Below are 57,671 nucleotides of genomic sequence, written 5' to 3'. Positions count from 1 at the left end.
GTCTTTGGCTTTTTATGCTGGCAGCATAGCGTTTCAGGATAATAAAGGTCTCGCCACTGTTCCTGCAGGTATGAGCATTCAAGACTTTGTCAGTAACAGCCCGAATACCTTATTAAACAAATATCCTACATTGGATAACCAAACCGTCGCAGAACTTCGCTCAAACCCTGAGCCACTTTTCGCTTCTAACGACCCTCTCGCTATGGCTAAACAGCAGCTTAATGCTTCTCATAAAAGCTATATGGCAGGCGAATATAAAACCGCTCAAGGCTTAGCTGTCAGTGCCTATCTTGATGGTTTTGAACTCGCTGAAAACGCGCTCGATGCATACGATCCAAAATTAAGAAAAGATATTGAAAAATCCATGATGTCATTCAGACAGTTAACAAGCCAGTCTGATAAACAGGATGAAATCACTGCATTACTCGAAAAAACCAACAGTCAGTTAAGCGAGGCGCAAGATATGTTATCTGCTGATACCTTATCTGACTCTACCCTTTTCACCGCCAGCTTAGTAATTTTGCTGCGTGAAGGCTTAGAGGCAATGCTGGTTGTTCTGGCACTGGTGACCGTACTGGTAAAAACTGAACGTCGCGATGCAGTGAAATATGTTCACGCCGGATGGGTTATTGCCTTAATCGCTGGTATAGCGACCTGGTGGGCAGCTCAAAACCTCATTAGTATTAGTGGTGCCAGCCGTGAAATCATGGAAGGTGTCGGTGCATTGATGGCTGCAGTCATTCTATTCTATGTCGGTTTCTGGATGCATAGTAAAACCAACGCCGCAGCGTGGCAGGCATACATCAATCAGCATATTCACCGCCACTTAAGCACAGGTACATTGTGGGGCTTAGCTGGGCTGTCCTTCATTGCAGTGTATCGTGAAGTGTTTGAAACAGTCCTGTTTTATCAGGCTCTTATGACCCAGTCAGCGTCGTCTCAGTCAATGTCTATCGCTACCGGCTTTGTAACGGCGACGGTGATATTAGCTGTATTATTCTGGGTCATAATTAAATACTCTTTACGTTTACCTATCAGAAAATTCTTCACCTTCAGCACTTACCTGATGCTGGCTCTATCCTTTGTACTGATTGGTAAAGCGGTGGCAGCATTACAAGAAGCCGATTTGATCAGCATATCGTCTTTCCCAATTGACTTTACCTTATCGTGGATTGGTGTTTATTCCACATGGGAAGGATTGGCAGCGCAATTGGCTATTCTGATTCTATCCGTATTGATATTGATAGGCATCAGGCCTTTCGGCAACAGACAAACAGCCTAAAATTCAACACAAAAAAGCCCGCTGATGCGGGCTTTTTTCCATGAGGGAGAGTTAAGCATTTAAAGCCACTTGAACCAGGTTATCTGTAAACGTTGGCGCATGCCCCATATCAACAAACTCTGCCGAACTCACACAGTTAACTGTACCTTTATTTAACTGTCGCCAATAGCCTAATGTGGCCACCACAATACCAGGGCTGACATCATCGGTAATTTGTGCCAATGCCTCAAATTTACCTCTATCGTTAAAGACAGACACCACATCACCACTCTGGATATTTCTCATATCTGCATCCACAGGACTTATCATCACAAACTGTTCGCCTTGGCCTTTTATCTTGTTCTCCATATTGGCGTAACAAGAGTTCAGAAAGCCATGACTTTTAGGTGAAATGATATTTAAAGGATACTTTTCAGCCAACGCAGGATTGCTTTCATGCGTCTCTCTTGATGGGACATAATCAGGTAAGCTGTCTAAAGGTTCGCCTGGCTGGAAACCGTCATACATTTGCCTGAAAGGTCCGGCAACAAAATTTGTGGCTCCTTTTATTTCCAGCTCACATTTACCACTTGGCGTGGGGAAATTTCCATTGCGGTGAGGAGCACGATCATCTTTGGTACCCACTTTTAATTTGGCAAAACCATGTTCGCGTAAATAAGCTAAATCGATACCATCACAAGCAGGTGATTCCCAGTCAACATAGTTCTCCAGACACTCGCTATCTGACCAGCTAAAGTTTTCTTCTTCATACCCCATTCTGGCAGCAAGACGTCTGAATATCTCGTTGTTGGGAATAGCTTCACCAGGCGAGTCCACGCACTTTTCGTTATAGGTCAGATATAAGTGGCCCCATGACAGCACCATATCTTCCATCTCAGCGCCCATAGAAGCAGGCAGCACAATATCAGCATAAGAAGCCGTATCAGAAAGAAAATGTTCAGCCGACACCAGAAACAGATCTTCCCGCATCAAACCTTGAACAATTTTGTCGGTTTCAGCTGCTTGCGTGACAGGATTCGCATTCCAGCACATCATAGATTTAATCGGTGTATCAAGTCCCAACTCACCCGTTAGTGCTCGACCAAGTTGTATTGCATTCACCACTGGCGTGCCTTGTGGGATCAGATCTGGACGCGAGATGACATCAAATTTATAAGGATGCTCCCATACTGGGAACTGTAAGGCACCACCACCAACATGACGCCATGCACCGGTTAAAGCTGGCAAACAAGTAATAGCGCGGATGGCCTGACCACCACCGTAGTTACGTTCAACTGCTACCCCAAGGCGAATTGCCGCAGGTTGGCTAGTGGCAAACTCACGGGCAAATTGACGAATATCATCCGCAGCTATGCCTGTGATTGTGGCAGCCCATTCGGGTGATCTGGTCTTGGCTCTATCTGCCAAGGCATCAAAGCCAACGGTGTAGTTGTCGATGTAGTCCTGATCCTGTAAACCTTCTTCAATGATGACATGCATCATCGCCATGGCTAGTGCACCATCGGTTCCGGGTTTTGGCGCGATGTGCCAATCGGCTTCTTTCGCCGTTTTCGATTTATACGGATCAATCACCACCACTTTGGCACCATTTTTCTGTGCATCTTTCACGATATGCCAATGGTGAACATTGGTGCTAACCGAGTTGCAGCCCCAGATAACGATGTATTTAGAATGAATAAAACTCTCAGGATCGACACCTGCCGTCGGCCCTACGGTCAATAACCAAGCGGTACAAGAACCTTCACCACAAAACGTACGTTCACAAACGGTTGCCCCCATTTTGTTAAAAAAGGCATCGCCCCCATTTAAGCCATGAACTAAGCCCTGATTCCCCAAATAGCTATAAGGCAAAATGGCATGCGGACCATGCTCTGCAATAATTGCTTTCCAGCGGCTAGTGATTTCATCCAAAGCCTCATCCCAGCTAATTCGCTCAAACTGTCCACTGCCCTTAGGTCCTGTTCGTCGCATAGGGTAAAGCAGACGATCTGGATGGTAATGTCGTTTTTCATAATCTTTAAGCTTGACGCACAAACCACCTCGGGTCATCGGATGTTCTTTATTGCCTCTAACAGAGGTTAATTGACCATTTTCAACCTCATAGACCATGGAACAGGTATCAGGACAATCATGTGGACAGCCACCATGATGCGTTGTTTTTAATACGCTTGCCATATTGCTCTCTCCTCTCTGATATATATTTTTTTATTATTATTTTCAGACTATACACCAGTTTAAAACGGGAAATATGCCCGTTAAGTTATTCAACTGACTTGATAAAAATTTTATTTAAATCAATTACTCACTCTGACATTTTCTTGTAATAGAGCCTCTATACACTTAGCGGCAGATGAATAATTCACCACTTTACCAGTTGGGTGGTTTATCACTTTCATCCATTTAATCAAAGCCAAACTCGTCGTGAGGCGGGGTCGGAAAGCTACAGGTCTTCCAAGTGAAGATGGCTGGGTTGCATTGCTTGTTTTTTCACTCTAAACATAAGGGAATTTTTATGAAAAAAGCGATGCTATTTGTCATAGCACTATTTTTCTCTGTTGCGGCTAATGCAGCAACACTTAACTTAACAAAAGGTGACTCAGCTTTCACCAACAATGCTAGTCAGGAAATTGATCTTGCTACTGGTAGTACAGTATTAGCAAGTGGGACTACAGGTAATGGCGCATGGGAATCTTCGTTCAGTTTATTTACTAATGACGCAACACCAGTAGTTATTGAATGGTCATTTAATCCAGAGTCTAATCTTGATAATGCAACTATTGCATTTGGTGTTTTAGGTGGTGCTATTCAAAATTTCAACATTACTGGTGATTTCAGTTTCACAGCGATATTAACTGCAGGTCTGACATATGTGTTGGATATCTATGACGCAACGGGTAAAGCTTTAAATTACAGCCTATCAGTTTCAGCAGTACCTGTTCCTGCAGCACTTTTCTTATTCGCACCAGTTTTATTAGGTTTCTTAGGCTTTCGTAAAAAAGCGATTGCAGCATAACCCATCTTTAGAAAATCGTCGTTCAATATTAGGGAGCTTCGGCTCCCTTTTTTTATGTATGATTCAATATTTCCTGAGAGAGTATCAGTTTGACTTCTCCACCATCACGCCATCGAGTAACTGCCTGAATGGATTATTTTGTTAGCTTGGGTTATCCCGGTCTTTTTATCTCAGCCTTTTTATCTGCAACACTACTGCCACTTAGCTCTGAATTCGTTCTCAGCACACTATTAATCAAAGGACTATCACCGAGTTTTCTCATCACCACAGCCACCGTGGCAAATGTGCTTGGCTCAATGCTGAATTATGCTTTAGGTTATTGGGCCAGTTCTGCAGTCATAAAAAAATGGTTACGGATATCAGAAAGCGATATTAGAAAAGCGGAAAACCGGTTTAAGAAATATGGTCTTATTTCCCTGTGTTTTACCTGGTTGCCCATCATTGGTGATCCATTAACTGTTATGGCAGGACTCGTAAAAATACATCTAGGCTGGTTTATCGTGCTAGTCACAGCAGGCAAGTTGATTCGCTATATTGTCATCAGCCAGGTAGCCATGTCGCTAAATTAAAAAACCCCGTTTCAGAGACTGAAACAGGGTTTTAACTGGGTTACACTTTTACTTAATGATGATGCGGATGACCGATATCCTCACCTTCACTGTTATAAAAACCAGAAGGTCCGTGTTCGATATAACCCTGATTAATCATCTTCGCAATGAAGGGATCTGATTCACTATCACCAATATCGGCATAATCCGTTGTCTGATAGTCATCACGCATTTTAAAGCTGGCATTAACAACACTTTCATCTTTAATCAGTTTCGTTAACTGCCATGTTTGAATGTGACCGTCAGCGGTATTTTTCCAGCTTTTCACTAATGATAAAGCAGGTAACCATTCAAGTTGGAGATGGCTATCACCTTCTGTTAACTGATAAGTTTCGACTTTGTCACAGGCTTCACCAGAAGTTGATACCAGTGTCATATTATTTTTCAACTTGTCTGTAATCAACTCATGCACTTGTTGCCATTGACTATCAGCATTAGCGTACTTCACCTCGCCCGGCTGATACTCGATAGCATGTTGCTCCTTATCAAAAAAACGTACCATTCTTAACTCACCATTATGGGTGTATTCCCACATATCGGTAACACCCGTCTGGGTAAACTGATTACTAACACGGCCATGTTGACGCCACAACATCATCGTTGCCGTTTTATTAGAGTCACTGTCAGTCATTTCGTACGTTGCCCCTAATAACTCAGGATCGATTGAACAACTCTCGCTCGCCTGAACTAGTAACGGAGAAGTGACTAACACCAGGCTCGCTAATAAATGATATTTCATCTGTATAACCTTCATCGTGTTGATTTTATCCAAACGAAAAAGGGGTGGACTCACGCCCACCCCTCTCTTTTTCGTGTGATGTTACTTAATCGCTTTTTCTGCTTTGATTTCCAAACGTGCCGCTTGATTCATGATGTGATAAATCAAGTTTTGTTCATTCACTCCTGTTACCGCACTTGCACCAGGGCCTGTCGCAAAAATGGCTACATCTTCACCTGCATGTGTTTCAGAATCTAATGGAATCAATGCTTCTTGATGGTATCCAGATAATTCAGTATTCACGGCAGTTAAGTCTTTACGACCAGTATCAGGGCCTGCGTTATAGCTGGCATCAGCATCCGTTTCATTGCCCAAGTCACGGAAACCAAGACCGTTGGTGTAACCCAGAGTGGTATAAGGTTTACCATCAGCAGCTAATGCAGGCTCATCTGAACCAACGCTGACCACTTTACCCAGAATAGGATTACCACGTTTTGGATAACCTGCCATAGTGAATACATGGCTGTGATCCGCTGTCACGATAATCAATGTTTCTTCAGGGTTAGTGTTTTCTAATGCTGTTTTAACCGCATGAGCAAACTCAATAGTTTCATTTAATGCACCATGAGCATTACCCGCATGATGAGCATGGTCAATACGACCAGACTCAACCATTAAGAAGAAACCACGATCGTTCTTGTTCAAGACTTTAATGGCTTTTTCTGTCATTTCAGATAATGAAGGTTCACCAGCAATATCATTGCCACGGTCAGCTTCATATTGCATATGTGATTCATTAAATAAAGCGAAGATTTTATCGGTATTGGCTGGATCGATAGCATCAAAGCCTGCTTTATCGTATACATATTTACCTGTTGGATAAGTAGTCTGCCATTCTGCTACTAAATTACGACCATCCGTTCTGTCACCTTCAGTAGAACTGACGGCATCAGGGCTGTTAAATGCAGGATCTTTTGGTAAGAAATGACGACGACCGCCACCCATAGCAACTTCGATACCGTTAATACGTTTTGCTGTTGGATAACGATTTTTCAGATTACTTTCAAATTCCACCAATTGTTTAGCGATATCTTTACAAGGTAAACCACGGCGTGTGACAGAGGCAGGCATATCTGAAACGTCTTCCCAGTCACGATCCACTGATTTTGCATAAGTCGCTGCAGGTGTAGCGTGAGTGATTCGTGCTGTTGTGACGATACCTGTTGATTTACCAGCAATTTCAGCCAGCTCAAGGGCAGTTACCAGTTCATGTCCGCTCATTGTCGAGCACACGCCACGTTGAACATCTTCACCAATACCGATGATGCCAGCATCTGTTTTAACACCACTCATCATGGCCGTCATCGTACCAGCAGAGTCAGGTGTTTGAGCATCAACATTGTATGTTTTTGCCAGTCCTGTGAATGGAAAGGTTTCAAAGGTCAGGCGATTTTCTTCACCTGGTTTGCCATTTAACTGGCCTTCTAAAATACGGGCAGCTGTAATAGTAGAAATGCCCATACCGTCACCGACAAATAAAATCACATTTTTTGCTTTGTGTGCATTTTTATAAGCTGGTTTGTTATCCATTTTTTCAACAGCGTCTGTATACCAGTCACTGTTAACTTGATAATCAGTTAAAACAGGTTGTTTAGCATAAGCTGTTACGCTTAATGCTAAAGTTGCTGCACCCAATAGTAAAGGTAGCTTGTTTGACATGTGTCTCTCCCATAAGACAATTAAAGTGTTTGGTTGGCTAACGGATACAGCGTAATTGTTATTGATGACATCCAAGTTAAGCATTGATGACAATTATGTGAACTGAGTCACATATTGGCCTGGAGCCCGATTAAGGTGGGTTTTATATTTTCCCTGACACGGACGCCGGGATTTCTTCTATCGTCAGCATTTTGTTTCTTAACTCTTCGGTTACCGCCTGCGCCGATGTGCGATCTCGAATTACTCTTGGTGTGATTAATACCAATAGTTCCGTTCTTCTCACCGCATCTGAGGTTTGCCCGAATAAATGCCCTAAAACCGGTAATTTATGTAGTCCCGGTATGCCGCTGTCATTATTGGTTTTGCTGTCCTGAATTAAGCCACCTAGCACGATGGTTTCACCAGAATTGATAGCAACAACACTTTCAATTTCACGTTGTTGGATGGTGGGGGCATCAATCGTCGAGGTGGTTGTTTGTACGGCATTACTGACTTCCTGCCGTATTTCCATGGTGACAAGACCACTATTATTGACTCGTGGTAATACGGTTAACGACACCCCCGTTTTACGAAAATCAATTTCATTGACTGTTGGTGCGGTGGCATCAGTATTACTCACTGATTGTCGGGTGGGGATAGGAATTTCATCGCCGACATTGATTTTAGCCGGTTGGTTATCCAACACCATCAAAGACGGCGACGATAAAACATTGAGTTTTGATTGCGCTGCGAGTGTATTCAACGCAAACCGCACATTACTTAAGCTATCAACTACCGTGAACGAAAACCCCGGTGTCTGGGCATTTATACCCGTATCTCCTAAATCCAGTTGACTGTTACCCTGTTTACTCCCTATACCATTTTTAAAAAACCATTCGACACCAAAATTCAGTTCATCGGATAAGGTCACTTCAATAATGCTGGCTTCAATTAATACCTGCATTGGCACCGTATCAAGCTGTTTGATCGTGCGTTCAATCATGTCGTAATCTTTGGCTGTGGCCATAATTACCAAAGCATTCCGAACATCATCAGCAATAATGTCGACCTCGTCATTTAAAAAACGGGCTTTATTCGTTTGAGATGCAGACACGATCTCATCATTGTTGTTTAAGCTTGTCTGAGTCGAGCCCAGATGGATTTGGGTTTCACCTGGAGCCAGTGTGTGTTTTTCTGTCGCAGAATCTGTTACCTGTTGAAGACTGGCACCAAACACCTGAGCCAATACATCCGCCAGTTGCTGGGCCTTGGCATTCTGGACTTTATACACATACAGCTGTTGCTTACCCAGATTCGAAGCCATATCCAAGCGCTCAACCCAACGTTCCACATTTAACAGCGACGACCGGTTTGCACTGATCGCTAAAATACTATTCAGACGACTAATCGCCATTAAGCGCACCGGACCATTTGCCGACTTTTCATTATTGTCAGCTGCTGATGTCAGCAGAATATTTTCCAGCTCACGCTGAATATCGTTCACTGAAGCATTCTTTATTGGATAAATACCGACAGACATCCCCGCCAGCCAATCCACATCAAACACAGAAATCGTTTGTGTTAATGTCTGCACATCCTGCTGACTGCCGCGTAATAAAATCAGATTACGTTTTTGGTCAATTTGGATGTCCGTATCCTTCCCAGCATAAGGCATTAAAATCTTCGCCATCTCAGGCGTGCTGATATAACGCAGCGGAATCACATGCACCCCGTAGCCTGACTGAGAACTACCCGATGTTCGGGATAATGCCTGATCAGATGCCACCACCTGATAAAAGTCATGGTTTATTATCAAACGTGCATTATTCATTGCCAATACGTTTTCCAGCATAGGTAATACTGCTTCTTTTGCGATGGGGTTTGGTGTCTGAATAGTCACTTGCCCGCTTAAGTTTTTATCCATCGAGTAGTTCACTGCCAAAATTTCGCCTAATACCACACGAACAAAATCAGCCAGTGATACCGCTTCAAAATTAAGCGTAATATCGTTGTGTTCCGCATTGGCGGTAAACTGTCGGCTAGTCAATGATTGTGTTGGGTTATTACCGTAAACCACTACTTTCTCAAATGGTTTTGTATCCTCCGACGCAGTAATATGCTGACTAATGGGCGCCGAAACCACTAGATTATTGCCACTTTGTCCGGCAAGTTTGGCTGGGGGGTGTGGTTTAGTTGCTGTAAGTGGCTGACACCCAGCCAGCACAATTAACGATACGACTATTGTTGCTAGCCTAATCATGTGTTTGTAGCACTCATTTATTGAATTCATAACCGTTAATCATAAGAAATGAATGTGACATTATTGATACGGGTCATCATCCAAATGACCGCCTGGCAGTATAAGCGTTGGATTGTCCTGTTCTGATGACATCTCTGTAGCCGACACGGTTGTCGCTAAGGACGGTGTTTTTGCATTAAATAACATCACCCGGCGCCTCTGACCAGCTTTATTAAACACGGCCGCAGTTGAGGTAATTTCTTCCAATGTCCAGTCATCCAGCTCATCATTGAGCTGTAACTGTTTCACCTTTTTAGTTTTATCATCGATCATTAATACCATGGATGTGTTATCGGTTATCGCCACCGCTGAGAGACGATAATGATTTAAAAACAGGGTGTGTTCAGTTGGCTCTGCGACCGTTTGGGGAGATAGTCCCGCAAAACGATCAGCAGTGAAAATGGACTGTTTTAACAATGCCGCTGTTGTAGAAGGTTGAGGTAAGGCAATGCCTGCTCCCTGCTGTTCTGATGGTGTCTGAAGACCATCAGACAGCTCATCACCGGCTACAGGAACAGTATGGGAAAACCTGTATTCGCTTATCATGCTCACTAGCGATAAAACGATTACAGCCCATGAACTGATAGCCCCCCAACTCATGATGAATGCTCCGTATTCATCACTTGATAAAAGCCGGTCATCAGCGTGTGTACTTCAAGTTGAGTGGATGAGGACTTAGCCTTGTCATCATTAACAACAATCGATAGTTCATCTATAAGTAATAACGGTTGCTGTAATTCAATACGGGATAAAAATGCTACCAAGCCCTTCATATCCGTCTGAAACTGCAGGCGTAGCTGAATATGTGAAAATCCTTTTTCCTGCTCAACCACTGTGGTCTCGGCACTTATTTTGGTCAGGTCTAATTCATCGAGATGTTTAGCTACCAATGATTGCATTTGTGCCGCCATCAATGCCGTCGAATCACCATGAAATAAAAAGCGCTCACCTAATTGTTCAGACTCATCTTCACTCAGCGACATAGCAGGCTGTTGTAACTGACTTGATAATTTTTGCTGCATAAAGGTCAGCTGTTCTCGCTCACTGGCATAGTGCTGACGTAAGGATAAAGCCGGATAAATAATCAGCAGCCATAGCATGGTAATCAACACAATTAAACCAGCCCAGGCCAGTAATGGATAAAAACGTGAGAATTCAGTTTGCATCACTGACTCGCTTCATGGTGATGGAAAAACGCTCTTTACCTAATTGTGGATCAAAAGTCACAGGTGCCTTGAATGCCACATCGGTAAATTGTTTTGTCTGTGCTAATAATGAAAGAAGTGTTGCTGCTGATGGCGATACGCCCTGGATTTCGATGATGTTATCTCTGACCTGAAAGCGTCTGACCCATGTGTCTTTTGGTAATGTGTCACTTAAGGTATTAAGCACAACTAACCATTGCTGTTGCCGTTGTTTTTGTTCTAAATCACGAAATTGTGTCAGCGTGAACTCGCCATGCTGTTGCTTCCGCACATCTTTCATCGCATCAGTACGTAAGGCCTTCAGGTTTATTTGTTGCTGCTGTAACTCTGTTTCATAAAATGACAATGGCAAATAAAGCGCACACAAAACGCTGACTACAGCACAGGCTGGCAACAGATACGCTGACCAGGTATTTTTTGCAGACTGTGAACGTAATAAATTGAGCTTATCCCGATAAAGACTATCTTCAACGGACACCCTGTCGATATCAATACCCAATATGTTTAAACGTTGCTGATGCTGCTCAAAATCTTCACGCAGCATCACAAACAAACGAAGATAAATCAGCTCAGGATCATCTTGTTGTTCCAGTTCAACCCAATCAAAAATCACCTGCTCTGCCTGAAACGGTGTGTACTTATCCATTTCAAACCACAACAACTCAGCAATATTGTGTTTTGCAGAACGTGGCACTGACAGTTGGCGTGACAATATCTGCTGCTCATCAAGCAATAACAGACTTTTGTTTGGCTTCGGCTTTTTAGGTAAAGTGATCTTATCGACACCATCGACATTACTTTGCCACTCAATATCTTCACCCGACTTAGACCAGACCGTTAACTGATAGCCATGGCTTTTGTTAGTAATACATAGCCGTTGACGGCGAATATCGGTCTGATACTGCCAACGCTTTGGCAGACCAGCATTAAGCTGAGACAACCACCAATACCAAGCACGTGATAGACCTTGTTGAATCTGCTGCCAGGACATCAGGACGCCACTCCCGTTATTTCCTGCCATGACAAAATCGCATAATCCTTGCTTTGGTCCGGGTTCAGTAATACAGCGACTTTCAGACTGGCCATTTTTTTCCTGACTTCAGCACGGCTGGTAATCACAAAACAGCGTCCCGCAGGCAGACGGGGTAATTGTTCATTAGTGAGATCACTCAGGCGCTTACGCTCATTTTCACTGTAGAGACTTACTGGCAGTACAGATAAGTTAAGCCCCGGTTGTTGGGAATACACCGTCATTAACGGTGCGATTTTTTGATAACCCTGCTCATCCATCGACAACAATAAACGTAGCTCTTCCAGACTATTAAAAGCCGCATTTTTAGGTAAACCCTCTCGGCCCGCCGCTTTGTAATGTAAACGTTCAGCCCCAGCAGCAAGGCGTTCATTGTCACTATCACGCCAATCAACAATCTGGTCGGCATATTGTTCAGCCGTGTGTGTCGACCAGCCTTTAGTTTTTAATAACGTGGTGATTAATTCGGCTGAGGCGTAATTCACATCAAGCAGACCATTTTGATCCTGGATCTGAATAAATAATCTGCCTTTATCCGTATTGAGCTGATAAACAGTGCCATTGGTTAACCAACTATGCTGTTCATCCACTAAGGCCTGGATCACTCGCCAAATACCTTCGCTCGCCAGGTACTTGCTAATCAAAGCCCCTTGTTGCTGCTTTATTTGTTGTGTTTCGATACGCATGGTTTGACTAAAACTCACGGCTAAAATCATCAACAGCGAGATCATCCACAGCACGATCAGTAAGGCAGCCCCCTGCTGTTTTACAGAAGTCATAAACCCGTTCGCTGAACACTGAGATGATCCCGCATCCGGGTCACCTGGGCTGGTAAAGACACGACTATCGGATATTTGTCACCACCACGCTGCTGCGCCACAGTCATTGAAATAAGCGGCGGTAATTGATTGTTTTTCTGCCAGTCTGTCTGCCATCTTGGTGCGTTTTTTTTGTCGATATCAGCATAGGAAAAATCGAGCGAATCCACGCTGTTTAACAACGTCAGTTGCTGACTATCATCACGATTTTTCAGCACACTTAATAATGGCTGATACTTCATCAGCAGTTGATTTTCTTTAAGCATCAACTCAACCCAATACAAGCTGTTGCCGCCGGCATGAGCAGGTAAAGTAGAAACAAATCCAAGCTGATGTTTTGCACCTGAAAATAACACCGGATGTGAGCTGCCCTGATTCATCACAATCGGTGAGGCCTGACTGATAAGTCGTCTGACAAATTGAGTCACCAGTCGTATATCATCATTCATCTGCACCTGCTCAATGCCGGACTGAGTCTGTCCGCTGAGCGTACGTGAGGCACTGAATAACAAACCCAGCATAATCGTCATTAAACTGATGGCAATCAGCATCTCCAATAAGGTAAAACCTGATTGCTTATTCATGGTGTGGCCTTACTAACAGGTACTAATGTAGAAAGATGTATCTGATAGGGTTTACCCGATCGCTGCCATGACACATCGGCACTGACTTCTTGTAAAGGTAGCTTTGACGATGCACTGCCATTTATCGGCTGAATCGTTAGCTGCCACTGAAATTGCTTGTCAGTGGTGCCGGATTGTTGAGTGCCACTGGCTTGATATGTCGCCTGAGCAATCAAGGATTCTGCAATGCTGGTCGCCACGTTGAAATCCTTGCCCAGTCGAATGACTTGCTGGCCTTTTGCATACAACTGAAACAGTATGACTAAAGACACACTCATCAAACTGAAAGCCACCAGTAACTCAAGTAAACTAAAGCCTTGCTGTTTCATCACATTGGCAACTGTTTACTTAACTGAATTTGCCCGGTCACCCAGTTCACATCAATGGCAAAGGCATAATGATTATCTGCCAATAGCAACTGGCCGCCGCTACTACTGCCATCGGCATAAAACACGATACTTCCCTGCTGACTATTGTCAGATTGACGGCTGACCTTCGCATCAAGCTTTGTGCTGGCAGCAAGCTGAAAACGTTGATTGTTATAGGCTATTCGTTGTTTTGAAGCATCGAGATCAATACGCTGCGTTTTTTGACTCAGCATGGCCTCATTTCGCGCTTGTCGCATTAACAGCACTAAACGCTGAGATTCAGAGTAAAGACTATGATGTTCCATCACGGGGCGAAATAATGGTGGCAATAAACTCATGACCATCACCAACAAGCTCATCACGACTAATAGTTCAATCAGCGTGAAGCCTTTTGCTATTGCCGGAGATGACAATACCGTTACTCCCAGCTGGTGATGTCTTGATCATCACCACTACCACCCTGCTGATTATCTGCACCTAATGAATATAGGTCATAGTCACCATGTTTACCGGGTGAAACATAATGATAAGCACGTCCCCAGGGATCTAAGGGTACTTTTTTCTTTTTCAGATAAGGGCCATTCCAGCCAGAGAGATCAACCGGCTTTTCAATCAGTGCATTTAAACCTTGAGCAGAAGTCGGATACACACCCATATCCAAATAATAGATATCAAGTGAGGCTTGCAGGTCAGCGATCTGTAACACAGCCGTATCAGCTTTTGCTCCACCTAACTGTTTCATTACTCTGGGACCGACCAGACCAACCAATAATGCCAAAATTGCCAGCACCACCAGCAATTCGATAAGACTAAAACCACGATTATTTCTTTTCATCATCAGCGGAATATAACCACTAAAAATGAAACTTTAATGACAGTGGCTAACGGACCAGATCGTTTAAGCCCAACATCGCTAACATGATGGAAATAATAATGACGCCAATAATACCGCCCAAGCCAATAATTAATATCGGTTCAACCAAATTTAATAATTGTTTAGTTTTGTCTTCCACTTGCTGCTGATAGGCTTTTGCTACTTTACTGAACATAGGTTCCAACTGCCCTGTTTGTTCACCAATTTCGACCAGCTCGGTTAACAGGCCCGGAAAACAGGAAAAAGACGTTAATGCTTTGGCAAGTGAACTGCCGTTAGAGACCTGCTTTGCCACCTCAGTTAGCGCCTGTTTGATTTTGCCATTATTGATTGAACCTGATGCCATATTAACTGATTCGATTAAACCCACACCATGGGTGAGCATTGACGCCATGCTTTGAGAAAAACGGCCAATATTAACAGCGGTCACCAGTGAACCAATGACAGGCAACTTGAGTACTTTGCCATCCAGCCAGACTTTGCCTGCTTTTTGTTTTTGTAGTGTATCAATCGCCAGTGCCAGCACAATAAATATGACCAAAGGCAACCACCAGCTCTGCTCAAAAAAATCGGCAACGGCAAACACCTGCTGTGTCAGCCAGGGAATGGTTTGCTCCGCCCCCTCAAACAAGGGCACAAACTTAGGAATAACGTAGGTCATCATCATCACAATCGATAATATCGACATGATCAGCAAGATCAGCGGATAGGTTAAGGCAGATATTAATTGTCGGCGTAATAAAGCCATGGTTTCCTGATAATGTGCTAATTCATTCATCACCTGAGGTAAATGCCCGCCAGTCTCACCCGCCAGCACCATATTGATATGTAAATCAGTGAAACGTTGTCCCTGAGCAGCCATCGCTTTTGCCAGACTCTCACCACCAGCTACACCTTGATGCAGTGCAGCTAGCGTGTCTTTTAATACCCTTGAACTGGCAAGTCGTTCCATACGTTTTAATGATTGGTCGACTGTTAGTCCGGCATCCAGTAATGTCGCTAACTCACTAAAAAAAGTCAGTAAATGTGTGGGCGATAACGGTGCTTGCTGCTTTTCACGGCGTAGATTAAATATCCCTTTCAGCCATGATTGTTTGGTCACCGACACTGGCACATAACCAGAATGACGAAGAAACTGCACCACGGCCGTTTGATCTGCTTCCTCTTTACTACCGAAGATCATCTCGCCTTTAGCGGTTAACGCCTTATAAACAAACTTAGTCATGAGCATGGTGCGACTGTGTTAAGCGAAGCACCTCATCAATGCTGGTCATACCAGCCAGCACCAAACGCAGGCCATCTTGTTTGAGTGTCTGCATGCCCTGCTCCATGGCTATTTGCTCAATGGTCTTGGCATCAGCTTTTTGTAATATCAGCTGACGGATAGCATCACTCACCATCAATAATTCACTGATCATTGTCCGTCCCTGATAGCCACTTTGCTGGCAATGATCACAGCCAACAGCGCGGTAAATCGTCGCCTGCTCATCAAATGCAATCGTATCAGGCATCAATGTATTCCAGCTCTCTGCTGTCATGGCCATTGGTTGACGACATGACACACACAAACGACGAACCAAACGCTGCGCCATCACCGCATTCAGGGATGCCGCCAGTAAATAATGCTCCAACCCCATATCCAGACAGCGTGTCACCGCACTACTGGCATCGTTAGTATGCAATGTTGAAAATACCAAATGGCCGGTTAATGCTGATTGAATGGCTATTGAAGCAGTTTCTTTATCACGCATTTCACCAATCATTAGCACATCCGGATCTTGCCTGACCAGAGCGCGGAGCGCTTCAGCAAAACCGAGACCAATACGCGGTTTGACCTGGATCTGGTTAATGCCAGTCAGTTGATATTCAATCGGATCTTCGACGGTTAATATTTTTTTCTCTTCGGTATTTAATTGCTGCAAAGCAGAATATAAGGTCGTGGTTTTACCACTGCCAGTGGGACCCGTCACCAAAATAATGCCATGAGGCTGTTTGATTTGTTTCATCAGCCCGTTTAATGATTGTGGTGACAAACCCAGTTGCTGAATATCCAGTGTCACTTTTTGTTTATCAAGCAAACGAATGACAATGCTCTCACCGTGCAGGGTCGGCGTGGTGGAGACACGGCAATCTATCAAACGACCATCAGCATGAATTTGCAGACGACCATCCTGTGGTAGTCGTCGTTCAGCGATATTCAGCTCTGCCATTATTTTGATACGGGATATCACGGCAGCACTGGATTTAACAGGTGGAGAATCGAGCTGTTTTAATACACCATCCATGCGATAGCGAACCGCCAAATGATGCTCAAAAGGTTCAATGTGAATATCAGACGCATTCAGCTCAACCGCCTTATTGAGCAATGAGTTAACCAGCTTCACCACCGGCTCTTGCGATGCCATATCTTTCAGGCGATTCACCAGCGATGAATCATCATCGGTATCTGCAAAGATCCCATCAGCATGCACCCTATCCTTGTCCTGCCGAGCAGCATGCCATTTTTCATATAACTGTTTAAATTCACTCTGGGTAATCACCAGCCTTTTTACCCGTTTCTTAGTTAGCTGGGCTATCGACCGACAAGCAAAGCTATCTTCCGGATTCACCATGGCAAGCGTGAGTTCTGCCTCGTCGATAAACACGGGCAAACATTCTGCCTCTTGTAAAAATCGACTGGCTATCTGATGTTCAGGAGCTTCAGCGGGTAAGGATTTGATGTCACATTTTTCAATATCATGAGCTTTCACATAAGCGGAAGCCATCTGTTGTTCGGAAATCAGCCCCAAACTCACCAGCAAAGAAGGATTCTGTGATAACTGCTGCTTATGAAACGACTCGGCTGTAGTCAACGAAAAGCTATCAACCAAATGATGATCGAGTAAATAAGGAATCACCTTGGATGAACGTGTCACACTTGCTGCTGTCATGAGTTATACATGGATGAATGATAATCTTGAAAGTCAATCACACAGTCATGTCAAAACGATGACAAAGAATCAAAAAGCATTTGATTCTAAAGTGTTAGAGCAATAGGCCGATATAAGAATTATGTGAACTATTTATCGTAGAAGATAACTAAGGTCATGTAAGATGGCACAAAAAGTAGGAGGTAGGACATGAGTATTTCAGCAACACAAGGCAGCCCGAAAATCAGTATCGATGATTATCTGATGGTCAAAAGTGCTCAAATGAGTAATAACAAAGCCAAGCTAGATGGCGCCAATGCGTTAAAACTGATTGAATCAGCTGTCCCTGCACCTACTGCCACACAAGGCAATAATCTAAACGTAAAAGTCTGAGTTTCTCAGACTTTTTTTGCCTGCTGTTCAGCCAGGCAACTTAATCTCACTGTAAAAATCCTGATAAACAATCTCCACCCGAAGTCTGTCCCCCTCTGATAGTAGAGCCTGTGGTTGGCTTACTGCTGTTATCCACTGCTGCGCCTGTTCTTGTTTGACCAGATTACAAATATCACCGATAGGCCAGTGGAAATACACTTCATGTTGTTTTTTAATGGCCAACACATCTTTGTCTGTGGATTCAGGAATCGGTAAATAAGAACTGAATATTTCCAGACCACCTTGCTGTTCCGGATCATGAGCAAAATACTCGACACTAATATCCCAGCCCCGGATCAGCCCCTTCTCGTCATCACCGCGTTCCACACTAAAGCCATACATGGCTAAGGTGCCATCGTTTATTTTGGGCAGCTTATTTAATACCTGCTGAATGGATTGCACGGCTTTTTTATCATCTTCTGATAGGGAAGTCTGAGTTGATAACCAATTACCAAATTCAATCGCTGATTGAATGAGTTTTTTATGTGATTTATCAAGCAGAATATTGGCCATAAACTTAGTTCTTCCTGTGCGCATTTTCATAGTGTTTTACCCACTCAAGCACTTCGTCTGCTGGCATGGGCTTAGCAATAGCGTAACCTTGCGCAATATCACAGCCCATATCCATCAGCGGTTTAAAATGCGCTTCAGTTTCAACACCTTCGGCGATGATATTGCGTTTAAAGACTTGAGCTAGCTCAATCACCCCTTTCACAATCGCCATGTCTTCTTCATTACCCAGCATATCCCGGATAAAGCTCTGGTCAATTTTTAAGGTTCTGACTGGTAGTTTTCTCAGATACGACAACGAAGAATAACCGGTGCCAAAGTCATCCAGAGCAAACGGTACTCCCAAATAACTACTTGCGGCCGCCACAACCTGCGCTGTCTGAACCGTTTCCAGTGCCGAGGTTTCCAGAATCTCCAGCTCGATATCATCTGCCGCTATAGTCTTGTATTGCTTCAATAATGATTCGAGTTTGTTTAAGAAGGCATCATGCTGAATTTGTCTGGCCGATACATTGATACTGACTTGAATGTGCAAATTGTTTTCATGCCATGTTTGTAATTGGTTGGACGCCGTTTTTAATACCCAGTCGCCTAACTCAATACTGAACTCATGATCTTCAATAATAGGCAAAAATTCCATGGCACCCAATAAACCTCTTTCAGGGTGTTGCCAACGGATAAGGGCTTCTACACCTACAACACGGTTATGGCGAAGGTCCACTTTTGGCTGATAATAAAGCCTGAACTCTTCACCAATCAATGCCAGATGTAATCGCTCCAGTTGGGAATGGTATTCATGCATCTGCTGATCCAGCTTAGCATCAAAGATATGATAGCCATCCCTCCCCGCCTGTTTAGCTTCATACATGGCCAAATCCGCATGACGAATCAAGGTATCACCGTCCACATTATCTAAGGGATATATAGCCACGCCGATACTGGCTGTGACGTGATGTTTACGATGGTTAATCTTGATCGGCTCAGCAATCTTCTGGCTGAGTCTTGTAAGAATGGGGTCCAGCTCATCGATATTGTTTATGTTACTGATAAGTACAACAAACTCATCGCCCCCCATTCTGGCAGCTGTATCCCCGGAGCGAGTAACTTGGGCTAGTCTTTCAGCCACGGCAATCAACAGTTTATCGCCAATTTCGTGACCGAATTCATCGTTGACAGGTTTGAACCCATCCAGATCCAGAAAACATACCGCCAGCAATTTTTCACTTCGTTTAGCAATGGCGATAGCTTGCTCGAGCCTATCTGAAAGTAGTGTTCGATTAGCGAGCTGTGTCAGGGCATCATAATGGGCCATATTGACTAACAGATGCTCTGTTTTTTTAATCTCCGTAATATCAACAAACAGCCCAAGATAATTGGTAATCTCGCCCTCATCATTTTCTATTGCGCTTACGGTCAAGATTTCAGCAAAAAATTCCCCATTTTTCTTCCGGTTCCATATTTCACCACGCCAACGCCCTTCGGTATGGATGCATTCCCACATTTCTTCATAAAACTCTGCGCCCTGTCGACCAGAAGCAAGAATTTTAGGATCTTCACCGATTAATTCTTCCTGTGTGTATCCAGTGATCTCACTGAATGCGCGGTTCACGCTAATAATACGGTTATCTTTGTCAGTAATCAGAATACCTTCCCAGGCATCATCAAATACGCTGGCATGTAAACGCAGTGCTTCCTCGTTTTTTAGACGATCAGTAATATCGTAGAACCAACCGATATTGCATTCCTCACCACCATATTTAATTGGCAAGTAGGAAGCGAGTGTCCATTTTGTTCCTTCTCCGTAGATATTAAGCTCTGTCAGTTGGTTATAGATGGTTTTACCTTCAGCGATATGATTTAAATAGGTTTTCACCACTGTAGGATCAACGTAAAAGGCAAAGGGATTGAGATCGTTTAATTTGTCTTTATCCTGATTAACCAGCTCCGCATAACGTTTATTCGCAAAGACAATTTTTTTGGTGGTATTGGTAACAATTCGAACAGCAATCGGGCTATATTCTAGTAATTCTCTGAGTTTGGCTGTATTTGTGCGTAACTCATCCTGAATTTTCTTGAAGTAGGAAATATCAGTGCTGGTGCCAATCATACGTAAAGGTTGTAAATTTCTATCACGCTTGATGATCATGCCGCGAGCCATAATCCACTTCCATGAGCCATCGCCACACAGCATTCGGAATTCATCTTGGTAATTGGCATACTCACCTGAAATATACCCTCTGAAACGCAGTCTGGCCTGCTCCCTATCCTGCGGATGAATGTATTCCGACCCTTCAACCAATAAGTCAGGAAAACTATCGTTTGTATATCCCAGCATCTTTTTCCAACGCTCAGAATAGCTGGCTGTACCCGTTTCAAGATTAATATCCCAGACACCATCACCTGTAGATTCTAGTGCTAACTTCCAGCGACTTTCACTCTCGGCTAATGACTTTTTGCTTTCAGCGATACGGTTTAGGTAGGAATCGATTCGTTCGGCCATAGAGTCGAACGCTCTGGCTGCAGTGGTAATTTCATCATTCCCTTTTAGCTCAGCTGTCAACGCCACTTTTTGACCAGACTCAAAACGTGTCATTTCTCTGGTCAAGCGTGTGATACGTGAAATCACATTCTTATTGACGGCAACGGTAATCAACCAACCAGAGAAAATAGTGACCGCAAATAATACGGCTATCAGAATCGCTAATAAACGATTAACGGGTTCGATCAAATCATCTATCGGAATGAGTTTAAAGTAGCGCCAATCAACCGGAACCACCGACATAGAGATGACAATATACTTTTCTCCATTTACGATAATATCTCTTGCCGCAATCTGTGGACTATCTTTAACAGGCTGTTTTAACATGACTTTAAGCGCATTCTCTTTATCGAGAAAATCTGTCACTTGTTTTTCATCACCTGACTCAAGCTCTGCCTGCCAATGGCCTGCAAGAATGAAATTCCCTTGCTTATCCAACAGGAAATGCTGTGTATCTGGGTAAAGTTGTTGCTCATTGAAGGTAAAGCCCAGCACATTGCTTAATTGCATATCCTCACCAAGCGACCCGACCCACTTTCCATTGACATAAAGCGGGTATAAGGCACTTACCATCCAAACCTGATTAACAGGATCAAATAAAGGCGGTGTAAAGGTATATTGCTTGTCGGGATTTTCAGAAGGAGAAGTTAAGCTCACCCAAGGCGTTTGCGTGTAATCATTGTCAGCCTGCTGAGTAAATATAAATTGAGGATAATGAGAATCAAAAATAACTTCACTGCGTAAATCAGGTGACAGATACCACACATTTTCAAATACACGATTAGCAGATGAGCCAAAAACATCCATCACCTGCTTGATGCGTAAATGCATCACTTTCTGTTTATCTGTTAAATCAGCTGAGTCAGGAATGAAAATCCCGGCATTGACCTGACCATCAAACTGGTCTTTCTTATTACGCCAAACCCCGTCACTATTCAGCTCTATTGTTTGATAGAACTTGTCTATTTCTTCCTTTGTAACCGGTTTATCTAATTCACTTTGTAGTAAACGGGCTAAGCCTTTTAATTTAGGTTCTGCATAACTGAGCTTCTGAGAAGTGATATCGACCTGATTCTGAGTCACAGCCAGTAGATTATTCACCTCTCGGTTAAGAAGCTTTTCTTTTGAATAAGCACTTACCCAAATAGCGGCGGGTATAGAAGTCAATAGAATACTGACGATGACGATTAAACTGAGTTTTTCTCTAATCTGCATTGAGCATTGTCTTTTTGAGTCCCCTTGTATGCACGCGTTGGGGTGTGAATCTTTTGTAAAGCCAGTCTACACAACCTTATTAAAGATGTTTAGTTTTGCCCGATAAAAGATGACATTGATAATCAAATAAAAAAGTACAGAACAAAGACCATAACTTCTGCACAACTATTTAGACTTACAAATAATACGTCTTCTCTAGTAAAAACTATTTATAAGCAAATGAAAATAAAAAAGTATTTATTTGCCTATTTATCGCCTGCGTGCATGGCTGAAAACAAATGTCAGCAAGCAAAATAGAACATTAAGCTCGATAAACATTAACTGGTGTAACTCAATAGTAAGAACTTAAAACTATTTGCTGGGCGGTGAATCCAGCCTGATGCGACCTTTTTACTGAGCGTTTTTCAAACACTCATCTTCAATTAGTTCAGCAAAATGATCGATAACAGCTTGCTTTTCACCCTCATTTTCAGCAACCGGTTCATTATAAGCACGCAACATCAATCCACGAGAAAAATTGCCCACCGTCATCTTCATCGCTTCATGGATAGGCACATTGTTTTGCCGAACCTCCATAAACTGCTCGGCTTTATTTGCCCAGCCCTCACAGGTTTCTTCTTTTGTTAGCTCGTCGGCATGAGCAAAAACACTAACGAACATTAGACAAGCTAGCGCTAATTTTTTCATGGTTATCACCTCAAACGATATTGATATAACCAGACTATAAACACTTCAACTAAATCCCTCAGCAAAAAGTTGAGCTAAACAGATATTCCTGGAGAGATACAAGGTTGGGTTGAAGCATCAAACCTAACAAAACAATATCACTCATAATTTCAAATGTTGGGGTTCGCTATAGCTCTACCCAACCTACTTTCCAGATCGTTAGGCACAAAAAAACCACCCGAGGGTGGTCATTTATGTTTGGTGGAGGCGGCGGGAATCGAACCCGCGTCCGCAGATCCTCCGCCTTCGGATCTACATGCTTATTTCATCTATTAATTTAACTACCTGCTACCCGATGAACAGGGAAAACAAGTAGCGATCTTGTAAAGTTTTAATCTCTTAGTACCAAGCATACCTCGAGACGATCTTGTGAGAGTCGACGCCCGATACCAGACGCACAAGCACGGATCTGGTCGAACGGCATTCACTGGTTATTAAGCAGCTAGTGCGTAGTTGTTATCGTTAGCAACTAATTTATTTCCAGTCTTTTTTACGAGAGAACTGAAGTACTCGGCATGCACCTTAGGTTTTGTAATCCCCGTCGAAGCCAGGTCGCCCCCAAAGTGTTGAACTTTTATATTGTATCGGATTAGGCGTTTTTCAACCAGTGAAAACTTATCTTGCTTTCAGAATTCTGGCTTTGTCACGATTCCAGTCGCGATCTTTTTCAGTTGCGCGTTTATCGTGAAGTTGTTTACCTTTGGCCAGCGCAATTTCAATCTTGGCCATGCCTTTTTTCCAGTACATATTTAATGGAATCAGCGTGTAACCTTTACGCTCAACTGCACCGATCAGTTTGTGTAATTCTGCTCTATGCAGCAGTAACTTACGGTCACGTTGTGGCTCTGGTTTGATATGTGTGGATGCGGTTTTTAACGCAGTAATAAGTGCGTTGGCTAACCAGGCTTCACCATTGCGAACGTGGACATAGCTTTCGTTGAGCTGCACTTTTCCATCACGCAGGCTTTTCACTTCCCACCCTTCGAGAACCAGTCCTGCTTCAAATTTATCTTCGATGAAAAATTCATGCCGTGCCTTACGGTTCACTGCGATGGTGTTTTCGCCTACTTTCTTTTTATTCTTTTTCGCTGCCATGTGCATATTATAGAGTGTTTAAACAGCGGCTTCATTATTTATCATTCACGAAACTAAAATGAGTGCGGTTTGTTGAAAGATAAAAGTTTTGGGTACAATCGAGTGAATTTACTTTTTTGAGGCGACCGAATGGCTAGACCTACAAAGTCGATTCACGGCGAGTGGACATCTCGCTGGGCATTTATTCTTGCAGCAACAGGATCGGCTGTTGGTCTGGGAAATATCTGGAAATTCCCCTACATCACGGGTGAAAATGGTGGTGGTGCCTTTGTTCTAGTGTATCTGCTGTGTATTGCCATTATCGGGGTTCCGCTGATGATGGCTGAAATTCTCATCGGTCGTCGAGGCCGACAAAATCCCATCAATAGTTTGAAGTCGATTGCCGAAGAAGAAGGCCGAAGTACAAATTGGCAATGGCTTGGTGGCATGGGTGTGCTGACGGGGTTTTTGATTCTTTCCTACTATAGTGTAATTGCCGGCCAGGCTATGGCGTATATTCCGCGCGCTTTTTCTGGTGTATTTGAAGGGGTCACCGCTGATGGCGCAATTAGTATCCATAAAGCCCTGGTCAATGATCCGGAACGTTTATTAGCCTGGCATACGATATTTATGCTGATGACGGTCGGCATTGTGGTGCGAGGTGTGCAGCATGGTTTAGAAAAGTCTGTGCGCATTATTATGCCCGCCCTGTTTATCATCATATTGATGTTGGTTGGCTATGGTTACAATACTGGGCAATATTTTGATCAGAGTGTGCAGTTTTTATTTGCCATCGATTTTTCTAAATTAACGCATACTGGCGTATTGACTGCGATGGGTCATGCCTTTTTCACCTTAAGTTTAGGTATGGGCGCGATTATGGTGTATGGCTCTTACTTACCTAAAAAGGCGTCCATTTTCAAAGTATCGCTGACCATTTCCATTATGGATACCACGGTCGCCTTGCTGGCTGGCTTGGCAATTTTCCCTCTGGTATTTGCTAATGGGCTTGAACCGACGGCGGGACCAGGTTTGATTTTCGACACACTGCCGATTGCCTTTGGTCATATGCCTTGGGGCCAGTTCTTTGGTGGTATCTTTTTCATCTTATTATTATTCGCTGCCTGGAGTTCAGGTATTTCTCTGGTAGAGCCCATTGTCGTCTGGCTGGTCGAGAATAAAAACATGACTCGGTTAAGAGCGAGTGTGTATTCAGGTGTCATCATCTGGTTATTAGGCCTGTTGACGATTTTCTCATTTAACCTTGGTCGGGAATGGCGATTATTCGGATTAACGATGTTTGAGTTGCTTGACTACCTCACAGCGAATATTATGTTGCCTTTGGGCGGATTACTGATAGCCTTGTTTGCAGGCTGGGTAATGAAGCGAAATAGCTCTATGGATGAGCTGGGATTAGGCAATGGATTGTTGTATTCGACTTGGCGAGTACTTGTACGTTTTATTACACCGATTGCAATTTTGATTGTTTTTGCCAATCTTATCGGTCTTCTGAATTAATTAATGACGTAACCGGATTTCAATGACTACCATCACACGAAGCTCTCTGGTCATGTACACACCTGATCAAATGTTTGATTTGGTTAATGATGTTGAAGCCTATCCACGGTTTTTGCCTTGGTGTCGCGACAGCAGAATTATCAGTAAAAATGAAGATGTTATCTGCGCCTCTCTGGATATAGCCAAAGGCGGTATTCATCATGAATTTTCTACTCGAAATGTCCTCGATCATGGCAATGCCATACGCATCGAATTAATTGATGGCCCTTTTCGCCATCTTGAAGGCCACTGGCAATTCAAACCGATTGGTGACAATCAGGGTTGCCGTGTTCAACTGGATATGGACTTCGAGTTTTCAACTCGTTTATTAGACTTGGCACTGGGCCCTGTCTTTACTCAAATATCAGGTTCATTAGTGGAAGCATTTTGTAAACGCGCACAGGAAATCTATGGAAAACGCTGATTTAATCCATATTGAGGTAGCTTATGCCCTACCTAATGAACAAGTTATTATTCCTCTTGAAGTACCCAAAGATTGTCTTGTTGAAGATGCGATTAAACGATCCGGTATTCTCGAACGTTTTCCTCAAATTGACTTAAAAACCGATAAGGTCGGTATCTTTGGCAAAATGTGCAAACTCAATGCTGAGCTTAATAATAAAGACCGTATTGAAATCTACCGTCCGCTGATTGCTGATCCTAAAGAATCACGTCGCCAAAAAGCTGAGATGGAGAAAAAGAAAAAAGCAGAGGCTGATTAATCAGCCTCTTTTTTTATATACCGCCTGAGATTCCAGTAAATCCATTTCCTGCTCGGTAAACCCGGCATCCAACCTGGCTTCAGTATGGAATGGCCCGCGAATTTCCCCGTTAAAATAGGTATTCAGTAAGGTTTTAAATGTCTCAAAAGGATCAACGCCACGTTGTTGACAAAGATAGTTAAACCAACGGGTGCCGATCGTCACATGGCCTATTTCTTCTTGCAGAATCAACGTCAGAATATCAAAGGCTTTGATATCACCTGAGTTTTTCAACTTATTCATCATCGACGGTGTGACATCCAGTCCCCTCGCCTCCAACACTCTGGGCACCAACGCCATTCTTGTTAAGGGATCATGATGTGTCTTTTGCGCCATTTCCCACATCCCATCATGAGCAGGAAAGTCACCGTAGTGAAACCCCATGGTTTGTAAATGCTCATCCAATAACAGGAAATGATGCGCCTCTTCATAAGCGACCTGCATCCAGTCCTGGTAAAAAGCCTTAGGCATCTCAGCAAACCGGGCTGTCGCATCCAGTGCCAGATTAATCGCATTAAACTCAATATGACAGATAGCGTGAATCAGTGTGGCATGGCCAGTTTGCTGATTATTACGTCGTCTGGGTAAGGCTTTTGGTGGCACCAAGTCTGGCTTGTCTGGTCTGCCTGGCACAGTGGGTACATCTAGCTCTTCACGATTGAGATGAAACCCTTCTTTCATAATCTGCTCGTAGAGTGCTCGGGTTTCGTGTGCTTTTTGCCACGGGTCATTCATCAACAAGCAGCTTAAAGCCTGTTGACGGACATCAATCTTATCAACCATCTAATCTGACTCGTGGATCCACTAAGGTGTATGAAATATCGGTCATGACAAGACCAACAATGTATAAAACTGAGCCCAGAAATACCATAGCCCGGACAATCGCAAAGTCTTGAGCTTGAATAGCATCAATAGTGTAGCTACCTAAGCCGGGAATACCAAAAAAGGATTCAAGGATCAGGCTGCCCATAAATAAGGTAGGTAAGACAACCACTGCCCCGGTCAGTATAGGAATCATCGCATTCTTTAACACATGCTTAAACAAGACTCTGACTTCTGATAAACCTTTCGCCCGGGCTGTGCGCACATAGTCTTTTGAGACTTCTTCCAAAAATAAGGTGCGATACCAACGTGAGCCAGAACCGATACCAGAAACGATGCCGATAAAAACAGGCAGAATAATAAACTTAAAGGCATCCAGTCCTTGTGCGTAGCCGGACAGCGGGACCAGTTGCATGATTTTACCCACTAGAAACTGACCGCCGATAATATAAAACAGACCCGAAATAGACATCAGGATAACGCACAGAATAACGCCACTAAGATCGAGATAACTCGCTCTAAAAAATACCATCAACATGGCAAAGGTAATATTGGCTAGTATGCCAATAATAAAAATCGGAACCGCTATCGCTAGGCTCGGCCACATGCGTGTTTGTATATCTTCACCAATATCGCGACCATCGTCTGCCTGACCAAATTCAAAGGCAAACAAAGTTAAGGATTTATCAAAGAAAATAGTGTGTGTGAGCTTGTTTAAGCCCGGCTCTTCACTATTCCAGAGTAAGGCTTTGTCATAACCTCTTTCTTCTTTCCAGACGTCGACGGCTTCTTGTGTGACATGTTTATTCCCTAAGTGCATACGCGCCATATCATCAGGCGTATTAACCATAAAAAATAAAGCAAAGGTCAGCGCATTAACCCCAATCAAGATGGGGAATGCATAAAGAATCCTTCTGACAATGTAAGCAAACATAGATTAACCAGGTTGTTTCATAAGTTTTGCAGGACTTTATTTATCAAGTCAGCGTTTATCTGTCTTACATTATGACGCTAAGATACTCATTGAGAAAGAGCTATTACATCTTTGCAGGTTCACTTTAAAGCATTTTGTTACTCAGCGTTTCAAATGCTTATCTGAATGCGGTTTTAAACGCTTTTCAAAATTAGCATTTACTAATACACAAATTTTGTTATCGTGTAGCGACGATCATCATAAACAGCTAACGAGGTCACGATGAGCTTAACAGCAATGGATTTAGTCAAAAAGGCTAAGAGTGAAATTAATGAAATCAGTTGTGATCAGGCTGCATCAATGCTTGATGATGCTACCGTGATAGATGTCAGAGAACCCGCGGAATTTGATGCTGGCCATATCTCTGGGGCCATTCATATTCCCAGAGGGATGTTAGAGTTTTCACTCGCATCTCACCCGTCACTCGCTAATGTCGAAGATCCTGTTATTGTCTATTGTAAAACTGGTGGTCGTGCTGCTTTAGCAGCTCAGACATTACAGCTAATGGGCTATCAACAGGTTTACTCGATTGCCGGTGGTTATGACGCCTGGCAGCAGATTTAAATTACAGGAATATACCGATGAACCTCTGTAAATACACGCTACTACTGCTCGCATCTACTCTCATACCTTCACTTTCGTATGCAGAGACAACGCAAATTATGATTAGAGCAATGGCTAATGATGCCAAGTATATCGGCACCAGTGTGGGCGGTGTTCGGGTGATGGTAAAAGATGCGGAAACAGATCAGTTACTTGATGAAGGTTGGATTAATGGTGGCACAGGCGATACTGATCGTTTGATCAAAAATCCCATTCATCGCGGTGATGTATTAAGCGATAGAAACACGGCGGGTTATCTGGCGACAGTAGATATTGATACACCACGTTTGATTAAAATCACTGTGCTTGGGCCCTATGCCTATCGTCAGTCCCTGCAAGAGGCAAGCATCACGACCTGGATAATTCCTGGCAAAGATCTGCTCGGTGACGGCATTAGTATAAAAATGCCAGGGTTTATTGCCGATGGCTGGACCCAGGTTTTACAAGGTGGTGTAGTAGAGTTTTATCTGGACGCATCACTGTTATGCGGCTGTCCAATTAAGAAAAACGGTTTGTGGGATCCTAAAAACTACGAGGCAAAAGCTATCTTGATGCAAGATGAGAAAAAAATTGAGGAAATCCCACTTAGTTTTACCGGACCGATTGGTATCTTCTCTGCAAAAACCCAATTGAAAGAGAGTGGTCATTACAAAGCGATTCTCTATGTCATTGATACCAAGACAGGTAATGTCGGCGTAGACAGAACGATGTTTGAGATTAATTTAGACTAAAGGCTGTAACAATCGCAGCATGAGCTCGTCTTTGTTAAGACAACATTCTGCAGGAGAATAATATGGCGCTTCCATCATGTCCGGTCACAGGAACAGGCCTTGGACTTCGCCGACAATTTATCGATGAGCTGTTAAAGTCGGCCAATCATGATATCGATTTCATGGAGGTGGCTCCAGAGAACTGGATGGGAATGGGTGGTAAGTACGCCAAGCAATTCACGGCCGCATGCGAACGCTTTCCTATGTTATGTCATGGCTTATCATTGTCTATCGGTAGTCCTGCACCATTAGATATCGACTTTCTAAAACGGTTAAAGCAGTTTTTTGATAAGCATCAAATCGTCAGCTATAGCGAACATTTAAGCTTTTGTAGTGATAATGGACATCTCTATGATTTAATGCCGATTCCGTTCACTGACGAATCTGTTCGTTATGTCGCAGATCGCATTAAACAGGTACAGGATATTCTTGAACGCAAACTGATTCTCGAGAATGTGTCTTACTATGCGGCTCCGGGACAGGAAATTTCGGAAATCGATTTCACTCGTCAGATTTTAGAAGAAGCGGACTGTGACTTATTGCTGGATGTGAATAATGTCTACGTGAACAGCATTAATCATGGTTATGATGCAGAAGCATTTATCAGTGCAATGCCAACTGACCGTATTGCTTATTTACATATCGCCGGTCACTACAATGAAGCTGAAGATTTGATTGTCGACACTCACGGTGCCGATATTATTGATCCTGTCTGGCTACTACTTAGTCACACCTATCAAACACATGGTGTTATCCCAACGCTGCTTGAGCGTGATTTTAATATCCCTTCTCTATCTCATTTATTAGATGAAATGGCTGTTATTAAACAATATCAACAGCAGCCGCAAAACATGCATGCAGCTCATGGCTAATCATTTTCAGCAAACACAATATCAGTTCGCCGCCTATATCCGTGATCCGGAACATCAGGCTATTCCCGATCAACTGGAAAGCCGCCGGATGGCGATTTACCGCGACTTATTTTTTAATAATATCAACAATACCTTATCGAGTGCTTTTCCTGTTATACGGCAACTGATGACTCAAAATGACTGGTTAAATCTGGTCAGATCGTTCATGAAAGATCATTTTTGCCAATCCCCCCGCTTTGTTGATGTGTCAAAAGAATTTATTGATTATTTACACCAGCAACATGATGTTGATAAGGCTATGCCTTTTTTACATGAACTTGCTCATTATGAGTGGGTTGAATTGGCTCTGAGTATTGCTGAGGATGAATGGCAAAGCAGTGAGATTAACGAAGCCTGTGATCTACTGACATTGTCTTATCACGATTCTCCGCTCGCCTGGTTATTGAGTTTTGATTTCCCAGTACATCAGATCAGTCATGACTTTCAACCAACATCGGCGTCTGAAACGCCCCACTTTCTTTTGGTATACCGTAATCAAGCTGATGAAGTGAAATTTATTGAGCTCAATGGCCTAAGTGCACATCTGTTCGAACGCATCACGGCAGGTGAGAATGTCGATTCCGTTATAAATTCTGTAGCAGAAGCGATGCCGCAACTTGACCGTCAGTTGATAACAAATGGGGCCAGAGATTTAATAACGGATTGGTTAGCTAAAGGCATTTTGCTGTTAAGACAGGCATAAAAAAGGCCGGGAATATTCCCGGCCTTTTTATTCTAGATGCGAATGGCGTTTAAGCAGTCGCTAATTCAATCGCCTCAGCAGAAAGACGGGTAATCTCATCCCAGTTTTCAGCATCGACTAAATCTGCAGCACACATCCATGAACCACCGACACATCCCACATTAGACAGACTGTAATAGTCCTTCACATTTTTCTGGTTAACACCGCCTGTTGGGCAGAAGGTGATTTGTGGAATCGGCGCACCAATTGATTTCAGCATTGGCACCCCACCCGCTGCTTCAGCAGGGAAGAATTTCATAGCTGTGATGCCTTTTTCAAGCAAAGCCATTGCTTGGCTTGGATCTGCAACACCCGGTAATAAAGGAACACCGGTTTTTAATGCCGCATCAATCAATTTTTCAGTGGTGCCAGGGCTGACTATAAACTCGGCGCCAGCATCAATCGCCGCATTTAATGTTTCAATATTGATGATAGTGCCAGCACCAACGATAGCATCAGGTACTTCAGCTTTAATGCGACGGATAGATTCAAGTGCTGCATCTGTTCTCAGCGTAATTTCAAGAACTTTTAAACCACCTTTAACCAAGGCTTTAGCTAAGGGGACAGCATGCTCAACATTATTGATAACCATCACCGGTACAATCGGTGATACTTTCATGATCTCTTGAATTGTTTTAGACATTGATTAATTTATTCCAAATAATTATTCGACATTAAACATGTTGATGGCACCCGTTTCTGCTGATGAAACGCCTTGGCGGAAACTGTCAAACAGTTCACGGCCCATACCATAATGATGTTCAGTATTTGCCAATACACAAGCCATACGTGAGTTCAGTTCTTCTTCATCAACTAACACATTTAATTCGCCACGCTGTGTATCAAGACGAATCATATCGCCATCGCGAACTTTGGTCAGGATGCTGCCATCCGCACATTCAGGACAGAGGTGGATAGCTGAAGGCACTTTACCAGAGGCACCAGACATACGGCCGTCAGTAACAAGCGCTACTTTAAAGCCTTTATCCTGTAATACGCCTAATGGTGGTGTCAGTTTGTGCAACTCAGGCATACCGTTTGATTTTGGTCCCTGAAAACGCAAAACAACAATCACGTCTTTGTTCATTTCGCCACGTTTGAAAGCCTCAACAACATCATCCTGATGATCAAAGACCATTGCAGGTGCTTCAACAACCTGATGTTTCGGATCAACGGCTGAAATCTTAGACATACCACGGCCAAGATTACCTTTGATTAAGTGTAAACCGCCGCTTGTTGCAAAAGGTGCTGAAATACTACCGATAACATCGGTATCCAGAGAAGCTTCTGGTCCTTCTTCCCAAGTCAGTGTGCCTTCTTTTAGTGTCGGCTCTTTAGTGTACTGTTCCATACCTTTTTCATCACCGATGGTAATGATATCTGTATGCATTAAGCCATTTTTAGACAGTTCACCAATTAATACGCCCATACCGCCGGCAGCCTGGAAGTGATTCACATCAGCCGTACCATTAGGATAAATACGTGTCACTAATGGAATAATTTTTGACAGACGGTCAAAGTCATCCCAGTTAATGATAATACCCGCCGCACGTGCAATCGCAATCAGATGGATAGTGTGGTTAGTTGAACCACCTGTGGCTAATAAACCGACCAGGGCGTTCAAAATCGCTTTCTCATCGATCAGATGACCGATTGGACGATAGTCATCGCCTAACGCGGTAAATTTTAGTGCTTGTTCAGTCGCACGTTTTGTTAAGGCATCACGCAGTGGTGTGTTTGGATTAATGAAGGAGCTACCAGGCAGGTGTAAGCCCATCATTTCAACCATCATTTGGTTACTGTTTGCTGTACCGTAGAAAGTACATGTACCTGGGCTATGATAAGACTCAGACTCTGCTTTTAATAACTCTTCACGACCAACTTTACCTTCAGCGTAGAGCTGACGAATACGGACTTTCTCTTTGTTAGGCAAACCGCTCGGCATAGGTCCTGCCGGTACGAAAACAGCCGGTAAGTGACCAAAACTCAATGCACCAATTAATAAACCCGGAACAATTTTGTCACAAACGCCCAGATACATAGCGGCATCGAACATATTGTGGCTGAGGCCAATCGCGGTTGCCATCGCAATGACGTCACGGCTGAAAAGCGATAGTTCCATACCTGGCTGGCCCTGTGTAATACCATCACACATGGCAGGAACACCACCAGCAAACTGAGCGACACCACCGGCTTCGGTTGCAGCTTTCTTGATGATTGCAGGGAAATCTTTAAACGGCTCATGCGCCGATAACATGTCGTTGTATGAAGAAATAATCGCGATATTGGCTTTTTTATCTCCTGCCAAGTCCGCTTTTTCTGACATGGAACAGGCAGCAAATCCATGAGCTAAATTGCCGCAGCCCAATACAGCACGATGTGGGCCTTTTTGCATCGCCTCATCAATACGGCCGAGATAGATTTCCCGTGTTTTTTTGCTTCTCTCGATTACGTCATTGGTGACGGCTTCTAAAACTGGATGAACCATACTTTCCTTCTCTCTTAAATGCTTTGCCTGATTATATGCAAAGATAATTGCGGGGCTCGGAGTACCCTTAAGATTCTTCGTAAAGACCAAATATTATAACGCTAATAGTCATTTTTAGCACGCTGTTATCAAAAACTTACACTGTCAATGCTTGAGAAAAAAGAGGTCTATTTATCGTTTTTCAACATCCATACAACGTAATCAGGCGTAAACATTGGTTGTGATATGCATCACATTGTCATTTCAATCAGATTGTCTGGGTATAAAAAATTTTGCTTGCCGTGTTATCCCTTAGCGCTTCAGGTATCATATCCGCCTTTAAATTTTTACCGATACGATCTATGACAACTGAAACAAAAACCCTGCGCCAAATCCGCAGTTTTGTTCGCCGTGAAGGCAGACTGACGCCTGGTCAACAACGTGCTCTGGACAATCACTGGCCCGTCTTTGGTATCGATGATGATACAGATTTGTCTGATCTCAACGCATTATTTGGTCGCGAAGCACCAAAAATTATAGAAATCGGCTTTGGTAATGGTGCCTCGCTGATTGAAATGGCAAAAAATCAGCCTGACCAAGACTATATTGGCATCGAAGTACATCGTCCAGGTGTAGGCCAGCTTCTTAAAGCCATTGATGACGAACAACTAACGAATGTCAGAGTGGCATGCACAGATGCCGTACAGCTTATTAAACATCGCATTAAAAACCAGGTTCTGGCACGTGTTCAAATCTACTTCCCTGATCCATGGCATAAAAAACGTCATAATAAACGACGCATTATCCAACCTGAATTCGTCAATGTGCTGGCTGATAAACTAACGCATGGCGGACATCTTCATTTAGCTACAGATTGGCAGGATTATGCTGAACAAATGCTCGCCGACGTTTCTTCCAATGCTCGCTTTCACAATACCAGTCCTGATAATACCTATATCGAACGCCCAAGTTATCGCCCGCTGACGAAATTTGAACAGCGTGGACATAGGCTCGGTCATGGTGTTTGGGATTTAGTATTTAAACGAGTCTAATCTGTGATTGAGAAAAGCTTGCACGCCTTAAGCGCTTAGGATACTTTATCTTCTTGTTCAAAAAACCGCTGCAAGTGATTGACTATGAAATTAAATATCCTCAAGGCTCCGACTTTTTTATTACTCGGCACAATGAGCAGTACCAGCTTTGGTGCAGGCTTTGCGATTATTGAGCAAAGTGTGACGGGACTCGGTAGAGCCTTTGCTGGGAGTGCAGCATCTGCAGAAGATGCCAGTACCATTTATTTCAACCCAGCGGGTTTGATGTATCTAAAACAGGCAGAAATGGATTTGGCACTTAACTACATTGCGCCAAACTCAGAGTTTAATAATGACGGTACATCATCACCATCGAATGGCGGCGAAGGCGGCGATGCTGCAAAAAATGCTGTTGTACCCAACTTTTATTACGCTAAACCTCTTAATGACAAAGTGGCTATAGGTTTTGGGATTACCGCCCCTTTTGGTCTGGTGACTGAATATAATGAAAAATGGGTAGGTCGATATTTTGCAGTCAAATCTGATCTTAAAACCATTAACTTCAATCCCAGCATTGCTTACAAGCCAACAGATAAATTATCTATTGGCTTTGGTGTTAGTGCTGAATATATCGATCTGACATTAGTTCAAATGACAAATCTAGGTACATCTGACGGCAAAGTGAAACTGGAAGCCGATGACTGGGGCTATGGCTACAACCTGGGAATGATGTATCAAGCTACGCCAGATACTCGATTGGCCCTGGCTTATCGTTCCAAAATTTCACACACACTCAAAGGTGATGGCACTCTAACAGCCGTCAATGGTAGTGTTCTGGCCGATGAGAATATACATGGTGATGTGGATTTACCTGAGACCATTTCATTGGCTATTCATCATCAGATTAATTCGAAATGGTCGGTTCTGGCTGATGCCACTATGACAAGATGGAGCCGTTTCCAGGAGCTCGCCATTGAATCTGATGGGGGTACTTTCACCAGTACAAAACCAGAAGACTGGGAAAACAGTATGCGTTATGGCTTGGGGGTGAATTACCGTTATAACGATAAATGGCAATTCCGATCTGGGATTGCTTATGACGAAACAGCTGTGCCAGGTATAAAGCGAAGAACAGCCAGAATACCTGATATCGACAGAAAATGGATTGCTATCGGTGCCACATATAACTATTCCGACAATCTGATTATTGATGCTGGTTATGCACATTTATTTGCCAATAATCCTTCAATAAAAGAATCTGACGGAACCAATAGTCTTAATGGTGATTACGATGTCAGTGTTGACTTGTTGGGAGTTCAACTTCGTTGGTTAATGTAAATGTCCAAAGATATGACAGATTACATTTCAGCCAGTGCCGCTCAGACCTTATATGGCTTATTCAGGGAAAGACTCAATAAAACGCCTGACTCACCGGCCTATATTAATTACTGTGAACAAACTCAACAGTGGCAAACGATAAGTTGGTCAGATGCTGCTCAGCAGATAGCATACTGGCAACAGGCTTTAAAAGCTGAAGGTTTATCTCCTGGTGATCGTGTCGCCTTAAACCTGAAAAATTGTCCTGAATGGGTATTTTTTGATCAAGCGGCGTTAAGTCTGGGACTGATCACCGTACCGCTCTACCCCGATGATCGGCCTGACAGTCTTGCTTTTATATTGCAGGATGCTGATGTCAGATTTTTGCTGTTACAAAACCACCATCAGTGGAATCGTCTAAAGCCTTCTCTTTCAGAGGATCATCAGCTTAAACGTGTCATTATTAAAAGTGCTGACAAGTTAACGCTTGATGCACCTGCAATGTATTTGGATGAGTGGTTAAAAAAAGACATCATCTATCCGCTGCTTGACTGGCAAACAGAGACAGATCAGCTTGCAACTATCATTTATACGTCTGGCACGACGGGGAAACCCAAGGGAGTCATGCTAAGTCACCATAATATTCTATCGGTGGCCAGTGCCTCACTTAAACATTTTAAAATTCAATCTAATGACTTATTTCTCTCCTTCCTACCTTTGTCTCATACCCTAGAACGAACCGCAGGCTATTATTTGCCAATGATGACAGGATCGAAAGTCGCTTTCTCCAGAGGCATTCCTCAATTAGCAAATGATATTCAACAATTACAACCGTCAGCCTTAATTGCTGTGCCTCGAATATTCGAACGTATTTATCAACGATTACATACAAATGTGTCATCACAGCCTTGGTATAAACGTTTTTTATTCCTGCTGACACATAAAATCGGTTGGTCATATTTCCTCTACAATCAACAACGCCGTCATTGGTCACCTATTTTCCTTCTTATGCCTGTATTGGATAAATTAGTGGCAAAGAACGTACAGGCATTATTTGGTGGGCAACTGAGAGTCGCCGTTACGGGAGGAGCAGCTATTCCACACCATGTTGCCGAGCTATTTATTGGCATGGGCATCAATCTGTTACAAGGATATGGTTTAACTGAAACAAGCCCGGTTATTAGTGTGAATACACTTGGCGATAATCAACCATACAGTGTTGGTCACCCTATCCCCACTGTTAAAGTAAAGATCGCCGAAAATTCAGAATTATTAGTGCAGAGCCCTGGCAATATGCTGGGCTATTGGAATAATCATAAAGCCACGGCAAAAACCATCGACTCTGATGGTTGGCTTCACACTGGTGATCAAGCTGAGATATCTGACAGTGGACATATTTTCATTACCGGACGCATTAAAGATATTCTGGTTTTGAGTAACGGTGAAAAGGTTTCGCCTGCCGATATGGAGATGGCGATCACCAGCGATGAACTGTTTGAGCAAGCCTTGATTGTAGGAGAAGGTAAACCCTTCCTGTCTGCCCTGATTGTGTTGAATGCTGAACAATGGCTTGTGCTAGCGCAAAAGCTAAAGCTGGATGCGATGAATAAACATAGTCTGCAGGATAAATCCTTACAGCAGCATGTTATCCAACAGTTCAGACGTTTATTGCACGACTTTCCTGCCTACGCCAAAATTCGTCGGGTTAACCTGAGTTTATCGCCTTGGACGATCGAGAATGGCATGCTTACTCCAACAATGAAAATAAAACGCGCCAAGATTATTGAATCAAATCAGCACATCATTGCCGGGTTTTATCAAGACTGATTAGTCAGCTGTCATTGTGAGTCTGTTTTGGAACTCAGGTAAAACTCTCATCACCGCTTCGACAGTATGAAATGAACCGAACACAAGAACCCTGTCACCCGCTTGCACATGTAATAAGGCTTGTTCATAAGCCTCAATTACGGTGGTGTGACAGCTGAAGTTTTCCTGCTCGGCATCTTGCATCGTTTTAGCAGCTATAGACTGAGCATCCATACCACGGCTACCATCCAGTCCTGCAAAGAACCAATGAGCGATGTCCTTTTGCAGAATCTGCGTCACCGCCTGACAATCTTTGTCTTTTAACATGGCTAAAACAGCATAGGTGTTACCTGTACTATTTCGCTCTGATAACAAGCGCTGAAGGTTTTCTGCACCCTGCTGATTATGGGTAACATCTAAAATTATGGTGATGTCTTCGTGTCTGATTTCTTGAAAACGTCCTGCCAGAACAACGTTCTTCAGTCCATCGCTAATGGCAGAATCATCAATCAACATACCTTGCTCGCGTAACAGATAACAAACCTGAATGACGGCTGCGGCATTCTGAAGCTGATAATCACCAACTAAGGCTGGATACGGAAGCACCATTGCCTCTTTGTCAGTTGACTGCCATGACCATGTATCTGCTGTTAGCGGTGAATAGCGATAAGCCATACCAGCCTTGTATAAAGGTGCTTTTAGTGAGTTTGCATAATCAATCAAGGTATGAGGTGGTTCAGACTCAGAACAAACAACTGGCGTTCGAGCTCGAATAATGCCCGCTTTTTCATAGGCAATTTTTTCTCGTGTATCACCTAACCAAGCTGTATGGTCTAAGCCAATGGGGGTAATAAGTGCAACATCAGCGTCGAATAGATTGACCGCATCTAAACGCCCGCCCATTCCAACTTCCAAGACAGCTATATCAATTTCTTGCTGACGGAAAATATCAGCGGCGGCTAAAGTAGCAAACTCAAAATAGGTCAGTGAAATATCACCGCGTGCATCATCTATTCTGGCAAATGAGGCGCAAATTTGCTGGTCCGAACATGGGATGCCATTGATGGCAATGCGTTCGTTATAAGCGAGTAAATGTGGGGATGTATACGTACCCGTCCGATAACCAGCAGCCCTAAGGATGCTGCTGGTCATGGCCACCGATGACCCTTTACCATTGGTGCCGGCAATCGTCACTACCTTGAATGGTAGTTGTTTCTGCCCTTGCATTTTTTCCCATACCTGACCAATACGTGTCAGACCGGGATCAATTTCAGTAAAGTGTAACTTTTCTTGCCACTCCAACCATTGTGGCAATGTGCTAAACCGCATACAGTGCTAGGCTATAGCACGATGCTGAAGCATGCTGAGAATATTAGATAATCTATCTCGCATTTGACGACGGTCAATAATCATATCGATCGCGCCATGTTCAAGCAGGAACTCAGCACGTTGAAAACCTTCCGGTAATGTTTCACGGACCGTTTGTTCAATAACACGGGGACCAGCAAAACCAATCAAGGCATTAGGTTCAGCCACATTGATATCACCCAGCATCGCTAAACTTGCAGAAACACCACCCATGGTCGGATCAGTCATCACCGATACAAACGGGATACCCGCATTACTTAGCTGAGTCAGGATGGCACTGGTTTTTGCCATTTGCATTAAAGATAACAAGCCTTCCTGCATACGCGCACCACCACTGGCAGAAAAACAGACCAATGGAATATTATTTTTCAGAGCGACTTTGGCAGCGCGAACAAATTTTTCACCCACGACAGATCCCATTGAACCAGCCATAAAGTTAAAATCAAAACTCACAGCAACTAATGGCAGACCATTCACTCTACCCTGCATTGCTAGTAAAGCATCATTTTCACCTGTTGAACGCTGTGCTTGGGTGAGACGATCTTTATAGCGCTTACTATCTTTGAATTTAAGGGTATCGACCGGCTTTACTTCAGTAGCAATTTCTTTACGATCACCCTCATCCAAAAAACTCTCCAGGCGTGTTCTGGCATTGATGCGTTGGTGATGATCGCACTTAGGACAAACCATCAGGTTACGTTCAAGCTCAGCACGATAAAGCACATTGTCACAACTTGGACACTTGCACCAGACACCTTCGGGCACTGAACGGCTGCGTACTGTCGTGCGAATTTTTGAGGGAAGTAATCTTTCAAACCAGCTCATCTTGTCACCTTCGTTATATTTATGCTTTTGCTAAATCACGCGCATTAATAGCGTGTCGCATTTCGGCTACTAAGCCAGCTACCGCAGCAGGTAACTCTTCAAGTCGTTGGGCATGTTCTTCAATACACTTCACGAGTGTACTTCCGACAACAACGGCATCAGCAATTTCAGCCACTGCTGCAGCCGACTTACCATCTCGAATACCAAAGCCTACACCTAACGGTAAATCTGTTCTTTCTCTCAATAATGCCAGTTTGTTGTTTACTTCCGTAACATCAAGTGAAGCAGATCCTGTTACCCCTTTTATGGAAACATAATAAATGAATCCTCGAGCATAACTGGCAATCATCGACATACGTTCGTTGGATGTGGTTGGTGCAACGAGGTAAATCGTATCGATTTCATGCTCATCCATGATCTGACGGAAATCATCTGATTCTTCAGGCGGTACATCAACGGTTAAAACACCATCAACACCCGCTTCTTTGGCTAATTTGGCAAAGGTGGGATAGCCAATGGCTTCTATTGGGTTGGCGTAGCCCATTAACACGATGGGTGTTTCAGAATTTTTCTCACGAAACTTCTTCACCATCTCTAAGACAGACTTCACACTCACGTCATTCTTTAATGCCCGTTCACAGGCTTTTTGAATAACCGGGCCATCACTCATTGGATCCGAAAAAGGAATACCCAATTCAATAATATCAGCACCAGCATCGACGAGTGCGTGTAATAATGGCACAGTTACCCAAGGCTCAGGATCACCCGCTGTGACATAGGGAATCAGAGCTGTCTGTCCATCTGCTTTCAGTTTTTTAAAACACTGACTTATACGACTCATTGTTACTTCCTTAGAATTTTAATCCAGCCATTGCTGCAACGGTATGCATGTCTTTGTCACCACGGCCCGATAAATTGACTAACAATGTTTGTTCAGGTGACATTGTCGGTGCCAATTTTTTCACATAGGCCAGCGCATGACTCGACTCAAGTGCTGGAATAATTCCTTCCGTACGGGTTAAATCATGAAATGCGGTTAACGCTTCTTCATCTGTTACTGATACGTAATTTGCCCGACCAATATCTTTCAACCAGGCATGTTCAGGACCCACACCAGGATAATCTAATCCTGCTGAAATAGAGTGCGTTTCAATAATTTCACCATAATCATCTTGCATAAGATAAGTACGGTTACCATGTAATACACCAGGTCTTCCCGCACTTAGTGGGGCTGAATGCTGGCCTGTTTCAATGCCATGTCCGGCACCTTCAACACCATACATAGCCACAGATTCATCTTCAATAAATGGATGAAACAAACCGATAGCATTTGAACCACCACCAATACACGCCAACAGTGCATCCGGCAGCTTGCCGTTAATATCAAACATTTGCTGTTTTGCTTCACGACCGATGATAGATTGAAAATCTCTCACCATCGCCGGATAAGGATGAGGTCCAGCTACAGTCCCGATAATATAGAACGTATCATCAACATTCGTTACCCAGTCGCGCAAAGCTTCATTCAAGGCATCTTTGAGTGTACGTGAACCTGACTCAACAGGCACAACTTGTGCACCTAATAACTTCATTCTATAGACGTTCTGCGCCTGACGTTCAACATCTTCAGCGCCCATGTAAACAATACATTCCAAGCCCATCCTAGCTGCCACTGTGGCGGTAGCAACACCATGCTGTCCAGCACCTGTTTCAGCAATAATACGGGTTTTACCCATTCGCTTGGCTAATAAAGCCTGGCCAATGGTATTGTTCACTTTGTGAGCGCCGGTGTGATTCAGATCTTCACGTTTCAAATAAATCTGGGCGCCGCCTAATTTCTTTGTCCAGTTTTCAGCGAGGTAGAGAGGTGATGGACGACCAACAAAGGTACTCAGGTCTCTGTCCATTTCTGCCAAAAAATCAGGATCGTTACGATACTGTTCATAAGCATCTTGTAACTCATAAATAGCTCCCATCAGCGTTTCGCCAACGAAACGACCACCATAGGGCCCGAAATGTCCGCGCGCATCAGGAAATGATTTGTAATAATCGTGAATATGCTCTTTAAGCATTTGCCACCTCTCTCATAAAAGTGCTGATTTTCTCATGACTTTTTATCCCCTTATCGCTCTCAACGCCACCACTGACGTCAACAGCATAAGGTTGCACTTGATGGATAGCCTCTCTGACATTCGTCACATCAAGACCACCCGCTAAAATAATCGGTTTGTTTATACGACCGATCAAAGACCAGTCGAAGGTTTTTCCAGTACCGCCTGGTATCCCAGGCTGATAGGTGTCTAACAGTAAAGCTGAAGCTGACGAGTAGCGAGCTGCAATTTCAGACAAATCTGTACCCTCTCTCATTCTGATTGCTTTCAGATACGGTAAATCGAATTGCTGACAAAATTCAGGTGTCTCATTACCATGAAACTGAATTATATCAACCGATACATCGTCAAGGCAGCGTGAAACCAGATCTTTTTCTGGGTCAACGAATAGCGCAACTTTTGAAACAAAAGGAGATAAATCAGAGGTAATCACCTTAGCCTGCGCAAAAGATATCGCTCGCGGACTCGGGGGATAAAACACCAGACCAATGGCATCCGCCCCTGATTCTGCAGCAAAATCAGCATCTTGCTGACGTGTTATGCCACATATTTTTACTCGGGTTCTCATCTGTTTCGGTTTTACTCTCAAATAGAGCTGTTACTTTACCAGAGCACCGGAAAAGCTGACACTGTCGGTATTGAATATTGTTGCGGATATCTCACATCGACCAGATATAAGCCTTCTGCGGGAGCAGTAATGCCTCCCTGACTTCTATCAACACTACGCAGAACTTGACCCGCCCACTCGACTGGCTTGCTGCCATCACCAATGGCCGCCATGACTCCAACCAGATTTCTTACCATGTGATGCAAAAAAGACAGGGCTTCGACATCAATAGCAATACAATCTTGCTGCTGGCTAACCTGAATTTTATCCAATGTCTTTATTGGACTTTTTGCCTGGCATTCACTCGCCCTGAATGCTGAAAAATCATGGCGACCGATTAGTTGGTCAGCTGCCGCCTGCATTTTTTCGATATCTAGTGGCGGATAATGCCACCACATCCGGTTTTGGTGAATAGAAGAACGGCTAAGACGGTTTAAAATTAAATAACGATAACTACGTTTAATTGCAGAAAAGCGGGCATTAAAATCATCATCAACAAACTGAACCCAGGTAACATTAACATCTTTGGGTAGATTGGCGTTAACCCCCAAAAGCCAGCCACGCTTTTCCCGAACTGAATCGGTGTCAAAATGTACAACTTGATTTAAACCATGTACACCAGTGTCCGTTCGCCCCGCGGCATAGACTTCGACAGGATGGTTGGCCACAATGGAAATGGCTTTCTGTAACTCACCCTGAACGGTTCTGGAATGCGACTGAATTTGCCAGCCACAAAAATCAGTTCCGGCATACTCTATGCCGAGTGCTATTCTCACAACATCCTCTCTCTAATTATTCTGATAATGAGTCGAGGATCGTTTGGGCACGTACTTTTTGCTCTTCGTTACCTTCGGCTAACACTTCATTAAGAATACTTCTCGCGCCGTCAGCATCATCCATCTCGATATAAGCCGAAGCCAGATCCAGTTTCGTTTCAGCCTCATCAATTTCGTCAATATCACCGATATCAAACTCGATATCAGGTTCATCATCATTACCATTGATATCGAATGGTGCAATATCGATACGCTCAGGATCTAGTGAGCTCGATGCCCCTGGTTCAAAAGGAAGTAACGAGTCATGCTCAATTTCATTTTCATCCTCGTCATCATCTTGTTCAACTGTGCCGAAAGTCGTCCCCGTATCAAATGATAAAAGATCATCATCAATATGATTTTCCTCAGACTTATCATCTTCTTCGAGTAGAACGTCTGATGTGGTCGCTGGATCGGAAAGCAATAGTTCGTCATCAGCATTATCAGACGAGTACGGCACTACAGTATCAAATTCCAATGGCGCTTCATCATTATCTTCGGTGGTCTCGGTATCAATCGAATTATCATTGTCTTCGGAGAGCTCAACAACAATCGAATCTTCATCAGTGTGATTGTGGCGACTAAATTCTAATCGTTCATCATCAACATCCGCGTCAACCGTATCTTCAATGACTGAAACAGGCTGACTATCCTCTGTTGCTTGTGACTCTTCAGCTGTAAATAATGCATGACCAGGAGCCAATTGCGCTCCCCATTGTTTTATTTCATCCCACTCAATACTTTCTTCATCGAAATCTGTCGTTTCAGCAAGTGAAATAAAATCATCAACCTGTTTTTGTTTATATAAAACAAACAACAATTTATATGCTACCAATGTATTAGCTGGCTCTCTGGCTTTAGCTTGCTCCAGAGCAATTTTCGCTTGTGCATAATCGGCATAGCCAACAAACATATCCGCTTGCTCAACCAGTTCCATCACACTTTTCTGTGGTAGTTTTTCCTGACTGAGAGGTTCATCATCACTATGGTCATCTACGTCGTTATTTTCAGGCACTTCCTCAACCTGAATTTCTGATCTGTATTGCTCATCATCTGTTGGGCTCGGTGGTTCAAAATCTGTCACTTCAGCATATGAGCTGTCATCACTATTTTTTCTTCTGGCAAGTAATAACAGTACAACCAGCAGTAGTAACGCGCCACCGAGCTGTAATTTATATTCGACTAGGAAAGCCTTGATAGTATCAACAAGGTTGTCAGGTACAACGCCATCTGATGCAGGCAGTTCACTAATAGTCTCTTCAGTTTCTGTTGGTACAGCGTCTCCTTCTTCTGATTCGATTGAAGAAGAATCCGGCTTATCAACACTGCTGGCATCTGATTCTGTCTCTGCTGAGACTTCGGTATCAGATAAATCATCCATTGCTTCAACTGAGGTATTAGCCTGATCTTTGTCCTCTAGTAAATCTTGCAATCGGGCGAGATCAGCATCCTTCAGCGAGATTAAGCGACGCATGGTTTCCAACTGCTCTTCCATGGCATCCATTCGTGCTTTGAAGTCGATATTTTCTTGAGCTTGTGCTTCTATCGTTTCCTGTGCCAGCGTCAGTTGCTCTGTCAACGCATTAATTTTTTCATTGCCAGCCAGGTTAGGTGAAGCGTCATCTTGTGTGGTTTCACTTTGCTCAGGCGCAACCAGTTTCAAGTGTGCTTCTTTATCTGCGTCACTTTCAATTGCAGGAGACGACGCTTGCAAATTATCTTTTACTGGATTTTCAGCATCCGCTTGAACGACCTCATCTTCAGTCGATGCTGCTTGAGGCTGCTCCACAACGGCAGGCGCTGCCTTAACTGGCGCTTTATTACGTTGACGCCATTGTGCATTCTGGCTTTTAAATAATTGATAAGCTTCAGCCTGAGATTTTGACAATATGGCCGCTTGTTCAGGAATAGTGAGGGTATACCCCGCTTTCAGTCCGTTAATATTGTTATCGACAAAGGCTTCGGGATTAGCCTCAACCAGTGCCAACATCATTTGCTGAACTGAAACAGAGGCATTGGGACGTGTTGTCAGTGCAATGTTCCAAAGAGTATCTGCCTTGGCAACGGGCCCGTATTTCTGACTACTGAATCGTAATGCATTTGATTGACTACTTTCAGTTTTTGTTGATGTTACGGTGTTAGCTTTCGGGGTGGAGCGGGGTTTCGCTGTCGATGACATCAACACTTCAGGTGGATCAAGCAGAACCGTGTATTCTCTGATAAGTCGGCCACCACCCGCTGAAGCTGTTAACAAAAAATCCAGAAAAGGTTCTTTAATCGGTTGCTCAGAACTAATTAAAACGCGCGATTTTCCTTGCTGTTCAACAACATCAAATTTCAGTTGTGTCAAAATATAGCTTCGATCCAGACCCGCTTTATCAAATTCATCATTTGACGCTATTCTGATTTCAAAACTTTCTTTTTCTTCGGCAGCTAAAGCATTGATGTCTATGCTTGCTTTGAATGGCTCATTCAAAGCTGACATCACTTTGATTTCGCCCAAACCAAAAGCATAACTAGTTAAGGGGGTGAAAAAACCTATCGTTGATGCGACAGCGATACTGGCAAAAAGCTGTTTCTTCATTTTCATCCCCTTAACTTCCTTATCTAGCTTAATTTAAAGGTACTTTTCAACTAAGACTTCAGCAATCTGAACACTGTTAAGCGCAGCACCTTTACGAACGTTATCTGCAACTACCCATAAATTTAATCCTTTTTCATGGGAAATGTCTTCGCGGATACGTCCGACAAATACGGGATCTTGTCCTGAGGACTCGGTCACAGCAGTTGGATATCCACCATCTTTACGCTCATCAAGCAATACGATGCCTTCAGCCTTTTCATATAAGGCTTTGCACTGTTCTGCCGTTATTTTGTCACGAGTTTCGATATGAATTGCTTCTGAGTGCCCGAAAAACACAGGTACACGAACTGCGGTTGGATTAACTTGAATGGATTCATCACCCATAATTTTGCGGGTTTCCCACACCATTTTCATTTCTTCTTTGGTGTAGCCGTTATCCATAAACACATCAATTTGTGGTAACACATTAAACGCGATTTGTTTTGGATAGACTTCTGCTTTCACAGGACGTCCGTTTAATAAATCCGCTGTCTGCTTGGCAAGCTCATCCATTGCAGGCTTACCGGAACCAGAAACCGCCTGATAGGTACAAACATTAATACGTGTGATACCGACAGCATCGTAAATAGGCTTCAGTGCCACCATCATTTGGATGGTTGAGCAATTAGGATTAGCAATGATGCCACGGTTTTTATAATCAGCTACTGCTTCTGGATTGACTTCAGGCACGACCAGAGGGATATCATCGTCATAGCGGAACTGTGATGTGTTATCGATAACTACACAACCAGCTGCCGCGGCTTTTGGCGCATAAATTGCGGATACGCTTGCACCAGGAGAAAACAGACCAACCTGCACTTTTGAGAAATCAAATTCAGCCAAATCTTCGACAAGTATCGATTTATTGCCAAAGCTAACTGTAGAGCCTGCACTTCGTTCACTCGCCAGCGCATATACTTTACCCACTGGGAACTGACGTTGGTGCAAAATTTCCAACATGGCCTCACCTACGGCCCCTGTAGCACCTACAACTGCAACATCTACTTTTTTATTCACAATACACCTTTCGTTTTTAATTTATAACGCTGCAAGCACCGCATCACCCATCTCTGCAGTAGAGACCTTGGTCATACCCGCAGAGTAGATATCAGCAGTACGAAGACCGTCATCCAACACCTTGCTCACAGCTTTTTCAATTCGATCTGCCATTGAGGCTTCATCGAGCGTGTAACGTAACATCATAGCAGCTGATAAAATTGTCGCTAGTGGATTCGCAATATTCTGTCCGGCAATATCAGGTGCAGAACCATGGATTGGCTCATACATGCCTTTGCTGTTTTCATCCAGTGATGCTGAAGGTAACATCCCAATCGAGCCAGTAAGCATAGAAGCACAGTCCGATAAAATATCCCCAAACATATTGGTGGTAACCATGACATCAAATTGCTTCGGTGCCCTCACCAATTGCATTGCCGCGTTATCCACATACATATGACTCAATTCAATATCCGGATAGGCTTTTGACAATGTTGTCATAGTTTCACGCCACAATTCTGTGCTTTCCAGCACATTTGCTTTATCTACAGAGCAAACTCTGCCTTGTCGTTTGGCGGCGATATCAAAAGCGACTTTACCAATTCGGTTGATTTCACTTTCGCGATACACAAGTGTATTGAATCCTTGTTTTTCGCCATTATCCAATGTTCTGATACCACGAGGCTGACCGAAATAAATCCCCCCCGTCAACTCGCGCACAATCATCAAATCCAAGCCAGCAACGACTTCAGGTTTCAAAGTAGACGCATCAGCTAACTGCGGATACAAAATAGCCGGACGTAAATTAGCGAATAAATTCAACTCAGAACGTATGCCTAAGAGGCCTTTTTCCGGTCTTACACTAATGTCCAGAGATTCCCATTTATAACCACCAACAGCACCTAGCAAAATAGCATCAGCCTGTTTTGACATTTCTAAGGTTTCTGCTGGAAGGGGGGTGCCTGTTTCATCATAGGCCGCACCACCAATTAAGCCGTACTCAAGGTTGATATCCAGACCTTCTTCACGAAACTTTTCAAGAATTTTGACTGCTTCAGCAACGATTTCAGGACCAATGCCATCACCAGGCAAAACTACAATTTTTTTTGTCATTTTTTATATCTTTAAATAATTTACTAAATTCAGAGGTTGTCTTAAGAGAATAACCAGGGTGCTTCTTGCTTACGCTTTTCTTCATAAGCTTTGATGTCAGCGGTGTGTTGTAATGTCAGGCCGATATCATCAAGCCCTTCAATTAGACAGTGTTTTTTGAAAGCATCGACATCAAAAGCGATTGACTGCCGATCTGGCAGAGTAATTTTTTGCTCAGGTAAATCAACCGTCAGTTGATATCCAGGTATAGATTCAACTTGTTCAAAGAGTTTATCTATCAACGACTCTTCTAAAGTTATCGCCAAAATACCATTTTTGCTGGTGTTGCTGAAAAAGATATCAGCAAAACTTGGGGCAATAATAACGCGAATACCGAAATCATCGAGTGCCCACACAGCATGCTCACGACTTGAGCCACAGCCAAAATTCTCACGTGCAAGAAGAATCGTACCACCTTTGTAACGTGGTTGATTAAGCTCAAAGTCAGGATTCAATGGACGATTTTTTGTATCTTGTCCAGGCTCCCCATGATCAAGATAACGCCACTCGTCGAATAAATTGGGGCCAAAACCAGTGCGTTTGATGGATTTTAAAAACTGCTTAGGAATAATCGCATCGGTATCCACATTGGGACGGTCTAATGGGATAACGATGCCAGTTTCAACTGAAAATTTTTGCATTGCGAGGAATACCTCTTAGTTCGTCGCGTTCAACGTTAAATAAAAATTCACGGGCACAGCATGGCTGATGTTGGGCAAACCAGCCAACTCACGTAATTTTTCTACACCTGCTGCTAATTCATAATCATCGGCATTTAAAATCACCGGATGAGCAGACACTACCAATAACTCATTTGTGGCGACTTTGGTAACCAGCACCTCAAAAGTCAGTGCTTTTTTCTGGCCGTGCAGTTCAAGCATGCCATCCACAGATAACGGTTTTGTCTGTCCTACTTCAAGCTGTTTAATTTCATCAGGCGGTAACTTGGCAGTTATCAGCGCTTTGGGAAAGTCAGCAATATTGAACAAAAATTCTTTCATCCGACTATCGCGAATTTCAACACCCGTGTCTACCGAGGCTAGATCGATCGATACAGAAAATTCACCACTTTCAGACAGACTCCCCGCTATTTTGTCGAATTGATGTACTTCAGCAATATTCACTTTCTTTGTCGAAATAAAATTGATTTGTGATTCGCTATTGTTGATTTGCCATTGTGTCGCAGAAGCTGCTGAACTCACCAATAAAAAACCCAGGGTCGATAACCATACATTCATTTTTTTCATTTTTCTTCCCTTATTATTCGTAAACAGTAGTAACAGAACCATCAACTGATTCATGCTCTTTCATTAGCTCATCAATTGAACGGGTTAAACTTTCTTCAACCGGTGATTTAAGAACAATGATTTCTACACGTCTGTTAATCGCTCGGTTTTCTGGTGAATTGTTGGGCACAAGCGGTTTTGTATCTGCATAACCCTCCAGCACAAACCGTTCTGGCTTCATATCGCCGGGAGCCAACAATTCATGTACTACAGACGTTGCTCTTGAGGTAGATAGTTCCCAATTAGAACGATATCTTGGTGTATTAATCGGCACATCATCAGTGTGACCTGCCACAGCTATTTGTCCACCTGTGTCAACCAATACATCATGGATTTTTTTGAGAATGGGTTTAAAACTGGGGTTTAGCCGAGCATCCCCTGATGGAAATGAGCCGTTTTCCCTTATACGAATAACAATGCGACTAAATTGACTTTCAACTTCAATCAAGCCTTCTTTAATTTCTTCATCAAGTGCTTCACGAAATTTTTGGGTTTCTTCTGCAATTTCCTGTGCCTGTTGCTGAGCTACTTCTTCAGCATCCATCGTCACCTTAATTTTTTCACGAGTATCGTCAACCGTTTCTTGTCTGACAACTTTCAATGGTGTTGGCTTAGGATCACCTGGACTATATTCCTGGGCAATAATACTGGTACCCACAGGCACTGCATCCGCAATGACTTCTCGCTGAACCCCAAAGGCATTATCCAGGGATTTAACGACCATCTTATATTTCAGAGCATCCATTTCTGCAAAGGATAACAACAATACAAAAAAGCACATCAGCAGTGACATTAAGTCTGCAAATGTACCCATATAGGCCGGCAGGCCTTCGTCTTGCTTTTTAGGTCTAGGGCTATCTTCACTCATTATTGTGTGACCAACATTAGTTAATCTGCTGGTTCATCTGAGTCGCGTTTTGAAGCAGGTAGGAAGTTTTGTAATAACTCACCCAACACTTTTGGATTTTGGCCTTCCTGTATCCCCATCACACTCTCGATGATGATGCTTTTATTCATCAGTTCTTCACTACTGCGTAAAGCGAGTTTATCGGATACTGGCAGAGCAAACATATTCGCTAACATCGCACCATAAAGTGTTGTCAGCAAGGCGACGGCCATCGCGGGACCAATCGACTTTGGATCCGACATATTGGATAGCATTTGTACAAGACCTACTAATGTGCCAATCATCCCCATTGCAGGGCCCGCATCCCCCATCGTTTTAAAAATTTGCTGACCAATGGAGTGTCGATTAACCGTTTCATTCATTTCGGTAACCAGTGCTTTTTTGACGACGGCTGGCTCATGGCCATCTACCAGCATCCGGATACCTTTCGCTAAAACGGGGTTGGTGATTTCTTGTTTTTCCAGAGCAAGTAAACCTTCTTTTCTGGCAATGGTCGCCAGCTCAACAACCGACTGGATAATTTCTTGTGGAGATTCCGATTTATACAAAAACGCTTTCATGGCTGTTTTAATAGAGCCTAAAAACTGTCCTAAGGTAAATCGCATCAGTACAACGGCGAATGAGCCGCCAAGCACAATGGCTAGTGAGGGCATATTGATGAAAACACCGGCTGCAGCCCCCATAGCAATCGTTGCTATAATTAGGCCCCAAGCCGCAATAAAACCTAGCAGTGTAGCTAAATCCACTCAATTACTCCCTAAACACTAGAAACTCATCAATGAAATGCCGAAGCACTGGCAGTGCATTCTACCTAATCGCATAGTAAAAATCTCCTCTATGTCGATGGAAAATGATGCTTTTTATACTTCTTCGAACGGTAAATAAAAACCGCAGGCATGACCATCAGCATAATCACAATTATTACAATCCCCAATGGCCAGAGTATCGGCTGATTCCATTGAGACTGAAGTTTTTCACGCACACTCGTATCGATACGTCGGTATTTGAGCGTGTTATTAGCCATTAAATTAGGCTTAACATTATGATTCCATTCGTGATAAAGCGAGAATTGTTTAGGATGAAAGCCCCATATCCAGGGAGCATCTCTCCTGACAATATCAACCATCTGTTTAATTATGGCCAATCGCTCTGGTGTGTTTGACATTGTGCGCATCTTTTCAAAAAGTTTGTCAAAGTCTTTATTTTGATAATTTGCTGTGTTTTCACCACCAAACTCAGCTCGACCATTTGGACCATAAAGTAAAAACAGGAAATTTTCTGGATCAGGATAATCGGCATTCCAGCCCCATTGAAACATCTGTACCTGTCCGCGGCGGATTTTATCCTGAAACCGATTATAGTCACTGCTGCGGAGAACCAGCTGTATTTTCAGCTTTCTAAACTGCTTACGCATCCAGTCCAAATCTGATTTGCTGTCAGGACCACTCGCGGTGATATCCATGTAAATGACAAGTGGCTCACCTGTTTTTTTATCCCTGCCATTTGGATATCCAGCTTCCGCCAGGAGTTGTTTTGCTGCTTCTATGGATTTACGTTCAGCTTGACCATTCTCCCATGTGTACATGTATGGATTGATACCCGCTTTACCTTCACTGTAGCCAAAAATACCTGGAGGAATAGGTCCCTGTGCAGGGATGCCGCGGCCATTAGCAAATATGGAAATATATTCTTCCTGATCTATGGCGATAGAAATAGCTTGTCGGAGTTTTCTGGCTCGCTCACTATATCCGCCAACAACTGGGTCTAACATGTTAAATCCGGTATAAAAACTAGTCGCAGCAATGGCTGTTTCCAGTTTTATTCCTTTGGCTTTCATTTCATCACTTAAACCAAATTCGCCCGATGTTGAAATATTCACCGCTTGCTCGAAACTATCTGAACTTATGCCACTAACATCATAGTAGCCCTGCATGAATTTCCCCCAGTAAGACGTATTTTCTTTTTCGAGGGTAAAAACAATTTTGTCTATCATGGGCAATGGTTTACCAGCATCATCTAATAAGCCATTTTGCTTATCCGTCTCTTCCCCTTCAGCTGGATAGCGTTCACCATGAAAGTTAGGGTTTTTAGTCAACACCATGCGTCGGTTCGGATCATTCTCAGTCATGTAAAATGGGCCTGTTCCAACAGGGTACCAATCTAAAGTGATATTTTTATTAATCAGTCCTGGCTGAGAATAAAATTCTTCTGCCTCCCAAGGGATAGGTGCAAAAAAAGGCATCGCTAACCAGTAATCCAGTTGTGGATATTTTCCGTATACTTTTATCTGATAGTGATAATCATCAATGGTCTTTACACCACTGATTTCATGCTGACGAAGATCGACTTCACCCTTCTCTTTTCGAATGGTTCTTAATTGCTCAGCGTATTCTTTAAGCCCAACGATATGCTCCGCCATCACGCCAAGGATAGGAGAATGAATTTCAGGGTGCGCCAGACGTTTTATCTGGTAGACAAAATCAGCGGCAACCAGCTCTCGTGTACCTGTTTTTTCAAAGTCCGTTAAATCTTCTACATTTGCGATTTGTTCATCTGTTAAATGATGGTAAAGCCAACTTCCATTTTCATCCTTTGCAAAGGCAGGATGAGGTTGATAGGAAATAGCGTGTTTAATCGGAATGGTATAGACAGAAAAGGCAATATTACTGGCATTAGATTTAACTGGATTATTGTCCTTATCCAAATAAGTCACATCAGGCATCGCTGATGCGGCTAGTGGTTCAAGCTGATAGGGTCGTTTTAAATAATGATACTGATAAGGTGGCTCGTATACCTGACCAGTGATTATGACTTCATTCGCACTATAAGAGCGGGCTGGGTCTAGATGTTTAGGGCGAAGAGAAAAAGCAGAATAGAGAATAGATTCATCACTGGATGCTTCTGGATAAGGTGAGTTTATCGCTTTCATATCACATGCTGTTGCTAAGAACAGCACACTAATAAGCAACCAATATTTCAATCTCATATAACCTCATTTCAAAGCATTAGATACTGTTTGCATGATAACAGTAGAAGATTACTGCATGCTTGCCCTTTCCGTCATCCCTAAAATCAGGTAAGTTATCCGCCTTTATATGTAGTTAGGAGAGACACATGGGTTTTCTGCAAGGCAAACGCGCATTAATTGTGGGTGTCGCAAGCCCCCGCTCAATTGCATCTGGTATTGCTCATGCGATGGCACGTGAAGGTGCTGAATTAGCTTTCACATATCAAAATGAGAAATTAAAATCACGCGTTGAAAAAATCGCTGAAGAATGTGGCGCTAACCCTGCGCTGGTCTTTCCTTGTGATGTTAGCAGTGATGATGAAATCAACGGTGTATTTGAATCATTGGATCAACACTGGGATGGCCTTGATACTATCGTTCACTCTGTTGCATTTGCTCCCCGTGAACAATTGCAGGGTGGCTTCGTTGACAGTGTGACCCGAGACGGTTTCGCAATGGCCAACGATATCAGTGCATACAGTTTTGCTGCTTTAGCGAAAGCAGGAAAAAACATGATGGCGGGCCGTAATGGTTCATTATTGACACTGAGTTACTTAGGTGCTGAAAAAGCGATTGATAACTACAATGTGATGGGTGTAGCAAAAGCCGCTCTGGAAGCGACTGTCCGCTATATGGCCTACTCGCTTGGTGAACAAGGTATTCGTGTTAATGCAGTGTCAGCCGGTCCAATCAAAACACTTGCTGCTGCGGGTATCGGTGATTTTGGCAAAATGCTGGCTTATGGTGAACGCAATTCACCATTAAGAAGAAATGTCACCATTGAAGAAGTGGGCAATGTAGCTGCATTCTTATGTTCCGATCTGGCATCAGGTATCACAGGTGAAATCACCTATGTTGATGCCGGTTATAACATTGTCGGCATTGGTGATAAGTAAACCGCTTATTTTTGCTGGTATTCTAAAAGGGCATTTATAAATGCCCTTTTTTTTGTTCAAAACATGGAGGCCTTATGTCTCATAAACATGCCATGATTTTGCTGGCCTTCATTGTGCTGGGAGCAGTGAGTGGTGTTTTACTCGGTTGGTATAACCCCACGCTAGCCGTTAATATCAGCTGGCTTGGTACATTGTTTCTCAACGCACTAAAAATGACCATTATCCCTTTGGTGATTGCTTCCATTGTCAGTGGCATAGGTTCATTAGGCAACTTAAAGAAATTAGGCAAATTAGGTGGTTTTACGCTGCTTTATTACAGTCTATCGACAGCAACTGCAGTCTTAATTGGACTCATCGTTGTTAATTGGATCCAGCCCGGCGCTGGTATGCAGTGGAGCCAAACGGCTGTGCCCGACTATATTTTAGAAAAACAAAATACGGGTATCAGCGATATTATTCTGTCTCTCGTCTCCCCTAATCTGATTTCCTCAGCCGCACAAACTCAGCTTCTACCGCTCATTGTCTTTGCAATCCTGTTCTCTATGGCATTAAGTACCTTAGGTGAAAAAGGTAAACCCGTGTTTCAGCTGTTTGATGGCATCAATGAGGCGATGATGACCTTAGTGATCTGGGTTATGCATCTGGCCCCAATAGGTATTTTTGCTCTGATTGCTGCCAGATTGGGTAATGCGGGTGGTGGCGAACACTTTCTTGCCGAAATGAAAGCCGTTGGTTGGCATGTTGTGACCGTGTTAACCGGACTTTCTATTCATGGGGTCTTGTTACTACTGGTTTTATTTTTGATGACAAGACGGGGAATCTCCTACCTACTTGGTATGGCTCGTGCATTAGTGACAGCGTTTGGTACAGCCAGCTCCTCTGCGACACTTCCATTAACAATGGAATGTGTCAGAGAGAATGGTGTCAGCCATAAAGTCAGTAAATTTGTATTACCGCTTGGCGCAACTATCAATATGGATGGTACAGCGCTATATGAAGCAGCAGCGGTGATGTTCATTGCACAGGCTTATGGTATTGATTTAAGCCTGACTCAGCAGGCCATTGTATTTGTTACTGCCACATTAGCTGCTATCGGTGCAGCTGGCATACCTGAAGCCGGACTGGTCACCATGGTAATTGTTCTAAGTGCTGTAGGCTTACCACTGGATGGCATCGCCTTATTACTCTCTGTTGATTGGTTCCTGGACAGGTTCAGAACCTCTATCAACGTCTGGAGTGATAGTGTGGGCAGTGCTATCGTTGATCGGTTCACATAAAAAAGGCGCCCTAAGGCGCCTTTAACAATGCTCAATAAATAATCATTTATTTCAGTGCATCCTGATGAATATCAATATCTGCATCATTGCGTAATTGGGCAATAAAGGCTTCAACCTCTGCCGATGCATAAATGCTCGTTAACTGTTGTTGCAGAGCTTTCTTCTGCTCATCAGTAACATCATCAATATCGCCATTTTTAACCGCTGTTAATTTGATAACAACGTAGTTTCCATTATCTGCTGAGAATCCTTCATACTCAGGCGCCGATAAGGGTTTTGGCATTGTGAAAGCACGTTGAAGAATTTGACTGCTGACTTTCTCTGCATCACGACCATAAAACTCGGCAGCCTGCCAGTTAATTAACAGAGACTCAGGACTTTCGCCAGATTTCACTTTTTCTACTACAGACTCACCCTCATCTTGTGCCAATTTTCTTGCTTTATCAAACACTAACTGTTGTTTGATTGCTGGAGAAACAGACTCAAAGGGTAAAACCGTTTCTGGGATATGTTTGTTCTTATGTACAACGATAAGATCATTATCTGACAATTCAATCACAGCACTGTTTAGGTCATTCTTTAAGACATCTTCACTAAATGCTGCATCAATGACTTTCTTATTACTAGTGACCCCAGCCTCAGTTCCAGTTCGAGTAAAACTCTCGGTTGTTTTGATATCCAGACCAAGTGCCTCAGCCGCGACATCCAGACTATCGGGATTTTCGAAACTCAAATTGGCTAACTGTTCAGCTTTGTCATAAAAAATAGATTCAGCTTGCTGGCGACGATACATTTTCTCAACTTGATCACGCGCCTGATCAAATGTTTTGCCTTCTGGCTTTTGAATACCCGTCAATTTAATCAGGTGATAACCAAATTCTGTCTTGACCGGTTCACTGACATCTCCGACATTCGTCAATGCAAATGCTGCTTCTTCGAATGCTGGATCCATGACGTCTTTACCAAAGAAACCAAGATCACCACCTTTTTCTGCTGATCCAGTATCATCAGAAGTTTCTTTTGCCAATAAGGCAAAGTCTTCACCGTTCTCTAAACGGGTTTGAATCGCTTTAATTTTTTCTAAAGCCGCATCGTCATCACCTTCAATTAAAATATGGCTAGCACGACGCTGTTCAGGACCCACAAATTGATTTTGATTATCAGCATAGAATTTTTTCAGTTCATCATCATTGACTTGAACCCCTTTCGCCAACTCATCAACCGATAACTCAATATAGTTCAGTTTGACTTGTTCTGGAGCTGTATAAGCAGCTACGTTGTCCTCGTAATATTGCTTCACTTCTTCGTCATCCACATTCACTTTGTCAACGAATCGCTGAATAGGAACGAGACCATAAGCTAGCTCACGTTGTTGTCTCTCTAATCTCAATGCTTCATTAAGTAATTTAACACTGGCAATTGATGAATTCTGAATATTGGTGGTGAGCTCTTGAGATAATAAATCTGCTCTTAGCTGCGCTTCATACTGAGCAGGGGTATAGCCTACCCGCGCCAGCACCATCCCGTAATAATCGGAATCGAACTTACCATCACGTTGGAAAGCGGGAGTAGAACGGATGAACTGAGATACCGCAGCGTCACTTATGCGTTGTTTTAAGGTTTGATTTGCATCTCGTAATAAACGTTGGTCAATAAGCCCGTCTAATACGTCTTTTTTTACACTAGCGTTATCAAACATCGCTGGGTCAAATTGATCCCCCATCATGCTACGCATACGATCACGATACTGCTGTAACGACGTTTGTAGTTCTGTTTGGGTGATGGGTGAGCCATTCACTTCTGCCACAACAACCGTCGAGGCGCCAGACAAATATGAGTTAATGCCCCACAGAGCAAATGGAATACTAATTAAACCAACGATGAACCAGGCAATCCATCCCTGGGCGTGATTACGTATGAAATGCAACATATGAAGAGAACCTTCCCGAAATGTTGTTAAAAACGGCTATTCTAATACAATAGGCAAAAAAAAAGGCGCATAAGATGCGCCTTTCCTCTTTTTTGGCGGAGCGGACGGGACTCGAACCCGCGACCCCCGGCGTGACAGGCCGGTATTCTAACCAACTGAACTACCGCTCC

Annotated in this window: 53 protein-coding genes, 1 tRNA gene, 1 other RNA gene and 1 riboswitch (1 of these 56 only partly in view); of the genes, 16 read left to right on the top strand and 39 right to left on the bottom strand. The window is 43.3% G+C overall.

Features of this window, described 5'->3' with window-relative positions:
• Positions 1-1,282, top strand: partial view of a cytochrome c/FTR1 family iron permease gene (locus tag B2248_RS00395; RefSeq protein ID WP_273181775.1) — the 3' portion only. The gene continues 626 nt to the left of window position 1, outside the view; the window shows 1,282 of its 1,908 coding nt (coding positions 627-1,908); its start codon lies off the left edge, out of view; its stop codon occupies positions 1,280-1,282.
• A gap of 51 nt (positions 1,283-1,333) precedes the next feature.
• Here B2248_RS00395 and B2248_RS00390 read toward each other — a convergent pair whose 3' ends face one another.
• Entirely contained in the window at positions 1,334-3,457 is a 2,124-nt protein-coding gene (locus tag B2248_RS00390; RefSeq protein ID WP_273181777.1) for a molybdopterin-containing oxidoreductase family protein, read from the bottom strand.
• Positions 3,458-3,681: 224 nt separating this feature from the next.
• A riboswitch (cyclic di-GMP riboswitch) is annotated at positions 3,682-3,760 on the top strand.
• 34 nt (positions 3,761-3,794) lie between these two features.
• Between B2248_RS00390 and B2248_RS00385 the strand changes: the two genes are divergently transcribed.
• Together B2248_RS00385 and B2248_RS00380 are read left to right on the top strand one after the other, a co-directional pair.
• Positions 3,795-4,295, top strand: a complete 501-nt coding sequence (locus B2248_RS00385; protein ID WP_273181779.1) for a hypothetical protein — start codon at positions 3,795-3,797, stop codon at positions 4,293-4,295.
• A gap of 128 nt (positions 4,296-4,423) precedes the next feature.
• On the top strand, positions 4,424-4,864 hold the full coding sequence (locus tag B2248_RS00380; RefSeq protein ID WP_273181781.1) for a YqaA family protein: 441 nt from the start codon (positions 4,424-4,426) through the stop codon (positions 4,862-4,864).
• A 52-nt stretch (positions 4,865-4,916) separates the two neighbouring features.
• Here B2248_RS00380 and B2248_RS00375 read toward each other — a convergent pair whose 3' ends face one another.
• The 13 genes from B2248_RS00375 to gspE form a co-directional block, all read right to left on the bottom strand.
• On the bottom strand, positions 4,917-5,642 hold the full coding sequence (locus B2248_RS00375) for a hypothetical protein (RefSeq protein ID WP_273181784.1): 726 nt from the start codon (positions 5,640-5,642) through the stop codon (positions 4,917-4,919).
• A gap of 81 nt (positions 5,643-5,723) precedes the next feature.
• Positions 5,724-7,340 (bottom strand): alkaline phosphatase, encoded by a 1,617-nt coding sequence (locus B2248_RS00370; RefSeq protein WP_273181786.1) that lies wholly within the window; start codon positions 7,338-7,340, stop codon positions 5,724-5,726.
• A 142-nt stretch (positions 7,341-7,482) separates the two neighbouring features.
• Entirely contained in the window at positions 7,483-9,579 is a 2,097-nt protein-coding gene (gspD, locus tag B2248_RS00365) for a type II secretion system secretin GspD (protein WP_273181788.1), read from the bottom strand.
• Between the two features lie 60 nt (positions 9,580-9,639).
• Positions 9,640-10,218, bottom strand: coding sequence for a hypothetical protein (locus tag B2248_RS00360; protein ID WP_273181790.1), 579 nt, complete (start codon positions 10,216-10,218; stop codon positions 9,640-9,642).
• The gene (gene gspM / locus B2248_RS00355; RefSeq protein ID WP_273181792.1) at positions 10,215-10,784 is read right to left on the bottom strand and encodes a type II secretion system protein GspM; all 570 of its coding nucleotides are present in this window, start codon (positions 10,782-10,784) and stop codon (positions 10,215-10,217) included. The genes B2248_RS00360 and gspM overlap by 4 nt, the downstream gene beginning before the upstream one ends.
• Positions 10,774-11,844, bottom strand: a complete 1,071-nt coding sequence (locus B2248_RS00350) for a PilN domain-containing protein (protein WP_273181795.1) — start codon at positions 11,842-11,844, stop codon at positions 10,774-10,776. Before B2248_RS00350 ends, gspM begins: the two co-directional genes overlap by 11 nt.
• Positions 11,814-12,632 carry a general secretion pathway protein GspK gene (locus B2248_RS00345; RefSeq protein WP_273181798.1) on the bottom strand — a complete coding sequence of 273 codons (819 nt, stop codon included), beginning with the start codon at positions 12,630-12,632 and terminating at the stop codon, positions 11,814-11,816. Before B2248_RS00345 ends, B2248_RS00350 begins: the two co-directional genes overlap by 31 nt.
• Positions 12,629-13,255: a prepilin-type N-terminal cleavage/methylation domain-containing protein gene (locus tag B2248_RS00340; RefSeq protein WP_273181801.1), complete on the bottom strand. Its 627-nt coding sequence runs from the start codon at positions 13,253-13,255 to the stop codon at positions 12,629-12,631. Before B2248_RS00340 ends, B2248_RS00345 begins: the two co-directional genes overlap by 4 nt.
• Entirely contained in the window at positions 13,252-13,623 is a 372-nt protein-coding gene (locus tag B2248_RS00335; RefSeq protein ID WP_273182759.1) for a type IV pilus modification PilV family protein, read from the bottom strand. The genes B2248_RS00340 and B2248_RS00335 overlap by 4 nt, the downstream gene beginning before the upstream one ends.
• Positions 13,623-14,075, bottom strand: coding sequence for a GspH/FimT family pseudopilin (locus B2248_RS00330; RefSeq protein WP_273181803.1), 453 nt, complete (start codon positions 14,073-14,075; stop codon positions 13,623-13,625). Before B2248_RS00330 ends, B2248_RS00335 begins: the two co-directional genes overlap by 1 nt.
• A 5-nt stretch (positions 14,076-14,080) precedes the next feature.
• Complete coding sequence (gene gspG / locus B2248_RS00325; protein ID WP_273181806.1) at positions 14,081-14,500, bottom strand: type II secretion system major pseudopilin GspG; 420 nt, start codon at positions 14,498-14,500, stop codon at positions 14,081-14,083.
• A gap of 43 nt (positions 14,501-14,543) precedes the next feature.
• Positions 14,544-15,761 carry a type II secretion system F family protein gene (locus B2248_RS00320; protein WP_273181809.1) on the bottom strand — a complete coding sequence of 406 codons (1,218 nt, stop codon included), beginning with the start codon at positions 15,759-15,761 and terminating at the stop codon, positions 14,544-14,546.
• The gene (gene gspE, locus B2248_RS00315) at positions 15,754-17,466 is read right to left on the bottom strand and encodes a type II secretion system ATPase GspE (protein ID WP_273181811.1); all 1,713 of its coding nucleotides are present in this window, start codon (positions 17,464-17,466) and stop codon (positions 15,754-15,756) included. The genes B2248_RS00320 and gspE overlap by 8 nt, the downstream gene beginning before the upstream one ends.
• Positions 17,467-17,655: 189 nt before the next feature.
• On the opposite strand from gspE, the gene B2248_RS00310 reads away from it, so the two are divergent.
• The gene (locus B2248_RS00310; RefSeq protein WP_007145450.1) at positions 17,656-17,838 is read left to right on the top strand and encodes a hypothetical protein; all 183 of its coding nucleotides are present in this window, start codon (positions 17,656-17,658) and stop codon (positions 17,836-17,838) included.
• 27 nt (positions 17,839-17,865) lie between these two features.
• Here B2248_RS00310 and B2248_RS00305 read toward each other — a convergent pair whose 3' ends face one another.
• The 5 genes from B2248_RS00305 to smpB all read right to left on the bottom strand — a co-directional run bounded on the left by B2248_RS00305 (position 17,866) and on the right by smpB (position 23,962).
• On the bottom strand, positions 17,866-18,390 hold the full coding sequence (locus B2248_RS00305; RefSeq protein WP_273181815.1) for a hypothetical protein: 525 nt from the start codon (positions 18,388-18,390) through the stop codon (positions 17,866-17,868).
• A gap of 4 nt (positions 18,391-18,394) precedes the next feature.
• Positions 18,395-22,141 carry an EAL domain-containing protein gene (locus B2248_RS00300; RefSeq protein WP_273181817.1) on the bottom strand — a complete coding sequence of 1,249 codons (3,747 nt, stop codon included), beginning with the start codon at positions 22,139-22,141 and terminating at the stop codon, positions 18,395-18,397.
• 390 nt (positions 22,142-22,531) lie between these two features.
• Entirely contained in the window at positions 22,532-22,828 is a 297-nt protein-coding gene (locus tag B2248_RS00295) for a hypothetical protein (RefSeq protein WP_273181819.1), read from the bottom strand.
• 238 nt (positions 22,829-23,066) lie between these two features.
• Positions 23,067-23,427: a transfer-messenger RNA gene (gene ssrA, locus B2248_RS00290) on the bottom strand.
• 55 nt (positions 23,428-23,482) lie between these two features.
• Positions 23,483-23,962, bottom strand: coding sequence for an SsrA-binding protein SmpB (gene smpB / locus B2248_RS00285; RefSeq protein WP_007145454.1), 480 nt, complete (start codon positions 23,960-23,962; stop codon positions 23,483-23,485).
• A 129-nt stretch (positions 23,963-24,091) separates the two neighbouring features.
• Between smpB and B2248_RS00280 the strand changes: the two genes are divergently transcribed.
• From B2248_RS00280 to B2248_RS00270, 3 genes are read left to right on the top strand one after another with little or no spacing between them, the layout of a single operon-like run.
• Positions 24,092-25,459, top strand: coding sequence for a sodium-dependent transporter (locus B2248_RS00280; protein WP_273181821.1), 1,368 nt, complete (start codon positions 24,092-24,094; stop codon positions 25,457-25,459).
• Positions 25,460-25,481: 22 nt separating this feature from the next.
• Entirely contained in the window at positions 25,482-25,922 is a 441-nt protein-coding gene (locus B2248_RS00275) for a type II toxin-antitoxin system RatA family toxin (RefSeq protein WP_007145456.1), read from the top strand.
• Positions 25,909-26,220: an RnfH family protein gene (locus B2248_RS00270; protein ID WP_007145457.1), complete on the top strand. Its 312-nt coding sequence runs from the start codon at positions 25,909-25,911 to the stop codon at positions 26,218-26,220. Before B2248_RS00275 ends, B2248_RS00270 begins: the two co-directional genes overlap by 14 nt.
• On the opposite strand, the gene B2248_RS00265 is transcribed toward B2248_RS00270, so the two are convergent.
• The gene (locus tag B2248_RS00265) at positions 26,221-27,042 is read right to left on the bottom strand and encodes a ferritin-like domain-containing protein (protein ID WP_273181823.1); all 822 of its coding nucleotides are present in this window, start codon (positions 27,040-27,042) and stop codon (positions 26,221-26,223) included.
• Positions 27,035-28,015, bottom strand: a complete 981-nt coding sequence (locus tag B2248_RS00260) for an ABC transporter permease (protein ID WP_007145459.1) — start codon at positions 28,013-28,015, stop codon at positions 27,035-27,037. Before B2248_RS00260 ends, B2248_RS00265 begins: the two co-directional genes overlap by 8 nt.
• A 261-nt stretch (positions 28,016-28,276) precedes the next feature.
• Between B2248_RS00260 and B2248_RS00255 the strand changes: the two genes are divergently transcribed.
• From B2248_RS00255 to B2248_RS00240, 4 genes are all read left to right on the top strand, one after another.
• Entirely contained in the window at positions 28,277-28,618 is a 342-nt protein-coding gene (locus B2248_RS00255) for a rhodanese-like domain-containing protein (RefSeq protein WP_273181825.1), read from the top strand.
• Positions 28,619-28,635: 17 nt separating this feature from the next.
• Positions 28,636-29,388 carry a hypothetical protein gene (locus B2248_RS00250; RefSeq protein ID WP_273181826.1) on the top strand — a complete coding sequence of 251 codons (753 nt, stop codon included), beginning with the start codon at positions 28,636-28,638 and terminating at the stop codon, positions 29,386-29,388.
• 62 nt (positions 29,389-29,450) lie between these two features.
• Positions 29,451-30,299 carry a DUF692 domain-containing protein gene (locus tag B2248_RS00245; RefSeq protein ID WP_273181827.1) on the top strand — a complete coding sequence of 283 codons (849 nt, stop codon included), beginning with the start codon at positions 29,451-29,453 and terminating at the stop codon, positions 30,297-30,299.
• On the top strand, positions 30,292-31,041 hold the full coding sequence (locus tag B2248_RS00240; protein ID WP_273181829.1) for a DNA-binding domain-containing protein: 750 nt from the start codon (positions 30,292-30,294) through the stop codon (positions 31,039-31,041). The genes B2248_RS00245 and B2248_RS00240 overlap by 8 nt, the downstream gene beginning before the upstream one ends.
• A 49-nt stretch (positions 31,042-31,090) precedes the next feature.
• On the opposite strand, the gene B2248_RS00235 is transcribed toward B2248_RS00240, so the two are convergent.
• On the bottom strand, positions 31,091-31,723 hold the full coding sequence (locus tag B2248_RS00235; RefSeq protein WP_040576239.1) for a bifunctional 4-hydroxy-2-oxoglutarate aldolase/2-dehydro-3-deoxy-phosphogluconate aldolase: 633 nt from the start codon (positions 31,721-31,723) through the stop codon (positions 31,091-31,093).
• Positions 31,724-31,744: 21 nt separating this feature from the next.
• Entirely contained in the window at positions 31,745-33,568 is a 1,824-nt protein-coding gene (gene edd / locus B2248_RS00230; RefSeq protein ID WP_273181832.1) for a phosphogluconate dehydratase, read from the bottom strand.
• Positions 33,569-33,909: 341 nt separating this feature from the next.
• Here edd and trmB point away from each other — a divergent pair, with 341 nt between their 5' ends.
• The 3 genes from trmB (at position 33,910) to B2248_RS00215 (ending at position 37,722) form a co-directional block, all read left to right on the top strand.
• Positions 33,910-34,599, top strand: a complete 690-nt coding sequence (trmB, locus tag B2248_RS00225) for a tRNA (guanosine(46)-N7)-methyltransferase TrmB (protein WP_273181834.1) — start codon at positions 33,910-33,912, stop codon at positions 34,597-34,599.
• A gap of 84 nt (positions 34,600-34,683) precedes the next feature.
• A complete protein-coding gene (locus B2248_RS00220; RefSeq protein ID WP_273181836.1) occupies positions 34,684-35,916 on the top strand; it encodes an OmpP1/FadL family transporter in 1,233 nt (410 codons plus the stop codon).
• 12 nt (positions 35,917-35,928) lie between these two features.
• A complete protein-coding gene (locus tag B2248_RS00215) occupies positions 35,929-37,722 on the top strand; it encodes an AMP-dependent synthetase/ligase (RefSeq protein WP_273181838.1) in 1,794 nt (597 codons plus the stop codon).
• On the opposite strand, the gene folC is transcribed toward B2248_RS00215, so the two are convergent.
• The 14 genes from folC to B2248_RS00145 form a co-directional block, all read right to left on the bottom strand.
• Complete coding sequence (folC, locus tag B2248_RS00210) at positions 37,723-39,030, bottom strand: bifunctional tetrahydrofolate synthase/dihydrofolate synthase (protein ID WP_273181839.1); 1,308 nt, start codon at positions 39,028-39,030, stop codon at positions 37,723-37,725.
• Positions 39,031-39,036: 6 nt separating this feature from the next.
• The gene (gene accD, locus B2248_RS00205) at positions 39,037-39,894 is read right to left on the bottom strand and encodes an acetyl-CoA carboxylase, carboxyltransferase subunit beta (RefSeq protein WP_007145470.1); all 858 of its coding nucleotides are present in this window, start codon (positions 39,892-39,894) and stop codon (positions 39,037-39,039) included.
• A 19-nt stretch (positions 39,895-39,913) separates the two neighbouring features.
• Complete coding sequence (gene trpA, locus B2248_RS00200; protein WP_007145471.1) at positions 39,914-40,735, bottom strand: tryptophan synthase subunit alpha; 822 nt, start codon at positions 40,733-40,735, stop codon at positions 39,914-39,916.
• A 10-nt stretch (positions 40,736-40,745) separates the two neighbouring features.
• Positions 40,746-41,966 carry a tryptophan synthase subunit beta gene (gene trpB / locus B2248_RS00195; RefSeq protein WP_273181841.1) on the bottom strand — a complete coding sequence of 407 codons (1,221 nt, stop codon included), beginning with the start codon at positions 41,964-41,966 and terminating at the stop codon, positions 40,746-40,748.
• Positions 41,959-42,573 carry a phosphoribosylanthranilate isomerase gene (locus B2248_RS00190; RefSeq protein WP_273181843.1) on the bottom strand — a complete coding sequence of 205 codons (615 nt, stop codon included), beginning with the start codon at positions 42,571-42,573 and terminating at the stop codon, positions 41,959-41,961. The genes trpB and B2248_RS00190 overlap by 8 nt, the downstream gene beginning before the upstream one ends.
• A gap of 35 nt (positions 42,574-42,608) precedes the next feature.
• Positions 42,609-43,388: a tRNA pseudouridine(38-40) synthase TruA gene (truA, locus tag B2248_RS00185; protein ID WP_273181845.1), complete on the bottom strand. Its 780-nt coding sequence runs from the start codon at positions 43,386-43,388 to the stop codon at positions 42,609-42,611.
• A 16-nt stretch (positions 43,389-43,404) separates the two neighbouring features.
• A complete protein-coding gene (locus tag B2248_RS00180; RefSeq protein ID WP_273181846.1) occupies positions 43,405-46,011 on the bottom strand; it encodes a FimV/HubP family polar landmark protein in 2,607 nt (868 codons plus the stop codon).
• Positions 46,012-46,044: 33 nt separating this feature from the next.
• Positions 46,045-47,067, bottom strand: a complete 1,023-nt coding sequence (locus B2248_RS00175) for an aspartate-semialdehyde dehydrogenase (protein ID WP_007145476.1) — start codon at positions 47,065-47,067, stop codon at positions 46,045-46,047.
• A gap of 21 nt (positions 47,068-47,088) precedes the next feature.
• Positions 47,089-48,159, bottom strand: a complete 1,071-nt coding sequence (leuB, locus tag B2248_RS00170; protein WP_273181847.1) for a 3-isopropylmalate dehydrogenase — start codon at positions 48,157-48,159, stop codon at positions 47,089-47,091.
• Positions 48,160-48,200: 41 nt separating this feature from the next.
• A complete protein-coding gene (gene leuD, locus B2248_RS00165; RefSeq protein WP_273181849.1) occupies positions 48,201-48,839 on the bottom strand; it encodes a 3-isopropylmalate dehydratase small subunit in 639 nt (212 codons plus the stop codon).
• 15 nt (positions 48,840-48,854) lie between these two features.
• On the bottom strand, positions 48,855-49,445 hold the full coding sequence (locus B2248_RS00160; RefSeq protein WP_273181851.1) for a YceI family protein: 591 nt from the start codon (positions 49,443-49,445) through the stop codon (positions 48,855-48,857).
• Positions 49,446-49,458: 13 nt separating this feature from the next.
• On the bottom strand, positions 49,459-50,352 hold the full coding sequence (locus tag B2248_RS00155) for a flagellar motor protein MotB (protein WP_007145480.1): 894 nt from the start codon (positions 50,350-50,352) through the stop codon (positions 49,459-49,461).
• A 20-nt stretch (positions 50,353-50,372) separates the two neighbouring features.
• A complete protein-coding gene (pomA, locus tag B2248_RS00150) occupies positions 50,373-51,137 on the bottom strand; it encodes a flagellar motor protein PomA (RefSeq protein ID WP_007145481.1) in 765 nt (254 codons plus the stop codon).
• A gap of 89 nt (positions 51,138-51,226) precedes the next feature.
• Positions 51,227-53,377, bottom strand: coding sequence for an ABC transporter substrate-binding protein (locus B2248_RS00145; protein WP_273181853.1), 2,151 nt, complete (start codon positions 53,375-53,377; stop codon positions 51,227-51,229).
• A gap of 128 nt (positions 53,378-53,505) precedes the next feature.
• Between B2248_RS00145 and B2248_RS00140 the strand changes: the two genes are divergently transcribed.
• Positions 53,506-54,294, top strand: coding sequence for an enoyl-ACP reductase FabI (locus tag B2248_RS00140; protein WP_273181854.1), 789 nt, complete (start codon positions 53,506-53,508; stop codon positions 54,292-54,294).
• Between the two features lie 74 nt (positions 54,295-54,368).
• A complete protein-coding gene (locus B2248_RS00135) occupies positions 54,369-55,571 on the top strand; it encodes a dicarboxylate/amino acid:cation symporter (RefSeq protein ID WP_273181855.1) in 1,203 nt (400 codons plus the stop codon).
• A gap of 46 nt (positions 55,572-55,617) precedes the next feature.
• Here the strand turns inward: B2248_RS00135 and B2248_RS00130 are convergent, their stop codons facing one another.
• Both B2248_RS00130 and B2248_RS00125 read right to left on the bottom strand, forming a co-directional pair.
• Complete coding sequence (locus tag B2248_RS00130) at positions 55,618-57,501, bottom strand: SurA N-terminal domain-containing protein (RefSeq protein WP_273181857.1); 1,884 nt, start codon at positions 57,499-57,501, stop codon at positions 55,618-55,620.
• Positions 57,502-57,594: 93 nt separating this feature from the next.
• Positions 57,595-57,671: transfer RNA gene (locus B2248_RS00125), tRNA-Asp, on the bottom strand.

It is taken from the genome of Methylophaga sp. UBA2012 (assembly GCF_002335235.1).
GTDB classification, from domain to species: domain Bacteria; phylum Pseudomonadota; class Gammaproteobacteria; order Nitrosococcales; family Methylophagaceae; genus Methylophaga; species Methylophaga thalassica.
Note: the sequence above shows the minus strand (reverse complement) of the source record. Positions and strands in the feature narration are given on the sequence as shown.

Excerpts from the sequence above, each read along its gene's own strand:
- accD (WP_007145470.1), bottom strand. The coding sequence starts at position 39,894 with ATGAGCTGGTTTGAAAGATTACTTCCCTCAAAAATTCGCACGACAGTA.
- B2248_RS00255 (WP_273181825.1), top strand. The coding sequence starts at position 28,277 with ATGAGCTTAACAGCAATGGATTTAGTCAAAAAGGCTAAGAGTGAAATT.
- B2248_RS00180 (WP_273181846.1), bottom strand. The coding sequence starts at position 46,011 with ATGAAGAAACAGCTTTTTGCCAGTATCGCTGTCGCATCAACGATAGGT.
- B2248_RS00245 (WP_273181827.1), top strand. The coding sequence starts at position 29,451 with ATGGCGCTTCCATCATGTCCGGTCACAGGAACAGGCCTTGGACTTCGC.
- smpB (WP_007145454.1), bottom strand. The coding sequence starts at position 23,962 with ATGGCAGCGAAAAAGAATAAAAAGAAAGTAGGCGAAAACACCATCGCA.
- B2248_RS00295 (WP_273181819.1), bottom strand. The coding sequence starts at position 22,828 with ATGAAAAAATTAGCGCTAGCTTGTCTAATGTTCGTTAGTGTTTTTGCT.
- leuB (WP_273181847.1), bottom strand. The coding sequence starts at position 48,159 with ATGACAAAAAAAATTGTAGTTTTGCCTGGTGATGGCATTGGTCCTGAA.
- B2248_RS00310 (WP_007145450.1), top strand. The coding sequence starts at position 17,656 with ATGAGTATTTCAGCAACACAAGGCAGCCCGAAAATCAGTATCGATGAT.
- B2248_RS00250 (WP_273181826.1), top strand. The coding sequence starts at position 28,636 with ATGAACCTCTGTAAATACACGCTACTACTGCTCGCATCTACTCTCATA.
- B2248_RS00265 (WP_273181823.1), bottom strand. The coding sequence starts at position 27,042 with ATGGTTGATAAGATTGATGTCCGTCAACAGGCTTTAAGCTGCTTGTTG.
- gspD (WP_273181788.1), bottom strand. The coding sequence starts at position 9,579 with ATGATTAGGCTAGCAACAATAGTCGTATCGTTAATTGTGCTGGCTGGG.
- B2248_RS00240 (WP_273181829.1), top strand. The coding sequence starts at position 30,292 with ATGGCTAATCATTTTCAGCAAACACAATATCAGTTCGCCGCCTATATC.
- trmB (WP_273181834.1), top strand. The coding sequence starts at position 33,910 with ATGACAACTGAAACAAAAACCCTGCGCCAAATCCGCAGTTTTGTTCGC.
- B2248_RS00345 (WP_273181798.1), bottom strand. The coding sequence starts at position 12,632 with ATGACTTCTGTAAAACAGCAGGGGGCTGCCTTACTGATCGTGCTGTGG.
- B2248_RS00305 (WP_273181815.1), bottom strand. The coding sequence starts at position 18,390 with ATGGCCAATATTCTGCTTGATAAATCACATAAAAAACTCATTCAATCA.
- B2248_RS00350 (WP_273181795.1), bottom strand. The coding sequence starts at position 11,844 with ATGGCAGGAAATAACGGGAGTGGCGTCCTGATGTCCTGGCAGCAGATT.
- trpB (WP_273181841.1), bottom strand. The coding sequence starts at position 41,966 with ATGCTTAAAGAGCATATTCACGATTATTACAAATCATTTCCTGATGCG.
- folC (WP_273181839.1), bottom strand. The coding sequence starts at position 39,030 with ATGCGGTTTAGCACATTGCCACAATGGTTGGAGTGGCAAGAAAAGTTA.
- B2248_RS00145 (WP_273181853.1), bottom strand. The coding sequence starts at position 53,377 with ATGAGATTGAAATATTGGTTGCTTATTAGTGTGCTGTTCTTAGCAACA.
- B2248_RS00390 (WP_273181777.1), bottom strand. The coding sequence starts at position 3,457 with ATGGCAAGCGTATTAAAAACAACGCATCATGGTGGCTGTCCACATGAT.
- gspE (WP_273181811.1), bottom strand. The coding sequence starts at position 17,466 with ATGACAGCAGCAAGTGTGACACGTTCATCCAAGGTGATTCCTTATTTA.
- B2248_RS00160 (WP_273181851.1), bottom strand. The coding sequence starts at position 49,445 with ATGAAAAAAATGAATGTATGGTTATCGACCCTGGGTTTTTTATTGGTG.
- B2248_RS00130 (WP_273181857.1), bottom strand. The coding sequence starts at position 57,501 with ATGTTGCATTTCATACGTAATCACGCCCAGGGATGGATTGCCTGGTTC.
- B2248_RS00320 (WP_273181809.1), bottom strand. The coding sequence starts at position 15,761 with ATGACTAAGTTTGTTTATAAGGCGTTAACCGCTAAAGGCGAGATGATC.
- B2248_RS00340 (WP_273181801.1), bottom strand. The coding sequence starts at position 13,255 with ATGAATAAGCAATCAGGTTTTACCTTATTGGAGATGCTGATTGCCATC.
- B2248_RS00275 (WP_007145456.1), top strand. The coding sequence starts at position 25,482 with ATGACTACCATCACACGAAGCTCTCTGGTCATGTACACACCTGATCAA.
- B2248_RS00190 (WP_273181843.1), bottom strand. The coding sequence starts at position 42,573 with ATGAGAACCCGAGTAAAAATATGTGGCATAACACGTCAGCAAGATGCT.
- B2248_RS00360 (WP_273181790.1), bottom strand. The coding sequence starts at position 10,218 with ATGAGTTGGGGGGCTATCAGTTCATGGGCTGTAATCGTTTTATCGCTA.
- B2248_RS00260 (WP_007145459.1), bottom strand. The coding sequence starts at position 28,015 with ATGTTTGCTTACATTGTCAGAAGGATTCTTTATGCATTCCCCATCTTG.
- B2248_RS00385 (WP_273181779.1), top strand. The coding sequence starts at position 3,795 with ATGAAAAAAGCGATGCTATTTGTCATAGCACTATTTTTCTCTGTTGCG.
- B2248_RS00380 (WP_273181781.1), top strand. The coding sequence starts at position 4,424 with ATGGATTATTTTGTTAGCTTGGGTTATCCCGGTCTTTTTATCTCAGCC.
- edd (WP_273181832.1), bottom strand. The coding sequence starts at position 33,568 with ATGGTTCATCCAGTTTTAGAAGCCGTCACCAATGACGTAATCGAGAGA.
- B2248_RS00220 (WP_273181836.1), top strand. The coding sequence starts at position 34,684 with ATGAAATTAAATATCCTCAAGGCTCCGACTTTTTTATTACTCGGCACA.
- B2248_RS00370 (WP_273181786.1), bottom strand. The coding sequence starts at position 7,340 with ATGTCAAACAAGCTACCTTTACTATTGGGTGCAGCAACTTTAGCATTA.
- B2248_RS00270 (WP_007145457.1), top strand. The coding sequence starts at position 25,909 with ATGGAAAACGCTGATTTAATCCATATTGAGGTAGCTTATGCCCTACCT.
- leuD (WP_273181849.1), bottom strand. The coding sequence starts at position 48,839 with ATGCAAAAATTTTCAGTTGAAACTGGCATCGTTATCCCATTAGACCGT.
- B2248_RS00335 (WP_273182759.1), bottom strand. The coding sequence starts at position 13,623 with ATGAAACAGCAAGGCTTTAGTTTACTTGAGTTACTGGTGGCTTTCAGT.
- gspM (WP_273181792.1), bottom strand. The coding sequence starts at position 10,784 with ATGCAAACTGAATTCTCACGTTTTTATCCATTACTGGCCTGGGCTGGT.
- gspG (WP_273181806.1), bottom strand. The coding sequence starts at position 14,500 with ATGATGAAAAGAAATAATCGTGGTTTTAGTCTTATCGAATTGCTGGTG.
- B2248_RS00235 (WP_040576239.1), bottom strand. The coding sequence starts at position 31,723 with ATGTCTAAAACAATTCAAGAGATCATGAAAGTATCACCGATTGTACCG.
- B2248_RS00215 (WP_273181838.1), top strand. The coding sequence starts at position 35,929 with ATGACAGATTACATTTCAGCCAGTGCCGCTCAGACCTTATATGGCTTA.
- B2248_RS00300 (WP_273181817.1), bottom strand. The coding sequence starts at position 22,141 with ATGCAGATTAGAGAAAAACTCAGTTTAATCGTCATCGTCAGTATTCTA.
- B2248_RS00280 (WP_273181821.1), top strand. The coding sequence starts at position 24,092 with ATGGCTAGACCTACAAAGTCGATTCACGGCGAGTGGACATCTCGCTGG.
- B2248_RS00155 (WP_007145480.1), bottom strand. The coding sequence starts at position 50,352 with ATGAGTGAAGATAGCCCTAGACCTAAAAAGCAAGACGAAGGCCTGCCG.
- B2248_RS00135 (WP_273181855.1), top strand. The coding sequence starts at position 54,369 with ATGTCTCATAAACATGCCATGATTTTGCTGGCCTTCATTGTGCTGGGA.
- B2248_RS00140 (WP_273181854.1), top strand. The coding sequence starts at position 53,506 with ATGGGTTTTCTGCAAGGCAAACGCGCATTAATTGTGGGTGTCGCAAGC.
- B2248_RS00375 (WP_273181784.1), bottom strand. The coding sequence starts at position 5,642 with ATGAAATATCATTTATTAGCGAGCCTGGTGTTAGTCACTTCTCCGTTA.
- trpA (WP_007145471.1), bottom strand. The coding sequence starts at position 40,735 with ATGAGTCGTATAAGTCAGTGTTTTAAAAAACTGAAAGCAGATGGACAG.